The sequence below is a fragment of the Pseudoalteromonas sp. BDTF-M6 genome, from assembly GCF_018334135.1.
In the GTDB taxonomy this organism is placed as follows: Bacteria; Pseudomonadota; Gammaproteobacteria; order Enterobacterales; family Alteromonadaceae; genus Pseudoalteromonas.
Map to the genome: position 1 here is coordinate 1 of NZ_JAGXTQ010000010.1, position 44,725 is coordinate 44,725.

The window sequence follows — 44,725 nt, forward strand, 5'->3', positions numbered from 1 at the left end:
CGAATTTACAATTTTTTCCTGACGACCATAGCGTTTTGGAACCACCTGACCCCATGCCGAACTCAGAAGTGAAACGAAACAGCGTCGATGATAGTGTGGCATTTGCCATGTGAAAGTAGAACATCGTTAGGGCCTTATTAAAGAAACCCGCTCAATGAGCGGGTTTTTTGCTTTCTGGCGTTTTACGTTTTTTATTCTAATAGAATTGGTCGCCACAATGCAGCGGCTTTTCTGTGTTTGTAGGTCGGCCTTATCGTCAATATGCCCCTGCATTGCTCTTTTGTCAGACTGAAGTCTGACCTACAAATGATTGCACCGTTGGTGCCAGAACACACGGACCCTCAAGAACATTCCCACAGCTATCTGTAGGCGAGGCTTTAGCCTTGCAAAAGCGGAATATTAAACCCGCTTGGATGTTGACCATAGAAGGCTCTTAAACAGGGCTGTTTTAACAATACCTCCCTGTAGCTTGGTTACATCGATCATCCATGACCTTACCTCAGAAGCTGCGAAGCAGTGCTTCGGTCTTCTTCGCCTAACAAAACCTTACAATGAATTGTTTGCCTTAATAACAGAAAAACCGGTACATATAGGTAATAATTAGGGTAATTCTTCGCCATTTGGCTTAAAGGGAGCACCTATGCCTGTTGTGTTTTTATTCTTCTTACTTGTGTGTTTACCTGTTGCAGCCTCGCAAGCACCAACACAGACGGCTTATGACTGTAGTGCCGTGGAAATAGATGAAATCGATCCGGCCACCTTAACCAAGCAGGAGCGTATTAAACTGATGGAAAATGCCTTGCTGGACTCTGTGAATAAATACAGCACCTGTTTGGATAAGGTACAGCAACAAATGGCTAGTGAGCAGGGCCAAGCCAGCGCATCGGCTCAGGGGCAGGAACAGCAAGACATGCAGGCTCAGGCTCAATCGCAAGGAACTAGTACTAAACAAATAACTCAGGACTTACCCTTATCAACTCAAGATCCGGCCGCTACCAAGGAGCAAGAAAAAATGAAATCCGGCGGCGGCCGGGCGCAGCAGGTGGTTAAGCCCAAGGATAATGATTCGATTATTTGCACCATGCTCTATGAAGAGATCAGCAAGGAAACCAACGAAGCAACAAAGAAAGCATTAATTAAGCAATATGAAGACTACAATTGCACTAAGTAAGCAGAGGTATTGGCCCATGACATTTAACAATCCCTACCGGCTGGTGACACTGTTCGTCATTATTTTTACTCTCAGTGCCTGCCAATCTACGTCAACTCGCAACGAACCGCTTGCGGTCGGCCCGAACGCCATAGGGCAGGACGCATACAGCAAGGCTAAGGCACTACCGCAGAGCGATATTTTTTTAGATGTTGCGGTGCCGGTATTTGATCCAGGCCTGCCCATGGACGGCAACAAGGTCGACTACGAAGAGCTCGATGAGCTGGATATCTGGCCGCAGCTGCGTCGTGCCGAGGCCAAGCGTTTCGCGGTCCAGACCAAGCGCGCCATTGCTGCGACCAAGGCCTTTGGTTCGGTATCCGTGGTGCCCGATGCCAATACCAGTGCCGATTTATACGTTCTTGGCACGGTGTTGCACTCCGACTCAGAGTTTGTGCGTCTTGAGGTCACAGTGGTTGATAGCAGTGGCGAGCCCCTGGATAGCGAAGAGTTTGAGCACCAGGTATCCAAGAGTTATTTCCGCGATGCCTTAAATAAAGGAAAGGATCCCTATCAGCCGGTCTTTGATCAGGTGGCAGATTATGTCTATCGCTTGCTGATGGGTCTTTCCGAGCAAGAGAAGCAGAGGGTTAAAAACACCAGCTTGGTACGTTATGCCCACTATTATTCACCGGAGGCCTTTAACGATTACCTCAAGGTATCTATCGACCGCAAAAATGGCACACGCTATTACAAGTATGAGCTTAAGGGCATGCCGGCTGCAGACGATGCCATGCTCCAACGTATCCAGGTTTTGCGCAACCAAGAAATGCTGTTTGTCGATCGTCTGCAGGATCAGTTCGACGTATTCCAACAAAGTACCGATGATCCCTATCATGAGTGGCAGCGCGAAACCTTGCCCGAGGCCGTTAGGGCGCGAGAGGCCCGTGCCGAACGTAATACTAAGGCTGTGGTCGGTGCCTTGGGCTTTATAGCCGCTCTGGCGTTAGGTAATAACAGTAATTCAACCTCTACCTCGGTAGCGAAAACCGCGGGCGCTTTGGGTAGCGTGTGGCTGTTAAAGGATGCCTATCAGGCCAATCAAAACCTGCGGGTGGCATCGGCGGTGATCGATGAAATGGGTCAGGGTCTGGATTTAACCCTTAGCCCTCAGGTGATGGAGTTTAACGAGCAGCAGGTTGAATTAAGCGGTACCGCCGCCGAGCAGTATCAGCAATGGAAGGCTCATTTAAGGAAAATGTATCATCTTGAAACCAGTGCCAATTAAGCGGGTGTCATTCACTTTGATGGAAAGTACAAGGTATTAACTGTGAGTGATGATGATAATAAGGCGAGTTTAGATCAGCAGTTACAAGAGCAAACAGCGGTGCGCGGGGCTAAGCTCAATACCTATATGCTAGTTGTTGCGGTCGTCCTGGCCGTAGTGCTGTTAGCCATTGTTTGGTATGCCTTTAGTGAGGCTCCCACCACTGAGTCCGCAGCCAATGCTGGGCCACGGGCTGATATTCAAATGGCTTTACCCGCTGCCGACGAAGCATTGAGCGAGGCGTTGCGAGCGCAAGTTCAACAGGCCATTTTAACCTTCGAACAGCAACACCAAGCCTTGCTGACTAATGAGCAGGTGGTAGCCTTCGCCCCCGAGCTACAAGCACAGGCCAGCGCAGCTTTTGATACTGCCCTCACTGCCTTTGCACAAGGCCAGTTTCGCCAAGCGCAGGCGCATTTACAGCAGGGCGATGAGTTAGCAAGGCGGTTATCTGAACAATGGCAACAAGCCATAGACAGCTGGTATCGACAGGCGCTGCAGGCATTAGAGGAGCAGCGCCCACAAGAGGCTAGGCTTTATATGGATAAAATGTTCGCGCTCAATGAAGAGGATGTGCGCATCAATGCATTACGGCAGCAGATCCTGGCCTTTGCTCAGCAGCAAAGTCTAAGGCGCGATTATCAGGGGGCCGTGGCGGAGCGCGATATCGTCAAACAAGCGGCCCTGTTGGAGCAACTTGTGGCGCTCCAGCCCGAGCGCCAGCAATGGCAGGACAAGCTTAATGTTGCCCAGGAAACCATACGTAAACGCCAAGTTGCCCAGGCGGTCAAAGAGGCGCAGCATGCTTTGGCGCAGCAGAACTTTACCGCAGCCGAGCAAGCCATAACGCAATTACAGCGCTTAAACGCCGATGGCGATACCCTGAATTTACTCCGTGCGCAGCTGAGTAAGCAGCGGCGCCAGCTTAGCACCGAGCGCACTCGAGCCCTGGCGTTGAGCGCGAGTGAGCAGCAAGAGTGGCAGCAGGTAGAGAGCTTGGCGCAGCAATACCTGGCGCGTGCGCCCGGCGATAGCACCATTACCCATTTGTTGACCCGTGCCAAACAGGTATTGGCGGCGCAGCGCGCTTTAAGTATCTACACAGCGCGGCCCGAGCGCTTAAGCGACAGTAATATTCGCGCTCAGGCCGAGGCGGCGCTGACTAAGGCTCAGCCCTATGGCTCTTACTCGCGGCAATTGGCAAACAGTATTGAAGAGTTGAACCAACACCTGAGTCACTTTAGCACCCCTATCGCCGTGACCTTGCTCTCCGATGAGCAAACCCAGGTACGTATTTATGGCGGTGACCAGCTTGGTGAGTTTGCCCAAAAGCAAGTGATGCTCTTACCCGGCAGTTATATTTTGGAAGGGCGCAGATCGGGTTATGTCAGTGTGAAATATGAGCTTGAGGTAAGCGCAACGGGGACACCTATTACCCTTACCATAGCCTGTACACAAAGGATTTAATGGTTATGTCAGAGCTAGACGCACAATTAAAGCAAAGACAAAAAAGCAGCCTGCTACCCTTGCTGATCGCCAGCTGCCTGGCGCTGATGAGTGTGGTGGCCATAGTGATTTATCTGTTTATCGCCAAGGGACACGCCATTAAGGTGTTACCCATCGAAGCCCAAGAGCAAGCCCAGGTTGAGATTACTGCTGGGTTTGGCTTTGTGACCGATGAGCTGGTCTATCGCTTTGCCAGCGACGTTAAAGTTAAGGTGTCTTCACCCACCTATTTTGCTCAGGAGTTGGTGTTGAGCAACAGCAGCCCGGCTGCTGTAACGGTAGAGCTTAAACCCCGCCCCGGGACTCTGGCGGGCAAGGTCACTCAGCCTTATGGCGAGCAAACGTTATGGGTAGTTGATGGTCGCTTGTTGACCAAGGGCGCCAGCATTAGTGAACCACTGGAGGAGGGTGAATACACGCTCAGCATTGAAAACCCCTATTATCAAAGCCAGCAACAGACTCTGATAGTCGCGCGGGCACAAACCACACAAGTGGCCGCCGAGTTAACTCCGGTCTCCGGAGCGTTGGAGCTGGCCTCTATTCCCAGTGGCGCCGAGGTGTATATCGATGGTAAAAGCCTGGGCAAAACGCCATTGCAACACAGCTTAGCCGGCGGCAGTTACGCCTTGGAGCTACATAAGCCGGGCTATGAACCGAGTATTGAAAATGTGGAAATTACTGAGCAATACCCGAGTGTCGCTCGTCAATATCGACTCAAACCCGAGCAAGCCTATTTAGAGATCACCCTGGAACCCGAGGGTGGCAGCCTGTTTATTGATGGTCAGAAGGTGGCGCCGGGGCATGTGGCCGTGGATGCCAATACCATGCACAGGGTGCGCTACGACAAGCCAGGCTATTACAGCTTTAGCAGCAAGGTGATCCTGCCCCCCAAGGAGCAAAAATTCTACGCCATTACCCTAAAGCCGGAGCAAGGCAAGGTCAGCGTGCGCAGCAATGTCGAGGCCGAGGTCTATATTAATGGTCAGTTACGAGGTAAAACACCGCTGAGTAAGATCCTGCCTGCTACCGCTCATGAAATTAAGGTGAGCAAACCCGGCTATCGTACTGTGGTTAAAACCCTGACTCCAAGCGCCGAACACGCCTCTACGGTGGATGTCACCTTGCTAACGGAGTTTGATGCCCGCCGTAAGGAGGGGCGCCCCCTATTTGTTTCTACTCTGGGCATGGAGCTGCAGCAATTTACTATGACGCCCTTTACCCTGGGCTCACCGGCCAATGAAGTGGGTCGCCAGCGCAATGAGTTTCAGGTGCAGGTCGAGTTCAGCCGACCGGTCTGGGTGGGCAAACATGAAGTGACCGAGGCGCAGTTTCATGCTTTCGATAAGCAGGTGCCTAAATCTCAACTGCCGGTAACTAACATCAGCTGGTTGGCTGCCGTGCAATATTGTAATTGGCTCAGTGAACAAGAAGCACTGGAGCCTTATTACCGCATCGTCAATAACCAGTTTGCGGGCATAAATAGAAAAGCCCGAGGTTATCGTCTGCTGAGCGAGGCGGAGTGGGAATGGCTGGCGAAAAAAGCCAAGCGTGCCCGTGCCAGCAAATATGTCTGGGGTGACAGTGAGCGAGTGCCCCGTGACGCCGGTAACTTTGCCGATGCTAGCCTCAAGGGCAAACAGGCATTCTACCTGGGCGACTATCAGGACAATCACACCGGCAAGGCGCCGGTGGGCAGCTATCGCGCCGATAGGGCCGGGCTCTATGATCTGGCCGGTAACGTCAGTGAATGGGTGTTCGATGTCAGCTCCTATATCACTCCGGATTTGAACCGGGTGCACAAGGATTATCTTGGCCCGGGAGGCGGGGGGAACCACATCGCGAAGGGTGGTCACTATCAAGCCGGGCGTCTGCAGGATTTACGGGCGGCGCTAAAAATCGTTACCGACGGTCCCAGTGAAACCATAGGTTTTCGCATCGCCCGCTATGAGAGGTAAGTTATGAAACGTAAAGGCATGTTTTTGATAGTGGCGTTGCTCCTGGTCGGCGCATTAACTTCGGTCGCGATGGCGGCGAAAATCAGTTTGGACTCGCCGGCTACCTTCCCGGTGGATATTTAAGGAGCGCGTTATGCCAACCGACAATACTCGCATGAATTTGCCGCCGCTGGTGTCTATCGGCGTCTTTATCGCCACCGTCGTTGTAGTGCACTTGTTGTATCAAGGCATGATCCGCCCCGCGGCGGAGGCCGCGATTGCCGCCCATGGCAGTGGCGCGACGACTAATATCTGGGTGATCTTAAAAGACGCCGAGCAGCAGGCTTGTATGACCTTGGGGTTGTTCTGTCTGATCCTGATGGGCTACAAGTATTATCGCATTGTTACCAAGGAAGAGCCGGTGTTCACCTATGACTACCTGCGCACTTTTCCCAAGGAGGAAGCGCTGAATGTGGATGACGCCCTGGCATTTTTAGAGGAGGGGGAGAGCGCTAAGAACAGCTCGGTGGCCACCTGGATTAATTGCTTACGCCGCTATAAAAATACCCAAAATGTGCAGCATGCCGCCGATGCCATTCGCGATAGCGTCGAATCTCTGGCGGCGCAGCTGGAGGCGGGTAACGCCACCATTCGTTATTTTATCTGGGCCATTCCCAGCATTGGCTTTGTTGGCACCGTGCGCGGTATCGGTTCGGCCCTGGCCAAGGCCGAGGAGGCGGTGGCCGGTGATATCGCCGGTATGGTGGATAAGCTTGGGGTCGCCTTTAACTCGACCCTGGTTTCGCTGTTGCTTTCTATCCTCTTGATGTATGTGCTTTTTCACCTTAATAACCGCCAGGATGAAATGGTGCTGAAAACCAAGAACAACTGTGAAACCCATTTGTTAACCCATTTGCATAAGTAGCCAAGATGTTGAAGCGGCGCGGCGAACAAGGGTTAAACCTGTCCTTTCTCGATGTCATGGCCTGTGGTTTAGGGGCGGTGTTGATGATCCTGATCGTCATCAAGTTTCAGGCCTCAACCTCGGTGCCCAGCACCGAAATAGAGCGACTGCAGCAAAAGCTCGCCGCCACCGAGGAGCAGGCCAGTGCCTTGCAGCAGGAGCTGGAGGAGGTAGCGCAAGCGCTGGCCGCGGCGCAGGCGCAAAACAGTGACAACGACGAGCGCGTGGCCGCGTTAAAACTTATGCAGCAAGCGGCCAGGCAGGCATTGCAAGACCAACAAGCGGTGGTGGCGCAGTTACAGCAGTCGGTAGCAGCTGCGGCGCCGAAACAGGCGGATGACCCCATTGAGCTAAAGGGTGGTGGCGAGGAGAACTACTTATTGGGTCTCAAGGTTGAAGGCCAGCGCATAGGTATTTTGATCGATCACAGTGCCTCAATGACGGACGAGCAGCTTATTAAGGTGATACGCCGTAAGCTCGGCCCTGCACAGCAAAAGCAACAGGGGCCAAAATGGCAGCGTACCAAGCGGGTAGCGAAATGGTTGCTGGCACGGGTACCAAAGCAGTCGCAGGTAAGCGTGGTCGCTTTTAATTCTAGCGCCCAGGTGCTGGGTAGCAGAGCCATCAACTCGGCCAAGGTGGAGGCCAGCATGCAGGCCTTGGTTAAGGATATTGACGCTCTGGTGCCGGAAAATGGCACCGACCTATATACCGCCCTGAGCACCATCAACAGCACCTTTGCGGATATGGATGCGCTTTACATTATCACCGATGGTTTGCCGACCATGATGTCGGGCGCTCATGGGTTTCGCGAAACAAAACACTGTCAGCCAATAAGCGGTAATATGAAAACCATAGATGGCGATTGTCGTGCCCGAATCCATCAGTTCAGCATCGCCCAAGCCGCCCCCAAGGTACCGACCCACATTGTCTTGCTGCCCTTGGAAGGAGACCCGCTGGCGCCGGCGCTTTACTGGAACTGGGCCAATAACACCGGCGGTTTGATGATCGCCCCGGCGCGGAGCTGGCCATGAAGCGGCGTGAACCGGTAGAAATCTTTAGCCTGTCGTTTTTAGACATTATTTCCTGTGCGTTTGGCGCCGTGGTGATGCTGATCCTGCTGGCTAAAAATGGCGATCAGGGTGAGTTTAATGACGCCAGTCAAATTGCCACCCTGGTTCGAGCCTTGGACGGGGCCGAGCGCAGCGTCCAGCAATTACAGCAGGCCTTGAGCGAGGGTGCGGAGCATTTGGCGGCCGCCGAGGCGCAGGGGGCCAGTAATGCCGAGCAGCAGATGGCCTTGCAGGCGCAACTGGCACGAGCCAAGGATAAGGTGCAGCAGCTGACCGATGCGGCATCCGGTTTGGAGCAAACCCTGGTGGAGCGCCAGCGTGCCGCCATCAATGCTCCGCGTGCCACGGTGCGCGATGACGAGGTGGGCGGTATTCCCGTCGACAGCAATTATGTGGTTTTTATTATCGATACCTCGGGGTCAATGAAAACCATGTGGCCACGGGTGCTGAGAACCATGGACGAGGTGCTAAATAATCATCCCAAGGTGCAGGGCTTTCAAGTGTTGTCCGACAATGGTGAGGTGCTGGGCGGGCGCTCCCTTGGTACCTGGCGCAGCGATAGCCGAGCGCAGCGCGCCGGGGTGCTACGTGGCTTACAACAATGGCATGGCAGCTCGAACAGCTCGCCGGTGGAGGGGATAGCCGCCAGCCTCAAGGCCTATGCCCGCTACCAGGGGGACCTCGCGCTTTATGTCTTTGGTGATGACTTTACCGGCACCAGTTACGACGATGCCCTAGCGCAAATTAACCGGCTTAATCGCAGTACCGGCGGTACGCCCATCGCCCGTATTCATGGCATCGCTTTTAAGCGCAATATGGGCGCGTCACCAGATATGGTGAAGTTTTCCACCCTGATGCGTGAGGTGGCACGGCAAAATAACGGCACTTTTATGGGGCTGTAGTTTGATCTTCAGGTGGGCGCATTGGGTATAACCCTTTTTGTCATTGCACAAAGCATGTTTTAATGTCTCCCTCACACTAAAAAGACCCAGCAGCAGATGGAAAAATATCAATCTATTTATCAGCGTGCGCTTGAGCGCAAGGGCTCACAGGCGCAACTGGAAGCCTTACTCAGTAAGCCAAAAACCACCGAGCAATTAAAGCAACTAACCGACGATATCTGGTTAGAAGAGTTCACCCGAAAAATCTTTCAAAGTGGCTTTTATTGGGCGGTGATCAATGCCAAATGGCCGGGCTTTCGCGAGGTGTTCTGGGATTTTAGCGTTGAGAAACTACTGATGATGGCGCCGGAAATGCTGGAGCAGAAGGCCAGCGATGAACGTATCGTGCGCAACTTTAAAAAAGTGCAAACCTTGCCTATTAATTGTCTAATGATCCATGAAGTAGCACAAGAGCATGGCAGCTTTAGCGACTTTGTTGCCCAGTGGCCGAGCGAGGACATTATCGGCCTCTGGCTGTATTTGAAAAAGCACGGAGCCCGCTTAGGTGGCAATACCGGTGCTTTTGCCCTGCGAGCTTTAGGTAAAGACACCTTTATGTTGTCGCGCGATGTGGAAGCCTATTGCCGTGCTAATGAGGTGATCGACGGCGGTCTGCACTCAAAGCGCTCCCTGCAGGCCATACAAGGCATGTTTAATGAGCTGCAGCAGCAAAGTGGCCGCTCCTTAACGGAGCTAAGCCAGCTTATCGCCTTTAGCATTGGCGACAATTATGTTGGTATGCAAACCAACTAAGGATAGCTATGAAGCTAGATAACCCCTATGCCCATATTGGTGCCCTGAGTCACAGCGCCCAGGTGCGTCAGTTTAGTCAGCCGCAGCTGTTGCTGTGGAATAGTGCGTTGGCGAAAACGCTGGGGCTGAGCGAGGACGACACCACTAAAGCCCAGCTTGCCAGTGGTCAGTCTTATCCGGATGCTAATGCCTTGGCTTATGCCGGCCACCAGTTTGGCAATTACGTGCCCTTGCTTGGCGACGGTCGGGCTCATTTGCTTGGTGCCGTCACCGATCCTCAGGGGCTGAGCTGGGATGTGCAATTAAAGGGCTCAGGAGCAACCCAATTTTCCCGCGGTGGCGATGGCCTCTGTGGTATTGGCCCAGCGGTGCGCGAATTTATTATGAGCGAAGCATTGGCGGCATTAAAGGTGCCTACCACGCGCTGTTTAAGTGTAGCGCTGAGCGGCGAGACGGTGATGCGACAACAGCCCAGCGCCGGCGCCATAGTGACGAGGGTGGCCAGCAGCCATATTCGCGTTGGCAGCTTTCAGTTTTTAGCCGCGCAGCAGGATGAGCAAGGCTTGGCCCAGTTGGTGGAGTTAACCATCAAGCGTCATTACCCCCAGCTGGCCGCGCTGAGCGGGGATGAGCGCTTGTTGGCACTCTTTAGTGCGGTGATGGATAAGCAAATCGAACTGATTGTGCACTGGCTGCGCATCGGCTTTATTCATGGGGTGATGAATACCGACAATACCCTGGTGAGCGGCGAAACCATAGACTATGGCCCCTGCGCCATGTTGAACGGCTTTGACTTTGGCCGGGTGTTTAGCTCCATCGACCGCACCGGTCGTTATGCCTTTGGCAATCAACCGCAGATCGCCAGTTGGAATCTGGCCCGTTTCGCGGAAACCCTGATTGACCTGTTTAGCGTAGAGCGCGACCAGGCGGTGGCAGAGTTAACCCAGGTGCTTAACACCTTCGGCGACAAGTTTAATGCCGCCCTTAAAGCCATGTGGCTACAAAAACTCGGGCTCCTGGCCGAAGATAACGAGGCTGAGGCGCTGGTGGATGAGCTACTGGGGCTGATGCAACAACAGCAGTTGGATTACACCAATACCTTTGCGGCGCTCACCGCCTATTGCCATCAGGGCACCGAGGTGCCCGAGCCCCTGGCCTCATCCTTGGGAGATTGGCTGGCGCGCTGGCAGGCGCGGATAGCCGGGCACAAGGAGCAAAGCGCGGCGTTGATGAGTGCGGCAAATCCGCAGGTGATCCCCCGCAATCACAGGGTGGAAGAGGTGATCGCCGACTTTGAGCGTCAGGGTCACAGCGACAAGCTGGCGCCGCTGCTGGCGGCCATTCGCAACCCTTATCGGCTTGATCCTGAGCATGCGTATTTACAGCAACCGCCAGAGCAGGGCGAAGACGATAGTTATCAAACCTTCTGTGGTACCTAGTGGCCATTGTCCTTTGGCGTGACTAATGAAAAAGCCCGGGCAATTGCCCGGGCTTTTTTAGTAAAATGAGAAGGCTTAGTTAGCCTGGGCAAACGCCTCTGCTTGACGCCATACGCGCAGCATATTCTCGCCGAGGATCTTTTTGATATCCGCATCGCTATAGCCACGGTCCAATAAACCTTGTACCAGGTTAGGGTAGCTGGATACGTCTTTAAGGCCCACGGGTAGTGAGTCACCAACACCATCGTAGTCAGAGCCAATGCCCACATGCTCAATGCCGATCAGTTTCACCACGTGGTCGATATGATCTAACACCTGCTCCAGGCTGGCGAATGGGAAGGGGTTCTTCTTCAGGTAGGCCGCCTTAAAGTCGGTGGTGTCTTTGCCCGCTTCTTTGGCCTTATCCTGGGCCTCATCACGACGGTCGTACCAGCTATTAGCCTTGCTGGTCACAAAGCTGGAACCGAAGTTAATTTGGATCACACCGCCGTTCTTTTTCAGCGCCAACAGCATGTCGTCATCCATATTGCGCTCAAAACCCGGCGTGTATTTACGTAGCGAGGAGTGTGAGGCAATCACGGGCACCTTAGACAGCTCCATCACCTGATAGAAGGCCGCATCCGAGATGTGCGAGACATCGATCAGCATGCCGATATTATTCATCTCGGTGACCAGCTCTTTACCGAATGGGCTTAGGCCCTTCCATTTACGGCGAATATCATAGCTGGAGTCGGAAATATGGTTGCTTTGCGAATGCGCCAAGGTGATATAACGCACGCCACGCTCATAGAAGTGGTGCAGGTTCTTGATCTCGCCTTCGATGGGGGAGCCATTTTCCATACCCATGGCCAGCGACATTACGCCGTCTTTAAATTGCTTTTCTACGTCCGCAACCGAGTCGGCAATGGCGAACTTATCCGGGGCGCGGTAGGCCAGCGCTTCCATCATATCGATCAGCTGATTGGCCAGTTCATAGCTTTTACCTTTGCCTTCGAATTCCAAGTTGGCTGGAATATAGATAGACATGAAGGGGGTGTTTAAACCACCTTCAATGGCGCGAGGGTAATCGAAATCACCGCGCTCGGTGGCCTTGCTGACGTCATCCCATTTGTTATGAATGCGGTAAGGGACATCGATATGGGTGTCGATAAGGATGTTTTCTTGCGCCAGTTTAATGGCTTTTTCAGAAGCCTGATGCACTTCCTGTGCGGCAACGCTAAGGCTGCCAAGAGCCAGCGCTAGGGCCGCGCTGAGGGTGGTAAATTTCATAATAGCCGCTCATTGTTATTATTGAATTTGGTGCCCATTGTGGCGAGGTTTTGGGGTTAAAACAAGGAAATAAGACCAATGAGTGCAGGCACGCACTTGGAGGCATTTGTAGGTCGGCCTTCCAGCCTCTCCTTCTTGAGTCTGATACCTTGGTGTTCTTAATTGGTGGCAGTAGGCGAGGCTTTGGTACTTGTAGGTCAGACTTCAGTCTGACGACCTAATGGATTTTGTTAGATCTTGTCGGGCCGCCGACGCCGGCTTAGAGGAAATGCATCACTTGTGTGCAAGTAATTCGTCCATGAAGCTCAGGCCCTGTCGGCATCCATGCCTCCACCTCCGAGCGCTGCGAAGCAGTGCTTCGGTCACTCGTCGCCCTCTTGAACTCCTAGGGCACCCCCATATTGCATTATTTCCTCATCGCGCTACGAGAACTTAAGGTAACCAGCGCGCACAGGGCGTCCTCCTCCTCGTATCTCGTTTCGGATGCAATGTAAGGGGATTAAGCTGATATATCGGGGGTTTAAGTAGGGTTTTGTTTATGTTGCGAGAGTGTCTAGGTATGAGAAGGGATTACTGGTGTTAGCCAGGCTTACAGGCTATGCTGGCTGGCAAGGTCTTAAAAATAACCTGTTATTTGTAAACGATATGATTGGCACCGAAGCTAAATTGATCCTGCTCATCTTTCTTATAGTTGTTACCGTAATTCTAGATTACTTTCTGCGCAAAGAATGGCGCATTTTATTTTCACTATTGAAAAAGTACGACTCAAAATTCGAAAATCAATATAGCCAGTTTGGTCCAACGATTATTGAACGGGCAGCTTTAATATTTCAATTGTCATTTTGTGGCTTGAAGTTTCCAGAGGCTAACGAGAATTTATTAAGAAGCGTTTTTAAGGTTCGTACGTTGAACAGGCTGCGTTACCTTGCAATTTTTACTTTCGTAGTTGTTGGCTTTATTTACACATAACAAGCACATTAAATTGCTCGTACGCTCGCTGGGACATGAACACGTAGGCTATGTTGCTTAGCTCCTGTCTTACTACCTTCTATGCGGGCGTTATCAGACTAGGTCAATAAGGGCTTGGGTGTTCTGGTAATTTTCAGAGGAAATGGGTGAGCATTTCCTCTGAGTCGGGTCATTGACCCGACAAAACCTAATTAGGCTGCTTGCTCGGTATTCGATTTTAATACCTGTACCAGGTCTTCAATCGTTAACAACACAAGCTGGTGGGCGTGAGCATAGTCGACCAGTGCCCGACCTTTCATCATGCTGCCGTCTTTGTGCATTAGCTCACACAGTACTGCTGCTGGCGAAAGCTTGGCGAGTCGACATAGATCCACGCCACCCTCGGTGTGTCCGCGACGAGTCAGTGCGCCTCCAGGGGCGCTGCGCAAAGGAAACACATGCCCCGGCCTTGCAAGATCATCCGCTTTTGCATCGCTGGCGATGGCGGTGCGTATTGTTTGCACCCTATCGGCAGCGGAGACGCCCGTGGTAACCCCCTCTTTGGCTTCAATGGAGACGGTAAACGCGGTTTTATTTTTACTGCTGTTGTCTGTCACCATGGGGGGAAGCGCAAGGTTATCGGCCGCTTCACCGGTTAGTGCCAGGCAGACAATGCCAGAGCAGTCGTTGATAAGCTGGGCCATGATTGGTGTACTGATCAGCTCGGCGGCCACGATTAGGTCGCCTTCGTTTTCTCTGTCCGGGTCGTCCATTAAGAGCACGGGTTTGCCTAACGCGAGATCTGCACAGGCGCGTTGAACGCGTTCAAGTGCGGTTGCACCAAAAGGTGTTAAATTGATATTCATAAGAATCTCCTGATTTTGAAAGTCAAAACTCAGGGGAATTAGGAAAGTGACTGGCACAGCAAAAAGGCACCGTCTAGCCTAACTAAACAGTGTGTTTTTGTACCAAGTATTCTTCTCCCATCCGGACTTTAAGGGACGCTCGCTGAGTACACGAACCCTGAACCGTCGGCTTCGGATTTACACCGAATCTGCTAGACCTTTACCACGCCAAGGTTACTCTTGGTAAAGCGCTCGCGGGCTGATAACCGTCGCCGCCTTCGTATATGTGAATGTGCGAAAGTTAATTACCGCCGGTGGGGAATTCCACCCCGCCCTGAAGAAACGTGCCATTAGTGGCACGGCGTGATTTTATCGCTTGGGGAGTAGATTGCAAAGTCCACAAGTATTTTCACGTAAAATTGCGACTCATGCTATTTGCTTATTGATGATTTCAGCGACTTTCCTTGGGCTACTTTGAGCGATGAAGTGTCCCCCTTCAATTTTTTCAATATTCAGCTGTTTGCATAGGCTCTGAAATAGGTAAATAGCGTGCTGAGGAACTAGTTTGTCGTTAGTTGCTTGGATGTAAGTGCAAGGGACAGAAATTACTTGTTTAGGCCCATTTAGCTGGGCGATATTCTTGAGTCTTTGACGAAGTGTCGTGTTGCTCACTCCTTTCAGAGTACTCATAAATAAAGTTGTCAGGATGCTGTCATGATCTTGGTTACCGAACAGAGCCCAATTTAATAGCTTAACAGGAATGATGTTTTTCTTTATCAATGTCAGCGGGGTCAGGTAAGCATATCTGCTTAGGGGAGATGGGCGCTGAAGAAAACTGGCAGCAAAAATAATGTGTTTAATTTTTAAATTTGAATTCTGAGCTAGAGCATAGGCAATGCGCCCTGAGTAGGATTCAGCGAACAGTATCACTTCTTGGTTACCTAGTCGTTCTGCTATTTCATTCGCGACATCCACTTGTTTGGCATCTGAAAATTGATTTAAAGGATATATTTCGTAATCAATGTGTGCTGGTAAATGTTGAACTAGTGGTTCAAACAACTTCCCAGTTCCATCAAGACCGGGTAGCAATATGAGTTTTGGTGTCTTAAAGCCTAATGCACTCACATGCCATAATCCCGTTCGACTTTAGCGATCCGTAATTTAAACGAGGCATACCACTTCTTGCGTCCTAGTTTTTGCGCTTCAAGATGCTCCATATTGCGCTTCCAGTTTTTTATCGATTCCAGATCGGCCCAGTAGGAGACGGTGATGCCCACTTCCTCGCGAGCAGATTCGACGCCTAAAAAGCCGGGCTGTTGCTCGGCCAGCTCCACCATGCGGGTGGCGGTGTCGCCATAGCCTTCATCTATCTCGGTGCGCACCGAGGTAAAAATAACCGTGTAGTAGGGCGGTTCAGGGGTTTGAGCGATTAACGGCATACACATTCCTTGTTGGCTGAGTGGGCTGCTGCTTTGGGTGATCAGCATAACAGCCGCGGGTGAGTTTGGTTAGCGAAAAATGCTGGTAGTGGTACGGGCTGGTATTTGCCAGCCCCGATTAAAACTCATCCCTATCAATGTGATAGTCGCCTTCCTCGGTCTGCATTTGCTTAAACTGCTGGGCGCTCATAATGTTTACTTCTTCATGGAGTTCCGAGTAAACGATCAGCGCCTCGCCGCTTTTTATCAGGCCAAGCACCTGTTCGATTTTCGTAGCCTTGTCCACCTCGGTTTCACCATAGTCGGTACCTTCGCGAAGAATAAACTGCTCTATGAGGTTGGTAAGTGCTTCTTTACTTAATTCTTGGTAGGGAATGATCATGCGTTTTCTAATTGCTCTAAGAAATATTGGGGGACGGTTTGCTCTAACCAAAATTCCGGTTTAAACCAGCCGCTGCAACTGATAAAGCCCACATGCCCGCCCTTGGCTGATACGCGTAAATCAACGGCGGCGGAGACATCTTCTGGGCGGGGTACCGCCGGGGTTGCCAGCATGGGGTCGTCTTCGGCATGAATTATCAGGGTCGGGGTGGCAATATGTTTCAAATAGGGCTTGGCACTGCTTTTTTGGTAGTAATCCTCGGCGCCGTTAAAACCATGCAGGGGCGCGGTGATCATATCGTCAAACTGCCATAGGTCATTGATGCTGTTGAGCTGCTCGGCACTCATATCAAGCGCACCTTTGAGGTGCGGCAGCTTGCGGGTCATGGACTTTTTCATGCGGCCAAGCAGGTAGTGCTGATAAATTTTGCCCAGGCTTTTGCGGATCACCTGACAGGAGCTGGATAAATCATGAGGGGCGCTGATCACCGCCGCGGCCTTAAGGCCACTGTGCTCGCGCTGCTCACCCAGGTATTTGGCCAGCACATTGCCGCCGAGTGAAAAGCCGACCGCCGCCAAGGCACGTCCGGGAAAACGTTGCTGCAGGGTGCGGATAAAAAAGCCTAAATCCTGAGTTTCGCCGCTGTGATAGGCGCGGGTTTGTCGGTTTGGTTCGCCGGAGCAGTTGCGAAAATGCATCAGCACCGCATCCAGCCCTGCCGCTTGCAACGCCAGCATCATGCCCTTGGCATAAAAGCTGTCGATATTACCCTCCAGACCATGGAGGATGATCACCAGTGGCTTATCCGGCTGGGCCGGTTGTGCCCAGGCAAGATCGAGAAAGTCGTCATCTTCCGTGGTGATGATTTCGCGGCTGACATTCACCTTAAAACCGGGGCGAAAAAAGCGCGGTAAAATGGTTTGCAGGTGGCGGCCAGGCATCCACCAAGCAGGGGTAAAGTGGTTACTCACTGAATATTTACCAACAAAATCAGAATACATCGCGCACTATAGTAACAAAGTTTGGCGACATGCTCATTTTTATCGCATAAAAATAAAGCCTCCGCTAATACAAGATTAGAGGAGGCTTTGTGCGTCGTGCTTAATTTGGTTGGTAGCCAAGGGCGTATAAGCTTGACCCGTGGCGGGGTAATTAGTTTCCTTCAGGAACCTCGGCGTCCATGACTTTCTTCACGAAATAGCCCACATAGAACAAGCAAAGTAAAATCACTACAGTCAGTATGCCGAAAGACATAAACAGCACCGGGTCTGAGAAAAAGTCGCGAAAGAATACTTGCATGATGGCGTCTCCTGTTCCTTTGATATGGCTAGTGTAGGAGAGCCGAGCCGGTGGCAATATGACCTAGATCAAGGTTATTTTAGGGTTAGTCTGTGATTGCGTGCAGAGCTTGATCCAGATCAGCATTTAGCGGCAGTAGGGAGCTGGGTAGATACAAAGCCAGGTTGTTGGCCTTACTCTCAGAGCGGAGTTTCAGAGTGTTACAGGCCTGTACCAACTGCATTTGCTGCTGGCGTTCAAATTGCAGTTCGAGGTCGAGTAACTGCTGGCGCAGTGCCGGGTAGTCGTGCAAGGACCCCTGCTGCGCCTTAACCTCGGCGCGCACCTGGCGCAGGGGTTTAAGGGCAAGCTGGTTAAAGGGCGTCATGGCCGTTTGCAGCGCTTGCAACTGGGAAGAGTCCAGGGCTTGCTGGTGGCAGTCCAAATAGGCCAGCAGCAGGCAGAGATTGACATTCAGGTCGTACTCGTCCTGCCACTGCAACAGGGCTTTTTGCACCTGGGGGTTGGCGTACACAGTCAGGCTAAAGCGCCAAAACTCTGAGGCGCTAATCTTGCTCATAAAAGGCCTGCTCTTGCTCTTCGAGCTCGGTCATCAGCTCCAGCAATTCTTCTTCCACCTGCTCCTGCTGTTTTGCCGCCTCGGTTTGCTGTGCCAGCAATTGTTTGAGCTTTTCCTTATGCTGCTCTTCATACAGGCTGTTATCGCTGAGCTGCTGCTCTATCTCGCTTAGCTGTGGGCTGAGCTTGTCGAGCTGCTTCTCCAGCTTCTCAATGGCTTTTTTCAGCGGCTGCACCTGCTTGCGGAACTCGGCTTCCTTGCGCTTTTGCTCCTTGCGGTTGGCGCTGGAATGGGCCTTATCTTCATTGTTTTGTGCAGGCTTTTCCGCCTGATTGGCCTTAAGCAGCCATTGGTAATAGGCATCGAGATCATAACCAAACTGGCTGACCTCGCCGCTGTCGACCAGGTAGAACTCATCGGCGGTGTTCTTTAACAGGTGGCGGTCGTGCGATACCGTCACCATGGCGCCTTCAAAACCTTGCAATGCCATAACCAAGGCATGGCGCATTTCCAAGTCCAGGTGGTTGGTCGGCTCATCCAGTAACAGCAGGTTCGGTTTTTGATAGACCAGCATGGCCAACACCAGGCGGGCTTTCTCGCCACCGGAGAAAGGCGCCACCGCCTCCAGCGCCTTATCGCCGATAAAGGCAAAGCCGCCAAGGAAGTCGCGCAGCGACTGCTCGCTGGCCTGAGGGTCCAGGCGTTGCAGGTGGGTCACCGGGCTGGCCTCTAGATCCAGGGCTTCCAACTGATGCTGAGCAAAGTAACCCACCTTGAGACCTTGGTGATAAAACACCTCACCGGCCTGGGGTTTGATCTCCTGAGCCAGTAATTTGATCAGTGTGGATTTACCGGCACCGTTGCGACCTAGTAAGGCAATGCGACTGCCCGGTACCAAATTGAGCTTAATGCTGTGCAAAATGGTGGTGTCGCCATAGCCGGCCTGGGCGCCATCAAGGGCGATCAGCGGATTGGGCAGGGCATCGGGCTCGGCAAAGCTAAAGTCGAATGGTGAGTCGACATGGGCTGGGGCCAGCTTTTCCATGCGCTCTAAGGCCTTAACCCTGCTTTGGGCCTGTTTGGCCTTGCTGGCCTTGGCCTTAAAGCGGGCGATAAACTTTTCTAAATGGGCAATTTGTTCCTGTTGTTTAACAAATTGCGCCTGATGCTGGGCCAAACGCTCGGCCTTTTGGCGTTCAAACTGGGAGTAATTGCCCTTGTACACATTGATCAATTGCTGATCTATGTGCCAGATTTCACCGACCACGGCATCGAGAAACTCTCGGTCGTGCGAGATAAGCACCAGGGTGCCGCTGTAGGCACGCAAAAAGCGCTCGAGCCAATACACCGCATCGAGATCCAGGTGGTTGGTCGGTTCATCGAGCAACAGCAGGTCGGCATCGCGGATCAGCGCCTGTGCCAGGTTAAGACGCATACGCCAGCCCCCGGAAAAGTCACTGACCGGATAATCTATCTGGCTATTGGTAAAGCCTAAACCATGCAGCAGCTCTCCGGCTTTGGCCTCAATGCTGTAACCCTTCATCAATTCCAGCTGTTGGTGCACCCTGGCCTGAGTGTCACCATCGCCGCTTTGCTCCGCCGCTTTCAGCTCGGTGCGCAGCGCATAATACTGGGGGTGACCCTGCAACACATACTCAAGGGCGCTGATATCCAGGGCCGGAGTTTCTTGCTTGACCGAGGCAATGGACCATTCCTTGGGAATTTTGGCTTCACCGGCATCGAGTTGCAGTTCGCCTTTAAGCAAGGCAAACAGGCTCGATTTACCACAGCCATTACTGCCCACTAAGCCCACTTTATGTTGTGGGAACAAGGTGGCACTGGCATTTTTTAACAGGCATTTTGGGCCGCGTAAAAGCTCGATGTCGCTGATTTGAATCATAGTTACTGCATGGTGTTAATAATGGAGCACATCATATCATGGAGTCCTTGCCCAAGCGGGAAAGTTTTTATGATAAACTGGCGCTTTAAAGCCGGGTGTTTTCGGCCAAGGGGTTGAGAGTATGAAACAGAAAAAGCGTTTTATTGCCGGGGCCAGTTGTCCCGAGTGTCAGCAAATGGATACCATGATGCTGTATAAAGAGCATGATGTGGAAAAAGTACAATGTGTTGAGTGCGGTCATATCATGACCCAGCCGGAAAACGCCGTACAAGCCTCAACGCGTCAGTTTGAGCAGGTGATCGGCGTCTTCAAACCAGAGTAAACTTAGGGTCTGTTAGTAATGCGGCGGGGGCGGCTCTTGCTCCTGTGGCATCACCGAGCCGCTTTGCACCTCGCGGAACTTCTCGCCCAATAGCTCCATCTGTCGGCGCATCTTTGCCATCTGCTGTTGGTGCGCCTTAAGCTCCTCATTCAGTATATCTATGGTCTCGTCTTGAAATGCCACCTTGGCCTCAAGACTTTCAATACGTGCTTCTAAGTGGTTCATGGGGCTCTCTTAATCTCAAAATACTCAGACAGACCACTGGAACTTTCGGTGATCAGTTGATTCTGTTCGCTAAAGGCAACGGCAAAGACCACCGCCGATTTTGGCTGGCTATTGGTTCTGGTTGCAACCTGATAATCCAGCACGCGTTTGCCACTGCTGGTATTCCACAGCGCCACTTCACGACTCGGTGAACCGGTAGCGAGCCACTGGCCATCGGCAGAAAAGCGTACCGCGCTGAAAATTTTCTGGCGGGCAATATACTGCAAATTACTGTGCTGTGCACCTGTTGTCAGATCCCAAATTGTGGCTTGGCGTTTACTGCCGGCGCTAAAGGCAAAACGCCCTTTTGGGTCTAAGGCCACCTGAGTAACGCGGCTGGCATGATTAAAACGGTATACCACCTGACCGCTGCGGGTATCCCAAAGATAGGCGCTGTAGTCATTTCCGCCGGTCAGGGCGTAACGACCATTGGGGGACAGCGCCACCGCATTGATCTTTTCCTGATGACCAAGAAACTCCAGCCGGCGCCCGGTTTGTAAATCGATATGTACGGCAACGCCATCGGCACGGCCATACAACACATAGCGCCCCCCCTTGCTAAGGGCGATATCACGAATATGGGATTGGTCTATTTGATAGTAACCCAGGTTTTCGCCACTGTTCATATCCCACAGCGCAAACTGCTCCTTGGTGGCAGTGACCGCCGTGCTGTTATCGGTGGCGATATCCAGAGCGATAACCAGATTCTGTTCATCTTCGCTCAAGTACCATTGGAATTTAAGTGCATTGACTTGATTGTCCCAGGCGGCGACACCATGTTCTACTGTAGACACCAGGCTATAGCGACCGTCTTCTGAAATAGCGGCATCATAGGCGCCGGTAGCGGCATGGGGGTGCTGTTTAACGGCATCGGATTGTTGCGGCTGACAGCCGACAATCAGGCTTAACAAGACCGTAACGAGCAGTGTGCGAATTATTATCATAAATTTGCAAGTGTCCCTTAACTCTGTTGCCTCAAGCAGTTAGACTAGGGTCGCGACTCAAGGTTGTTTTTCTAATTATTTCATTAAAGTAATTAGAAAAACAGCCTCATGCTGGAGTTGGAAAAATAGGCGTTACGCCTAATCAAAATTTAGTTTTGTAACCTTAAAATGGCAACCTTATGTTGCTGGAGATAGATATGAAAAAAACAATTAAACTATCGCTTGTAGCGGCGTCAGTACTAGCCCTTACAGCGTGTAACCAAGAAGCAGCTAAGCAAGAAGTAAAAGAAGTAAAACTAGAAACTGAAGCTCAGCAACAAGCTTATGGTATTGGTGCCTCTGTTGGTACTTTCCTAAACAAAGACCTAGCCGACAAAAAAGAGCTGGGTATCGTTCTTGACCAAGAGCTAATGCTACGTGGTTTTAAAGATGCACTAGCCGGTGAAGCCAAGCTAGACGAAGAGAAAATTCGTGAAGTGCTAACTACTCTTGATGAGTCGGTACGTACTAAGCAGCAAGAGCAAGCGAAAGCGGCTGCAGCTAAGAGCAAAGAAGAAGGTGAGAAATACCTAGCCGATAACGCTAAAAAAGAAGGCGTGACGGTAACTGAGTCTGGTCTACAGTACGAAGTGATCACCGCTGCCGAAGGCGACAAGCCAGCTGAAACAGACACGGTTAAAGTGCACTACAAGGGCACCTTGATCGACGGTACCGAGTTCGACAGCTCATACTCACGCAATGAACCTACCAGCTTCCCGCTTAACCGCGTAATCCCAGGCTGGACCGAAGGTCTTCAACTTATGCCTGTTGGTTCTAAGTACAAGTTCACTATCCCTTCAGAGCTTGCTTACGGCGAACGTGACCTAGGTAAGATCCCTGCTAACTCAACGCTGGTATTCGAAGTTGAGCTACTTGAGATCGTTAAAGCGGAAAAAACTGACGCTGAGTAATCAGGGTTAGTTTTTGTGCGCTGGCCAGCACCGCCGCGCACAAGCGTAAACGCAAAAAAAAGCCCCGCTCAATGAGCGGGGCTTTTTTGTGTATTGAATTAAGTGTGATTGGTGTAGAGGTTATGGATCAACTCATCTTCCAGTTCAAAGCGAATGCTCAGTGCTTCGCCTAGCTGCGACAGGTCTTTATCGAAGTTCTCCAGTAAATCGTCGCTTTTGGTTTCCGCGTAGTTATCGTTAAAGTCGAGGGCGATATCTGTGGTTGCGGAAATTTGCGGATACAAGGAGCGCGCCAGCTTCAGGCTGTCTTCGCCGCGGCTTTCGCATTGCTTAACAATGTCGTCGTAGATTTCAAAGTGGCCGGCTGAGAGATAGTCCATCAATAATTGGCAAAAACTCTGGATGTTGGCCTGCTCCGGTAATGCCTGATCATGCTTACCGTGGTGTGCCGGGCCCGCTAAGCCACAGTACTGAACCAATAGCTCCTGGCGGTCTGTTAACCACTTATCGATGACGCTATGGCTACCGCCCCATTTTTCTTGTGCTTTTTCCAATTGCGATAACATCACTGCTCTCCTAACCTCTCTGGCGTTACCTCCTATAAAAAGGAAATCTGAGGCAAAGGTCAACCTATTTTTCAGAATTATTATTTCAGATTATTACAGGGCGGAGGTCGGATGATTGCAATCGGCAGCTTAGATAATTAGGGCGCTAGAAAAGAAAAAGCCACCGCAAGGGTGGCCGAATTTCTTTAGCAGTCTCGTTGTACGAGCTTCTTTTTATTATGTTTGTTCTAACTTTTTATTATTATTCTCTAGAACGGCATTAGTTATACCAAGGTCGTATAAGCGTTGCAAGTTCTTTTAACAAAAAAATTTACATTTTTTTATCAAGCTTCACATTTGCTGACGCACAAATGTGCATTTCCCTGATCTATTTCATCATAGTGAATCTAGGTTATGGTAGAATCCCGCCCAATTAAAATTTGAACCGAAAGAGTTATGCCATGAGCGAATTGAAAAATGATCGTTATTTACGTGCTTTAGCAAAACAGCCCGTCGATAAGACGCCGGTATGGATGATGCGTCAGGCCGGTCGCTATTTGCCAGAGTATCGCGCTACCCGCGCCCAGGCCGGGGACTTTATGAGCTTATGTAAAAATGCCGAGCTCGCTTGTGAGGTAACTTTACAGCCATTACGTCGTTATCCTTTGGATGCGGCGATTCTATTCAGCGACATTCTTACCATTCCCGATGCCATGGGTTTGGGGCTGTACTTTGAAACCGGTGAAGGCCCTAAATTTGAGCGTCCGGTAACGAGTTATGCGGATGTGGCCAAGATCGCCATTCCCGATCCGGAAGACGAGCTAGGCTATGTGATGAACGCGGTACGCACCATTCGTCGTGAGCTTAAGGGCGAAGTGCCTTTAATTGGTTTCTCTGGCTCTCCTTGGACGCTGGCGACCTATATGGTTGAGGGCGGTTCAAGCAAGACCTTCGGCAAGATTAAAAAAATGGCCTTTGCCGAGCCAAAAACTCTGCATCTGTTGCTCGACAAGCTCGCCGACTCGGTAACCAGCTATCTGAATGCTCAGGTAAAAGCCGGTGCGCAATCCTTGATGATTTTCGATTCCTGGGGTGGGGTATTAAGCCCGCGTGACTATGAAGAGTTTTCATTACGTTACATGCACAAGATCGTTGATGGCCTAATTCGTGAAAACGACGGCCGTAAGGTGCCGGTAACCCTGTTTACCAAGAGCGGTGGTCAGTGGATCGAGAAGATTGCCGCGACCGGCTGTGATGCCATTGGTTTGGACTGGACCATAGATATTGCCGATGCCAAGCGTCGTGTAGGCGATAAGGTTGCACTACAGGGCAATATGGACCCGTCTATGCTGCACGCTTCGCCTGAGCGCATTCGCGAAGAAGTCGCGTCTATTCTGGCCGGTTTTGGCCATGGCAGTGGTCATGTCTTTAACCTGGGCCACGGTATTACTCCGGATGTTGATCCTGAGCACGCCGGTGCCTTTATCAACGCCGTGCATGAGCTGAGCGCGCAATACCATAAGTAACCACTTAAAGATAAAAAAGAAAAAGCCCGCAGTTGCGGGCTTTTTTGTATCTGTTAGCTAGCCTTTAGTAAATCAGACTGGTGCCGTTGGCCATCATTGAGGCGCGGCCTTCCATCAGCTCCAGGTAATTTTGCGTTGGCCAGTTGCGGCGTTTAGCTTCGTCGTAGGCCTGGCGCAGGTATTTTTCACCTTGCTGCATGCGGCCCAATTCGCTGTAGGCAACACCCAACACCGAAAGCAGTACCGGGTTATCCGGTGCTTCAGCACGGGCAAGTTCGGCGTATTTTACCGCTTCTTCATAGTTGCGGATCGACTCTTTATCGGCAAAGGCCAGTAGTTTGGCGTAGGCTATCATCGCCGGCAGATACTGCTGATGCGTCGCTTCTTTAAGAATTTTTGCCGCTTTATCCAGGTCATAATGAACCGTTTCATAGTCGAGCAACTTGTTGGCCAACTGATATTGCGCGCGCTCGTTCCCACTGTGGCTGGCCACTTCTAACCAGTTATACGCTTTTTTCTTATCGGCTTTACAGGCGGTGCCATATTCGAAGCAGCGTACCAGCCATAATTGCGCATCATAGTTGCCGTTAATGGCGGCGAGGTAATACCAGTCCAGGTAATGCTCTTTGCTGTTTTCCACCAAGTCGGCTTCCAACATCATGGCATAACGAGCCTGGGCGTAATTATTGCCCTTATCTGCAAGGGCTTTAAGTTTTTGAGTGTATTCCGCCAATTGCGACTTATATTCGCGACGGTAATTGCTCTTGTTGCTTTGCAGCTCGAAGGTGTGGGTTAGATCGAATACCGCTTGCGGTTCACCGCTGTAGTCGTTGGGCACATTGTATTGCCATTGAGCGATGGCTTCTAAGGCGGCGTCATCGATAACCCCTTTCGGGAAGGAGGCAATCACTCGTTCGTTAATTACTTTACCCTGCTGATTAACGTCAAAACTGACCGTCGCCCAGGCGCTTTGAATGCCAGCCTCGTCGTTATAGGTCGGATTAACCTTTTCTTTAATTGTGATATAGCGGGCATTGTGGCCGGATTTATCTTTTATCGGAGCCAGGGTGCGTTGGTGCTGATCAAAGCCGAATTTGTATGAAAGCGCTTTGTAGTGGTCTTTACCATCTTTACGAGAAGGCACTTCACGGCGGATTTCACGATAGCGATCTTTGGCATCTTCGTTACCGTAATCGAGGGCAAGCATGTACCAAGAAAAAGCACTGTATATGTCGGCGTCGGTTCCTTGGCCTTGCTCATAGAGCTTGGCCAGTTCAAACATGGCCTGAGGGTGACCTTGTTCGGCGAGCTTCTTAAATTCAGTAAAGGCCGCAGCGTAATCTTCATTTTTGAGATCTTTCTGAGCGCTGGAATAATCGGCGAATGTGGCGAAACTTGCCAAACTTAATGCTGCACAAAGACCAAATGCACGTATTTTCATTCCCTTTCCCTAACTTTTTCTTCTTATATCATCGAGTTTACAAGAATTTTACAGTTGAACAAGGGCTGAATGATAAAAAATGGGCACAAGGCCCATTTTGGTGTTTATAGAGAGTATTTTTTTAATCTATATCAAACTAAGCGATTAAGACCATTCAATGCCGCCACCCGGTAAGCTTCGGCCATGGTCGGGTAGTTAAAGGTGGTGTTGACGAAATACTCGACATTGTTGCCGCCATTTTTCTGCTCCATGATGGCCTGGCCGATATGCACTATCTCCGAGGCGCGCTCGCCAAAGCAGTGTACACCCAGTACTTCTTTGGTTTCGCTATGGAATAAAATTTTCAGGCTGCCTACCTCTGTACCAGCAATTTGTGCCCGCGCCAAATGTTTAAACTGGGCGCGGCCCACCTCGTAAGGAATTTTCGCCGCGGTAAGCTGCTGTTCGGTTTTACCCACTGAGCTCATTTCTGGGATGGTATAAATGCCGGCGGGGATATCGATGATCAGCTTTTCGTTACATTCGCCTTTAACTATGGCATCGGCACAGATACGACCCTGGTCGAAGGCTGCACTGGCCAGGCTTGGATAGCCTATAACATCACCGATCGCATAAATATTACCGACTTCGGTTTGATAACTTTCGTTGACCTTAAGTTGGCCACGACTGTCGGCCTTTAAGCCCACCGCCGCCAGGTTTAATGTGTCTGTGTTACCGGTGCGGCCATTGGCAAAGAGCAGGCAGTCGGCCTTAACCCGTTTGCCTGATTTCATGTGCATAATGATGCCGTCGTCGCGCGCTTCGACGCGATCGAACTCCTCGTTATGGCGAATAAAGATGCCACTGTTCCAAAAGTGATAGCTCAGGGCATCAGAAATTTCGTCGTCCATAAAGGCCAGCAATCGGTCTCGGGTGTTGACCAAATCAACCTTGGTGCCTAAGCCTTTGAAAATAGAAGCGTACTCACAACCAATCACACCAGCACCATAGATCAGGATGCGTTGTGGATCGTGCTGCAGGTTTAAAATGGTGTCGCTGTCATAGACGCGGGGATGATTAAAGTCGATATCTGCCGGACGATATGGACGCGAACCTGTGGCGATCACTATGGTGGGCGCGCTCAGCTGCTCAATTGTTCCATCCTGGTGTTGCACTTGCACCGTGTGCTTGTCGATAAAGCTGGCATCACCTTGATAGAGATCGATGCGGTTACGCTCATAAAAGCTACTGCGCAAGTTTGATTGTTTGGAGATCACCGCACTGGTGTGGTGCAGGATATCGCCAAAGGTGAGACGGCTTGGGCGCTCGGAGATATGGAACAAGGGGTTGGCCTTGTATTCGATATAACGACTAACCGAGTGGCGCAGGGCTTTGGAAGGAATAGTGCCCCAATGCACGCAACCGCCGCCGACGGCACGCTGGCGTTCGATCACCGCCACCTTTTTATTGCTTTTGGCCAGGTTCATGGCGGTGCCTTCGCCCCCCGGTCCGGTGCCAATAATAATGGCGTCATACTGGTATGACGCCTCGGGTTTCTTCTTACTTGTGGTTTGTTTGGCCACGCTCACTCCTTTACCCTTGATACTTGGCAACTTGCCTAGCCTTAGCTATGCGCCTTAAGTAAGCGCGCATTTAACGCTAACCAGGCTTGCTTTTGTGTTTGCCACGCATCTTCTAATTCATGATATTGCTTCATTAAAGCGGATTTTTCGCATTGTTGCAGCATCGAATTCTTTTTTGCTTCAAGTACCTGCTTCTGTGCCTGGCAAAAATGCTGCAGCTTTTTCAGTAATATTTCATACTCGTTTTGCAGAAGCGCTAGTTTATCATGAGCAACTTCCATAGCGGCAAGTTCGACCTTGGTTTTAGTCAGCAAGGTTTGTGCCTTGGCCTGTTCAATGCGCTCTACTGGGGTGCGCTTGAGCTTTTTCGCTAGCCCCACATAGGCAAGGGTTCGGATCATCCACTTGGTCGGGTCGTAGTGCCACCAACGAATGCCGTTGCGATAGTCGCTGGCAAAAATATGGTGGAAGTTATGATAGCCCTCGCCATAGGTAAGTAGTGCCAGCAGGCCATTATCACGGGCGGTATTTTTTTGGGTGTAGGGACGCGAACCCCAAATATGGGCGAGGGAATTGATAAAGAAGGTAAAGTGTTGTGATAACACCAAGCGCAATAAGCCCGCCAGTAACAGCATGCCGATGATGTCGCCAAAAATAACCCCCAGGAGCAAGGGCAGGCCTAAATTCATCAAGACCACCAACTTCATATAATGTCTGTGTTGCCACATCACTACCTTGTTGCGTTGCAGGTCGCGGGCATTGCTGTAATTGCCGTAGGCTTCGCCCTGATAATCGCGCAGCATCCAGCCGATATGGCTATACCAGAAACCTCGGGTAGCGGCATAGGGATCCTTGACCGGATCGTCCACCTGACCATGGTGTACCCTGTGATCGCTGCTCCAATGCAGGGCGCTGTTTTGCAGGGCAAAGGCGCCGCCGAGTGCAAAGATAACTTCAATAACTGGGTGCACCTCATAGGCTTTATGGGCCCACAAACGGTGATATCCGGCGGTGATTGAAAGACCGGCGAAAAACATACAGGCGACAAAGGCCCACCAATGGGTAGCACTGTAGCCATGGGTTATACCGTACCAGGGAACCAGGGTAATCGCGGCCAAAAAGGATAGGCTGAAAAACAGCACATTAAGCCATAAAAGAGGTGGTTTTTTCATTAATAAAAAATCTCAGCGTACAAGTGTACGCTAAAATAGAGGTTCAATCTCTTAGCGTCAAGTATTAGACTTGAGTTTTTATCAGCTTAGGTGGCAACCATGGCCGGAGTTCGTGCCCAGCAAAAAATGAAAACCCGTCAAGCATTGATTGCGGCGGCTTTTAACCAATTGAGCGCTGAGCATAGTTTTTCAAATCTCAGTTTGCGTGAGGTAGCCCGGGAAGCCGGCATTGCCCCAACTTCTTTCTATCGCCATTTTAAAGACATGAATGAGCTGGGTTTGACCATGGTTGATGAGGCCGGTTTGACCCTGCGTCAGCTGATGCGCCAGGCTCGTCGTCGTATTGCTATTGGCGGCAGCGTGATCTCCACCTCGGTGCTCACCTTTATGGAGTTTATCGATAACCAGCCCAACCAGTTTCGACTGCTGCTGCGGGAGCGCTCGGGTACCTCAAAGGCATTTCGTTCCGCCGTTGCCCGCGAGATTAAGCACTTTATCCTGGAGCTGGCGCATTACCTCGAAGGGGAAACCCAGTGCGATAGCCATCATGCCTATATGCAGGCCGAAGCCATGGTCACCATCGTCTTTACCTCGGGTGCCGAAGCGCTGGACTTAGAAGGCCAGGCCCGCGAGGAGTTGGTGGAGCGCTTGCAGTGGCAACTCAGATATATTTCCTTTGGTGGTTATCATTACGCGCAAAAAAACAGCAAATAAGCCCTGCCATTAAAATAAAATAATATACGCAGGGATCCCGCAGCACGGAGCTAGTCTCTGTGCTATCTATTCCCACCTTGGTTTTTATATCCCGATTTAATTCGATTGCTGGAATTATTTTCCTTTACGAGGGGCTTTTATTCGTTTTTATTGGATTTTTTATGCTTGCCTGGACCCCTGGGTTAGTGTTAAAAATTAGCCAACTTACTAACGAACGAATACCCATGATGCACATTAATCAGTCAATTACTCGTCTACTCACTCTGCTGCTCCTAGAGCAAGACTGCGGGGCGTAGCGCGTTGGCTGTGTGTGACACAGAAACTCAATAAGACCCCGCAACATGCGGGGTTTTTTATTTCTAGCATTGATATTTTTGGCATTGGGCACTGAGGATGAGGACAGAAAATGCAAGACAAGGTTTGGATCTTTGACACCACCTTACGCGATGGTGAGCAGGCACTGAAGGCAAGTTTGACCGAAGACGACAAGCTGCAGCTCGCTCATGCCATCAGTCGCCTTAATGTTGATGTGATGGAGGTGGGCTTTCCGGTTTCCAGTCCCGCGGACTTTCGTGCCGTGCAGCGTATTGCCAGCGAAGTAAAAGGGCCGGTGATCTGCGGCTTGGCGCGAGCGGTGGCCAAAGACATCGAAGCCTGCGGCGAGGCCTTAAAACCGGCGCAGCAGGGGCGAATTCATACCTTTATCGCCACTAGCCCATTGCATTTAGAACACAAGTTACGAATGTCGTTAGACGATGCCACCGCCATGGCGGTGAAGGCCATTAAGCAGGCCCGTAACTTCACCGACGATGTGGAGTTTTCCTGCGAAGATGCCGGGCGCACGCCCCATGATCATCTTTGCCGTATCGTCGAGCAGGCCATTGCCGCCGGTGCCAGTACCATCAACCTGCCGGATACCGTGGGTTACGTCACTCCGGATGAGTATGCTGCGATGATCCATCATTTAATGAATAACGTGCCAAACATAGATAAAGCGCGCCTTAGCGTACATTGCCACAACGACTTGGGCTTGGCGGTGGCTAATTCCATTGCCGCCGTGCAAGCGGGGGCGCGACAAATCGAATGCACGGTCAATGGCATAGGTGAGCGCGCCGGTAACTGCTCATTAGAAGAGGTGGCGATGATCATGAAGATGCGCCAAGACCACCTTAAGGTGAGCACGGATATTCGCAGCGAGGAGATTTATCGGGCTTCACGTCAGGTGGCGAAAATCTGCAATATGCCGGTGCAGCCAAACAAGGCCATTGTCGGTGAAAACGCCTTTGCCCATAGCTCGGGTATCCACCAGGATGGGGTGCTAAAGGCGCAAAACACCTATGAAATCATGTCGCCGGAAAGCGTCGGCGTGCCCAGCAACCAGTTAAATATGACCTCGCGCTCCGGTCGTCATGTGATAGAGCACCGCCTAAGTGAGCTTGGTTATCATAGCGACGACTATGATATGGACAGCTTGTATACCAGCTTCTTGGAGCTGGCCGACCAAAAGGGCACTGTGTATGACTACGACCTGGAAGCGATGATCTACTTTAATCAAATTCGCGATAAGGACCAGCATTACCAATTGCAGTATGTCAATGCCACTTCAAACTCCCAATCCGTAGCCACTGCGACTATCGGCCTTAGTGTGGCCGGCGAGCAGAAACAAGAAGCGGCCACGGGCAATGGTCCGGTCGAAGCCTCGTTTGCCGCCTTGGCCCGTTTAACCGGCATGGATGTGGAGGTGATCGAATACAACCTGGATGCCACCGGGCAGGGCGCCAGCTCTTTAGGACAAGTGGATATTATTGCTAAATATCAAGGGCGTACCTATCACGGCGCGGGCCTGGCGGCAGACATAGTCGAAGCCTCGGTGCATGCCATGGTGCGTGTGTACAACATTATTCATCGAGCCCAGCAGGTTTCGAACTTAAAGCAACAAAGGAAAGCAGGATGAGTCAACAAAGTTATAGGATCGCCGTGTTAGCGGGCGACGGCATTGGCCCTGAAGTAATGGCGGCGGCCGAGCAGGTTTTAGCGGCAACCAGTGAGGTGTTTGGCTTTGCCTTAACCCTGGATCACCATGCGGTAGGCGGTTGCGCCATCGATCAATTTGGTGAAGCCTTGCCGGCGCACACGCTAACAGCCTGCGAACGTGCCGACGCTATTTTGTTTGGTGCCGTCGGTGGTCCCAAATGGGAGGGCTTGCCACCGGAAAAACAGCCGGAGCGGGCTTCTTTGTTGCCGCTGCGCAAACACTTTGGCTTGTTTTGTAACCTGCGTCCGGCACAACTATTACCGGCGTTAAGTCACTCGTCGCCGCTACGGCAGGACATCAGCGCCAACGGTTTCGATATTTTGTGTGTGCGTGAGCTAACAGGCGGCATTTATTTTGGTGAAAAGGGTCGTAGTGGCACGGGTGTGAAGGAAGCAGCGTTTGACACCCAGACTTATTCTCGTGAAGAAATTGAGCGCATCGCCCGTTTTGCCTTTGATGCCGCGCGCCTGCGTCGAAATCATGTGACTTCGGTGGATAAGGCCAATGTGTTGGCAACCAGCGTGCTATGGCGTGAGGTGGTTAATGAGGTGAGTCGTGACTACCCGGATGTCACTCTGGATCATATTTATATCGATAACGCCGCCATGCAGTTGGTTAAACAACCCAGCCAGTTTGATGTGCTGCTCTGCGATAACCTGTTCGGCGATATCCTTTCCGACGAGTGTGCGATGATCACCGGCTCCATGGGCTTGCTGCCGTCGGCGAGCCTGAATCAATCCGGTTTTGGCCTGTATGAACCGGCTGGTGGTTCGGCCCCGGACATTGCCGGTCAGGGCATTGCTAACCCCATAGCGCAGATTTTGAGTGCAGCTTTGATGTTGCGTTATTCCCTGGGCCAGGACGAGGCGGCGCGGCGCATTGAAAAAGCGGTGGCCGAAGCGGTGGCCGCCGGTGTCGGCACCCCGGATATTTTCCCGCACGCGGGCTATAGCACCAAAGATGTGGCCAAGGCCATTGTTGAGCGTATTTAACCGAGAATGAGGAACCAGCAAGTGGCCCAGACCCTATACGACAAAATTTGGCAGGCGCATTGTGTTGCCCACTTAAACGAACAAACCGATTTGCTTTATATCGACCGTCACCTGGTGCATGAGGTGACCTCGCCTCAGGCCTTTGCCGGTCTGCGCGAGAAAAACCGCCCGGTGCGTTGCCCGCAAAAAACCTTTGCCACCATGGATCATAACGTTTCCACCAAGAGCCGCTCACTGGAGGCCGCCAGCGAGGTGTCGCGTAACCAGTTGCAGGCCTTGGCGCAAAACTGCAAAGAATTCGGCATCGTCTTGTACGATCTTGATTCTATTAACCAGGGTATCGTCCATGTTATGGGGCCCGAGCAGGGTATCACCTTGCCCGGCACTACCATAGTCTGTGGTGATAGCCATACCTCCACCCATGGTGCCTTTGGTGCCCTGGCGCACGGCATTGGTACTTCCGAGGTTGAACACGTGCTGGCTACCCAGACCTTGCAGCAGAAAAAAGCCAAGTCGTTAAAAATTCAAGTCAATGGCGTTCTACGCCCTACTGTGACGGCAAAAGATTTAATCTTGGCGGTGATAGGTCAATTGGGCACTGCCGGTGGCACCGGTTATGTGGCCGAGTTCTGCGGCACCGGCATTGAAGCCTTGTCTATGGAAGCGCGCATGACGCTGTGCAATATGAGCATAGAAATGGGAGCCAAGGCTGGCTTAATCGCCCCGGATGAAAAAACTTATGCTTACCTCGAGGGCCGTCCGTTTGCGCCGCGTGGAGAAGACTTTGCCGCCGCCGTGGCTTACTGGCAGACCTTGCGCAGTGACGCCGATGCGGTGTTTGATAAGGTCATCGAAATAGACGCCGCCTCAGTCCAGCCGCAAATCACCTGGGGTACCAGTCCGGAGCAGGTCATAGGCGTGAATGAGCCTATTCCCGATCCGCAGCAAGAGGCAGATTTAATCAAGGCCGATGCCATTCGCAGCGCTTTGAAATACATGGATCTTAAGCCGGGGCAAAAGTTGAGTGAGGTCCGAGTCGATACCGTGTTTATCGGCTCCTGTACCAATAGCCGTATCGAGGACTTACGCGCTGCCGCCGAGATTGTTGCCGGTAAGCAGGTAGCCTCTGGCATTGAAGCCTTGATTGTGCCCGGCTCAGGACTAGTGAAAAAACAAGCGGAAGAAGAAGGCCTGGCGGAAATCTTTAAGGCCGCTGGTTTTGAATGGCGCGAGCCCGGTTGCTCCATGTGCCTGGCGATGAATGATGATCGCTTAGCGCCGGGTAAGCGCTGTGCCTCAACCTCAAACCGTAATTTTGAAGGCCGTCAGGGACGCGGTGGTCGCACCCATTTGGTCAGCCCAGCCATGGCCGCCGCGGCCGCCATTGCCGGTCACTTCGTCGATATTCAAGGAGCCAACTCATGAGCTATTTTCACACTGGGTTAGTCGCCCCTTTGGATAAAAATAATGTCGATACGGATCAGATAATTCCAAAACAGTTTTTGACCTCCACCAGTCGTGATGGTTTTGATAAGGCCTTGTTTTACGATTGGCGTTACCTGGAAAGCGGTGACCCGGATCCGAGCTTTGTGCTTAACTATCCACAATACCAGGGCGCCAGCGTGCTGCTGAGTCGCGATAACTTTGGTTGTGGTTCATCCCGTGAGCACGCGCCCTGGGCGTTAAAGCAATACGGTTTCAGCGTGATCATTGCCGAAAGCTTTGCCGACATTTTCTTTAATAACTGTGCCAATAACCAGATGCTGGCCATTACCTTGCCCGGCGAGCAACTCGACGCCTTATTTGCCCTGGCGCAGGGCGACACGCCCTTGCATATCGAGGTTGATCTGCAAAACCAGCAATTGCTGAGCCCGGCCTTTGCGCCCATTGCCTTTGAGGTACGCGGCGATATTAAGGAGCGTTTGCTTAGCGGCCTGGACTTTATCGGCGTCACCGAGCAATTTAATCCGCAAATCGAGGCCTTTGAGCAGCAGTTACAGGCCGAGCGTCCTTGGCAATAATCTCAAAAACTCGCAATACACATAATTAAAGCGCTACTATGGCGCTTTATTTTTGTAATGGATGAACAGCATGAAATTAGCCCTTGCCATTAGTGCGGCCGTAATAACTTTGAGTACCACGGCCGCTGCACGCCCAGCCCCTTTAGTGTCTATCCCTACTCAGGATGCGTTTTTTGACAAGATTAAGGCGCATTGTGGCAAAGCCTATGAAGGGAAGGTGAGCGTTGATAACGCCGGGCCAAGCAGTTTTAGCGAGGCGAAATTGGTCATGCATGTTCGTCGATGCACAGAGCGAGAATTACAAGTTCCCTTTCACGTGGGTGAGGATGCTTCACGTACCTGGATTATCACTAAAACAGGCAGCGGTTTGAGCTTGAAGCATGATCACCGCCATGAAGATGGCACGGATGACGCGTCAACCATGTATGGCGGTCATACTTTGGATGCCGGCTATGCCAATGTGCAGTCTTTCCCGGCGGATCAATATTCCAAAGAACTGTTTGTGGCCCAGGGTATTCCCCAGTCCATCGGTAACACCTGGCAAATGTATATCTACCCTGAAAAGTTCACTTACCGCTTAGTACGCGAAGGGCGTGAGTTTCGTGTCGACTTTGACCTGACCAAGCCCATTGCAGCGCCAGCCGCGCCTTGGGGATATAGTGACTAGTCACACTGTACTTCGGTAAGTAGATTGGGTTCATAGGCGCGGGGGTTTGTAGGGAAGCGGTCGTATTCCTGCACGCCTTCAAACACCAGGATCTTAAAGGAGCCTGTGCGGCAGAGTTTGCGGGCGTGACGCAGCAAAAACACGCTTTGGCGTTGAAAGTGTTGGTAGTCATCGGCAACCACTTCCAGACGATAACGTTTATCTGCCAGCTTGGTTTGGTAGTAATGGACCTTTTCGTCGAAGTCATAAAGCTTCTCGCGCTTGCCCTCAGGTGCTTGCGCGTAGCTACTGGCTGCCAGCAAGATCGACAAGCTTGCCAGCAGGCGTGTATTCAATGTCATTAACGGCCCCTGTTGTCTGTACGCCATGTATCCTTTACAGTGAGTGTAACACTTACCGAGGGCCCTGCCATGTTAGAGCATATTAAGCAGTTCTTTACCTCCCTAGCGGCAACCTCTGAGCAGCCGCAGTTACCGAATTTTAATATCTCCGTAGCCGCCTTGTTAATCGAGGTGATGCGCGCCGACAGCGAGCTACAGGCGCAAGAGCAAGAGGTGTTACAGGCCTTACTGCAAAAGTACTTTGCCCTGGACCAAGCACAAGTCAGCACCCTGATCCAAGCCGCCACCCAAGACCTGGACGAGGCCATTGATTATTTTCGCTTTTCCAAGCAGATCAATGAGCATACCAGTGCCGATCAAAGGGTGGAAATAGTGCAACTCTTGTGGCAACTGGCCTATGCGGACGGCGAGCTGGATAAACATGAGGAGCATGTGGTGCGTCGTGTGGCCGACTTGCTCTATGTCAGTCATGGCGATTTTATTAAAGCCAAATTAGCGGCTCAGTCGGCCAGCCAGTCGGCAAGTTAAAGGAACCGACATGGCCTATGAAGGACTGGGCGAGGTCAACCTGGAGCTCAACCGGCAGCTGCAAGCGCAGATAGAATCGACACAGGATAAGTCCTCCCTAGACATGGCGCCGGGACAGCGTTTGCTGAGCCAAGGGCAGATACAGGAATACGCCTACTATATTGTCTCCGGCGTGCTGGTGGCGACCCATCTGGATGAAGCGGGCACTGAACATTATAAAGAGTTCTATTTTGCCGGGGAGTTGGTGTTTCTCTACAGCGCTTGGATTAATCAAGGTGCCGCCCAATATAATATTGAAGTGCTCAAACCGAGCCAATTGTTGCGCGTGCCTATCCAAGTCTTATCTCAACCAAACTGGCAAGCCCTGGTACTGGCCTTGTTAAAACAGCAGGTGTTGTACAAAGAAGCGAAAGAGGCCTTTTTGCTATTGCAAACACCGCAGCAGCGCTACCAATACCTCTATCAACATCGCCGCCACTGGCTGACACAGCTGAGCCTGCAGCAGGTGGCCAAGTATCTGGGGATCAGTGCGGTTAGCCTGTCACGTATTCGGGCTCGATTAGGGATCAATTAACAAAGGTTAAGGCGTTTTTGCCATCGTCCGGTCATTATCGGTGCCCGGAGGAAGCATGACCTATTATCTGATCTCACAAGTGCTCGCGGCCATTGCCGTGGCGCTCGATTTAATGTCGTTTCAATTCTACCGCCGTCACTATGTGTTGGCCTGTTTGGTCGCCTCGACGGCATTGACGTCCATTCATTATGTGTTGTTGCAACAGCCGGCAGGGGCGGCCTTGATGGCGCTGGCCTCGGTACGGTATGCCATCAGCATGCGCTATCAGCGTCGGCAATTGATGCGCTTTTTTATCCTTTGTGCCTTAGTGCTTGGCGTCTTGGTAATGGATTCCTGGTGGTCCTTATTGGCGGTGGCCGGCAGTTGTTTGCAAACCTATGCGGCTTTTCAGGGGCAGCAGGTGCGTATGCGTGTCAGCATGTTGTTCGGCACCTGCTTTTGGTTGGCCTTTGCGGTGATTGCCGGCTCGCCGGTCGCCATGGTGATGGAGGCCTTGTTCTTAACCAGCAATCTTATCGGCTTGTATCGGTTTCGTTCCAGCTTAACCGTTTAGTTTCTCGGTGACATAGACCAATTGTGCCGTTAGCGCATTGATTTTCTCGCTGGTGGCGGCGTCGCTGATGCGGCCTTGCTCGTCAACCAGTGTGTGGATACCGCCAATGGCAAGCTGATCGCCTAGTACCAGGGCGCCGATACCGCTAAGAATATCGCGAACATGGTTAAGGCCACGCAGACCACCTAGACCGCCGGGTGAAGCGGCAAATAAGGCCACGACCTTATTGCGAAATGCCGGTGCAGCACCCGGCTCTGTGCGTGAGGCCCAGTCGATGGCATTTTTTAATACCGCGGTGATCGAGCCGTTATACTCTGGATTGGCCAACAAAATGGCATCCGCGGAACGTAACTTGTCTTTAAGAAGATTAACGTTTGCGGGCGTGCCCTGAGCTTCAATGTCTTCGTTAAACATAGGCAGGTCGAGCTCGGCCAAAGAGAGCACCTCTACCTCGGCGCCTTGTTGCTTTGCCAGCTCGGCGGCATGGGCGATAACGGCGTGGTTAAAGCTGTTGTTACGTAGGCTGCCTGCTAGGGCGATAATTTTTGCGTTAGACATGGTGGTGATCCTTATGCTTGGCAAGGTGTGCTGTATGCTTGGTGGTCACTTTAAAAGAAAATCGACTTGCAAAAAAGCATAAAAAACGCAAAGCTTATGTGCATATATACACATTAGGAAAAGCCCATGGCGAGCGAATTTAGCGATTGGCAGGATATTAAAGTGGCCTTTGAGGTTGCCCGCCGCGGCACCTTAACCTCGGCGGCGCAAGCCTTGGGGGTGCATCACAGCACAGTGTTACGGCGTATTAACCACCTCGAACAAAGCCTGAATACCCGTTTATTCCATCGTCATGCCCGCGGCTACACGGTCACCGAAACCGGCGCTAAGCTGTTTGCCAGTGCCGAGCAGATCAACGAGCAACTCGAATCTTTGCACAGCAGCATTATGGCGGCGGATACCACCTTGAGTGGCTCCTTACTCTTGACCACGGTCAGTGGTTTTATCGATATGCTGGCCCCCGTATGTGAGGTTTTTCAGCAGCGCCATCCTCAGGTGCAGTTAGAGATACTCTTAGATCAAAAGCGCTTGCGCCTGGATCATGGTCAGGCCCACATCGCCGTGCGTGCCGGTCCGCGCCCGGATGAGGGAGACTATATTGCCCAGCACCTGTGCTCCAGAGATTCAGGGCTCTTTGCCCATGAACGTTACCTGGCACGCATGGGAGAGCCCCAGTCGCTAAGCCAATTGCAGCAACATCATTTTATTTCCGGGGTGGCCGGTTTTAATAGTCGTGTTCCCTATTTTGCCTGGGTCGATGAGCATATTGCGGCGCCGCAAATTACCCTGCGGGTATCAGAGACTTCCGATGCTAACCGCGCCGTGGTCAACGGTTTGGGGATTGGCGGTATGCAAAAAGAGGTGGCCCGGTTGTATCCGCAGTTGCGTCCGGTGTTGCCCAAGGAGTTGAACTGGCAGCACGATATCTGGTTGGTGACCCATCACCAAATGCATCGCAGTGCCAAGGTTCAAGCCTTTGCGCAACTGTTAAAACAGCACTTCCGCTCTTAATGTCGGGGCAGAGCCGGCATAAATGGGCGCCTATTTATCAATTGTTCAACTATGTTTAAACAGGCGTTTATTCATCATGTTTTTGGCCAGGGAATGATAACCTGGTGTACGCTCTTGTTATTAATGGTCAATATGACACAATGGCGCAGATTTAAACTAACCGGCTTGTGGCGTGAACGGGAGCAAAACACTAGATGGCAGACATTCAATTTCTTAACGTTGATTTAGAGCTGGAATCGCAGCAGGATATCAGTGCCCTGGTTGCGGACCTGGATAAGCGCGCCGTGGTGCTCCACTACGACAAGGACGACACCCGTCAGTTAGCGCGCTTTGAGGCCAATAGCGATGCAGTCAGCCCGGATAAAGCCATTAATGAATTGTGTGAGTTGATCGAGTCTTGCTCTAAGGCTGCCCTTAAGCAGTGGTTAGGCTGTTCACGCCGTACCTTTGATTTAGGTTTTAGCTCGGGGCATTCACCTAAATGTTTTAACGAGGCGATCTGCGCCGATACCTTATTGCGTATTTCCGCTATTGGCGCCGGCATCGAAGTGACCATCTATGCCGCAGAGCAACAGTAAAGGTCTACAGATCTAGAAGGGCGCCTGGTGGCGCCTTTTTTGTTTTACTACTCCTTTGTCGGTAATCATCCGTCACCCTCAGGCTTTTATCGGCCTACGACCCATCGAGCAATCTCTTTTAAACTGTTTTTGTTGGAAAAAAACGAAATTAATAACCAATTGGAATAACAAAGCAGATTCTATTCTTTTTTCCTGCCAGCGCTCCTAGGTATGCTTCATGCTCACCATAGCCTGGTATTGACCTTTTTGTTGCCGGGCAAACACACATTTTACACTGCATGGCTCAAGGGCAATGCAGCTTTGGGTTAGAGGAAAAAAGATGTTGTTAAACCAGCTGAACGCGGCGGCTAGCCCGCTTACACCGGAGCAGGTGCAAAAGCTCCAAGGTTTGGTGGCCGAGTTAAATCCAATTCAGCAAGCCTGGGTCAGTGGTTATCTTGCCGCCAGTGCTAATAGTGCCGCCCTAGCCGGTGGTATGGCTACCACGGCGAGCAATGTCGCAGAAGCAGCAACTCTGACCATTTTATATGGCTCGCAAACAGGTAATGCCAAGGGTGTGGCTACACAATTGCAAGCGCAGGCACAAGCGCGCGGTATGGCGGTAAACCTTGTGAGTATGGCCGATTACAAGCCGACGGCGCTGAAAAAAGAACAGTTTATTAGCATAGTGGTATCCACCTACGGTGAGGGTGAGCCGCCCGAAGATGCAGAAGCCCTGTATGAATTCCTAAGCACGAAAAAGGCACCGAAATTAGCGGGTGTAAAAATTGCCGTGTTGGGTTTAGGTGACTCCAGCTATGAGTTTTTCTGCCAAACCGCAAAAGATTTTGAAGAGCGTTTAGTTAAGCTGGGTGCCGAGGTGATCCATCAACGTGCCGACCTGGATGTGGATTATGAAGACCACAGTGAGGTTTGGATCAATGGTGCCCTGGATGCCTTCGAACCCGATCTTAAAGCCCAGCAAACCAATGCCAATGTGGTGAGCATGCCGATGACCGCCGGTGCGGCGAGTCAGTACAGTAAGCAGAATCCTTTTGCTGCCGAGTTAGTGACGGTGCAGAAGATCACCGGTCGCGACTCAACGAAAGACGTGCGTCATATTGAGATCTCTTTGGAAGGGTCTGATATCCAGTATCAACCGGGCGATTCCTTGGGTGTGTATTTCCTTAACGATGAAACCAAGGTTGATAAGGTCTTGGCTACGTTGGAACTTGATGGCGACACCCAAGTAGCCTTGGGCGATGACACCTTAAGTGTACGTGATGCGTTAATCGAGCGTCTGGAGCTCACGCAGTCTTATCCCGGTTTTGTAGAAAAGTTCGCGGCCCTGACTGAAAACGCCGAGTTACTGGCTCTGGTTGAAGATAAGGCGGCGATGCGCGAGTACATAGAAGCGCGTCAAACCTATGATGTTATTTTCCAAAACCCGGCCAAGGTCAGTGCCCAAGAGCTAGTCGATAGCCTGCGCAAAGTGCAGCCGCGTCTTTACTCTATTGCCTCAAGTCAGGCCGAGGTGGAAGACGAAGTGCACCTGACGCTTGCAGTGGTTGAGTTCGACGGTTTTGGCGAGCAGCACCTGGGTGGTTGTTCGGGTTACCTGGGTCGATTTGCCGAAGAAGGCGCGACTATTAAGGTGTTTACCGAGCACAATGATAATTTCCGTTTGCCTGCTGACGATAATACGCCGGTGATCATGATAGGTCCGGGTACAGGTATTGCGCCTTTCCGCTCCTTCTTACAAGAGCGTGAAGCCCGTGATGCAGAAGGTAATAACTGGCTGTTTTTCGGCAACCCACACTTTACCCAGGATTTCCTCTACCAAACCGAAATTCAAGGCTATTTGAAGTCAGGTTTGTTGACTCAGGTTGATGTGGCCTGGAGCCGCGACCAGGCGCAAAAGGTTTATGTGCAAGACCGTATCCGTGAGCAGGGCGAGCAGGTTTTTGCCTGGTTAGAGCAGGGTGCTCATGTGTATATCTGTGGTGACGCCACGCGCATGGCCAAAGATGTGCACCAGGCCTTAGTTGATGTGATCAAGGCCTATGGCGGCAAAGATGATGACAGCGCCGAGCAGTATCTGAAAGAGCTACGCAGCGCTAACCGTTACCAAAAAGATGTTTATTAAGCGCCCGTCAGCGCCCCGAATGTAGGAATTGATATGAGCGATTACAAGCCAAATAGCAAGCACGATCCCCAGGCGAAGTTTGCTGACAATGAGCGTTTAAAAACCGAAAGTAATTTTTTACGCGGCACCATAGAAGCGGATCTCAAGGATCAGATCACCGGTGGCTTTACTGCCGACAACTTCCAGCTGATCCGTTTCCACGGTATGTATCAGCAAGACGACCGCGATATTCGTCCTGAGCGTGCTAAGCAAAAGTTGGAACCTTTGCACAACGTGATGCTGCGTGCCCGTATGCCCGGCGGCATTATCAAGCCGGAGCAATGGTTAGCCATCGACAAGTTTGCCGAAGAAAAGACCATGTACGGTTCGATTCGGCTAACAACCCGTCAAACATTCCAGTTTCACGGTGTTTTAAAGCCGAATATTAAAGACATGCACCAGATGCTCAATAGCGTCGGCATCGACTCAATCGCTACCGCCGGTGATGTAAACCGTAACGTGCTGTGCACCACCAACCCCGTGGAGTCTGAACTACACCAGGAAGCTTACGAGTGGGCGGCGAAGATCTCCGAGCACCTGCTGCCAAAAACCCGCGCGTATGCCGAAATCTGGTTAAATGGTGAAAAATCCGAGAGCACAGAAGAGCCGATCTTAGGTTCGACTTATTTGCCTCGTAAATTTAAAACCACAGTGACCATTCCACCGAATAACGAAGTGGATGTGCATGCCAACGACCTAAACTTTGTGGCCATTGCTGAAAACGGCAAGCTGGTTGGTTTTAACGTCTTGGTTGGCGGTGGCCTGGCCATGACCCATGGTGATGTAAATACCTATCCGCGTAAGGCGGATGACTTTGGCTATGTGCCGCTTGAGCACACCTTGGCGATTGCCGAGCACGTGGTGTCGGTACAGCGTGACTGGGGTAACCGAGTTAACCGTAAGAATGCGAAAACCAAATATACCCTGGATACCTTTGGCAGCGATGCCTTTAAGGCGGAAGTTGAAAAACGTGCCGGCGTGAAGTTTGAACAGAGTCGCCCTTATGAATTCACTCACCGTGGCGATCGTTTCGGCTGGGTTGAAGGTATCGATGGTAAACACCACCTCACCGTGTTTATTCAAAATGGTCGTATTCTCGATTTCCCAGATAAAGCGCTGAAAACAGGCTGCCGTAAAATCGCCGAGATCCACCAAGGGGATTTCCGTATGACGGCTAATCAAAACCTGATCATTGCCGGTGTGCCTGCGGATCAAAAGGACGTGATTGAACACCTTGCGCGTGACCATGGTCTTATCGACGATTCACATACCGAGCAGCGTAAGGCGTCAATGGCGTGTGTGGCCTTGCCGACCTGCCCGTTGGCTATGGCGGAAGCGGAGCGTTATTTACCTGAGCTAATTGAAAAGACAGAAGCCTTATTGGCTAAGCATGGTGTTGCTGAGGATCACATTATTTTGCGTGTGGTCGGCTGCCCAAATGGCTGTGGTCGCGCTATGTTGGCCGAGGCCGGCTTGGTTGGTAAAGGCCCGGGTAAATACAACCTGTATTTAGGCGGTAACCGCGAAGGAACACGTATACCCAAGCTTTACTTGGAGAACGTGGGTGAAGAGACATACCTCAATGCCCTTGATGAACTAATTGGCCGTTGGGCCAGTGAGCGCAATGATGCGGAAGGCTTCGGTGATTTTGTGATCCGCCAAGGGATCGTCGCAGAGGTCAAGGTATCAAAAACAGACTTTCACGCTTAATCGCACTGCGAGGACAAGATAATGAGCGCATTTAGCCAGATATTAACTCTTGATAAAGCCGAGCAGCAGAGTCTGTTAGTCGATATCAATGCCATCTTAGCCGAGAAAACACCTGAGCAAAGGGTGCAGTGGGCGATGGAAAATTTGCCGGGTACGCATATTTTGTCCTCCAGCTTTGGGATCCAGGCCGCGGTAATGCTGCACCTGGTAACCAGTGTTAAGAAGGACATTCCTGTGGTCCTGACCGACACCGGTTATCTGTTTCCAGAAACCTACCAATTTATCGACCAGCTTACCGAACGTTTGCAGCTTAACTTAAAGGTGTATCAGTCGCAGTTGAGTCCGGCCTGGCAAGAGGCAAAATACGGTAAGTTATGGGAGCAGGGTGAAGGCGGCATTAAACTCTATAATCAGCTCAATAAAGTAGAACCCATGACCCAGGCTTTGCAGGAGCTTGAGGCGGGAACCTGGTTCAGTGGCTTGCGACGTCAGCAATCAAGCACGCGACAGGACAAGAACATTGTCGAAATCAGTCGAGGAACCGTTAAGGTGTATCCCATTATTGAGTGGAGTAACCGTGACGTCTATCAGTACCTAAGTAAGTATGACTTGCCTTACCACCCTTTGTGGGAGCAAGGTTACGTGTCTATGGGTGATGTACACACCACGCGCAAACTTGAGCCGGGGATGACCGAGGAAGAAACACGTTTCTTCGGTTTAAGCCGAGAGTGTGGTCTGCATATAGATGGTGATGGGATTTAACCGAACTTAATTCAGTACACAATAAAAAAGAGGGCTTAGCCCTCTTTTTTTATTCGTCGTTATCTTGTTTTTGTTTTGCTTCTCTGACCTTCAGCGTTCTTTCCTGATATTCATTATCATTAAGCTGGTTGATCATGGTATCGGCATCTTTCAGCGCGACCTCGACAAAACCAAAGCCACGGCGTTTACCCGTGTGCTTATCTTTTAATAGGCGCACGCTAAACACCATACCGTGTTGTTCGAATAGTTCTTTAACCATATGTTCGTTGGCACGGTAGGGAAGGTTACCTACATAAAGTGTTTTCGTGTCTGCTGCGGCATCTTCTGTCGTTGCAACGCCGCCTTTGCCATTAAGTACTAGCAACAAGATCCCTGTGATCGCCGCACCCAATGCAAATGCCAATGGTGCAGATAAAGAGGATGTAGATAAAACGAAAGCGAGAAGAATGTAGCCTAAAACCGCGCTACAAACGGTGATTATAATTGTTTTTAGATTAGCTGATGTCATTGTGATCTACCAATATACATGGAATAAACATTAATTTAACAAAACGAAAAGCCTTATCTTAACCAGATTAGTTCACATAGCAACATTTAAAGGGAGGATCTTCATTTATATTCCCTAAAACGGGCCAATATTTGGTTATTTAAGTAGCAAAAAAAGGTGCTCTGTTGATATTTTGAGCGAACGGAAAAGATCTTTAAAAAAAGTGTTGATCTGAATTTCGATCTCCCTATAATGCGCATCCACCGACACGGCGGACAGCTTACAAACAAGCGATACGAAGTGAAGGTTGAGTCGAGTAAAACTCAGTTTTGAAAAAATGAAAATTTTCTCAAAATTAAGTGTTGACAACAAGTTGGGAAAGCGTAAAATGCGCAACCCTCGGCACGAAGTGCTGAAGCGGTGAAAGCCGCAGCGACAACGAGTCGCAATGTTCTTTAAAAATATGAAGCAATCATCTGTGTGGGCACTCGTACAGATTGAGTTCTAACAGCAGATTCTAGTTCGCTAGATGACGCAAACAAATTTAGAGTCTCAATTGAACTGAGTGACCAACGG

45 protein-coding genes, 1 rRNA gene and 1 riboswitch are annotated in these 44,725 nt (G+C 51.2%); of the genes, 28 read left to right on the forward strand and 18 right to left on the reverse strand.

What is annotated here, in order from left to right:
* The first annotated feature begins 17 nt into the window (after positions 1-17).
* The 10 genes from rrf (at position 18) to KD147_RS16350 (ending at position 11,087) form a co-directional block, all read left to right on the forward strand.
* A 5S ribosomal RNA gene (gene rrf, locus KD147_RS16305) occupies positions 18-132 on the forward strand.
* A 508-nt stretch (positions 133-640) separates the two neighbouring features.
* The gene (locus KD147_RS16310; protein WP_212548538.1) at positions 641-1,171 is read left to right on the forward strand and encodes a hypothetical protein; all 531 of its coding nucleotides are present in this window, start codon (positions 641-643) and stop codon (positions 1,169-1,171) included.
* Positions 1,172-1,187: 16 nt separating this feature from the next.
* Positions 1,188-2,438, forward strand: coding sequence for a hypothetical protein (locus tag KD147_RS16315; protein ID WP_212548539.1), 1,251 nt, complete (start codon positions 1,188-1,190; stop codon positions 2,436-2,438).
* A 42-nt stretch (positions 2,439-2,480) separates the two neighbouring features.
* Complete coding sequence (locus KD147_RS16320; protein ID WP_212548540.1) at positions 2,481-3,944, forward strand: coiled-coil domain-containing protein; 1,464 nt, start codon at positions 2,481-2,483, stop codon at positions 3,942-3,944.
* Positions 3,945-3,949: 5 nt separating this feature from the next.
* Positions 3,950-5,938, forward strand: a complete 1,989-nt coding sequence (locus KD147_RS16325; RefSeq protein WP_212548541.1) for a PEGA domain-containing protein — start codon at positions 3,950-3,952, stop codon at positions 5,936-5,938.
* 133 nt (positions 5,939-6,071) lie between these two features.
* The gene (locus KD147_RS16330; protein ID WP_105190312.1) at positions 6,072-6,842 is read left to right on the forward strand and encodes a MotA/TolQ/ExbB proton channel family protein; all 771 of its coding nucleotides are present in this window, start codon (positions 6,072-6,074) and stop codon (positions 6,840-6,842) included.
* Between the two features lie 5 nt (positions 6,843-6,847).
* On the forward strand, positions 6,848-7,915 hold the full coding sequence (locus KD147_RS16335) for a vWA domain-containing protein (protein ID WP_212548542.1): 1,068 nt from the start codon (positions 6,848-6,850) through the stop codon (positions 7,913-7,915).
* Positions 7,912-8,856 (forward strand): hypothetical protein, encoded by a 945-nt coding sequence (locus KD147_RS16340; RefSeq protein WP_105254043.1) that lies wholly within the window; start codon positions 7,912-7,914, stop codon positions 8,854-8,856. Before KD147_RS16335 ends, KD147_RS16340 begins: the two co-directional genes overlap by 4 nt.
* Positions 8,857-8,952: 96 nt before the next feature.
* Positions 8,953-9,648: a DNA-3-methyladenine glycosylase I gene (locus KD147_RS16345; RefSeq protein ID WP_105190309.1), complete on the forward strand. Its 696-nt coding sequence runs from the start codon at positions 8,953-8,955 to the stop codon at positions 9,646-9,648.
* Between the two features lie 8 nt (positions 9,649-9,656).
* Positions 9,657-11,087: a protein adenylyltransferase SelO gene (locus KD147_RS16350; protein WP_212548543.1), complete on the forward strand. Its 1,431-nt coding sequence runs from the start codon at positions 9,657-9,659 to the stop codon at positions 11,085-11,087.
* Positions 11,088-11,162: 75 nt separating this feature from the next.
* On the opposite strand, the gene KD147_RS16355 is transcribed toward KD147_RS16350, so the two are convergent.
* The gene (locus tag KD147_RS16355) at positions 11,163-12,356 is read right to left on the reverse strand and encodes a dipeptidase (protein ID WP_212548544.1); all 1,194 of its coding nucleotides are present in this window, start codon (positions 12,354-12,356) and stop codon (positions 11,163-11,165) included.
* Positions 12,357-12,932: 576 nt separating this feature from the next.
* On the opposite strand from KD147_RS16355, the gene KD147_RS16360 reads away from it, so the two are divergent.
* Positions 12,933-13,325, forward strand: coding sequence for a hypothetical protein (locus KD147_RS16360; RefSeq protein ID WP_212548545.1), 393 nt, complete (start codon positions 12,933-12,935; stop codon positions 13,323-13,325).
* 191 nt (positions 13,326-13,516) lie between these two features.
* Here the strand turns inward: KD147_RS16360 and ribB are convergent, their stop codons facing one another.
* The 8 genes from ribB to KD147_RS16400 all read right to left on the reverse strand — a co-directional run bounded on the left by ribB (position 13,517) and on the right by KD147_RS16400 (position 19,728).
* Positions 13,517-14,170 (reverse strand): 3,4-dihydroxy-2-butanone-4-phosphate synthase, encoded by a 654-nt coding sequence (ribB, locus tag KD147_RS16365; protein WP_212548546.1) that lies wholly within the window; start codon positions 14,168-14,170, stop codon positions 13,517-13,519.
* A gap of 105 nt (positions 14,171-14,275) precedes the next feature.
* Positions 14,276-14,495, reverse strand: a riboswitch (FMN riboswitch).
* Between the two features lie 80 nt (positions 14,496-14,575).
* A complete protein-coding gene (locus KD147_RS16370; RefSeq protein ID WP_105254039.1) occupies positions 14,576-15,274 on the reverse strand; it encodes an alpha/beta fold hydrolase in 699 nt (232 codons plus the stop codon).
* Positions 15,271-15,588 (reverse strand): antibiotic biosynthesis monooxygenase family protein, encoded by a 318-nt coding sequence (locus KD147_RS16375; protein WP_105213168.1) that lies wholly within the window; start codon positions 15,586-15,588, stop codon positions 15,271-15,273. Before KD147_RS16375 ends, KD147_RS16370 begins: the two co-directional genes overlap by 4 nt.
* Positions 15,589-15,706: 118 nt before the next feature.
* Positions 15,707-15,970, reverse strand: a complete 264-nt coding sequence (locus tag KD147_RS16380; RefSeq protein ID WP_105213167.1) for a YheU family protein — start codon at positions 15,968-15,970, stop codon at positions 15,707-15,709.
* A complete protein-coding gene (locus tag KD147_RS16385; protein WP_199775682.1) occupies positions 15,967-16,941 on the reverse strand; it encodes a hydrolase in 975 nt (324 codons plus the stop codon). Before KD147_RS16385 ends, KD147_RS16380 begins: the two co-directional genes overlap by 4 nt.
* A gap of 181 nt (positions 16,942-17,122) precedes the next feature.
* On the reverse strand, positions 17,123-17,269 hold the full coding sequence (locus KD147_RS16390) for a DUF3149 domain-containing protein (protein ID WP_158677986.1): 147 nt from the start codon (positions 17,267-17,269) through the stop codon (positions 17,123-17,125).
* Positions 17,270-17,354: 85 nt separating this feature from the next.
* On the reverse strand, positions 17,355-17,828 hold the full coding sequence (locus KD147_RS16395) for a TIGR02444 family protein (protein WP_212548547.1): 474 nt from the start codon (positions 17,826-17,828) through the stop codon (positions 17,355-17,357).
* On the reverse strand, positions 17,815-19,728 hold the full coding sequence (locus KD147_RS16400) for an ATP-binding cassette domain-containing protein (protein WP_212548548.1): 1,914 nt from the start codon (positions 19,726-19,728) through the stop codon (positions 17,815-17,817). Before KD147_RS16400 ends, KD147_RS16395 begins: the two co-directional genes overlap by 14 nt.
* A 121-nt stretch (positions 19,729-19,849) precedes the next feature.
* Here KD147_RS16400 and KD147_RS16405 point away from each other — a divergent pair, with 121 nt between their 5' ends.
* A complete protein-coding gene (locus KD147_RS16405; protein WP_105190300.1) occupies positions 19,850-20,050 on the forward strand; it encodes a YheV family putative zinc ribbon protein in 201 nt (66 codons plus the stop codon).
* Positions 20,051-20,062: 12 nt separating this feature from the next.
* Here the strand turns inward: KD147_RS16405 and KD147_RS16410 are convergent, their stop codons facing one another.
* Together KD147_RS16410 and KD147_RS16415 are read right to left on the reverse strand one after the other, a co-directional pair.
* The gene (locus tag KD147_RS16410) at positions 20,063-20,275 is read right to left on the reverse strand and encodes a SlyX family protein (RefSeq protein WP_105190299.1); all 213 of its coding nucleotides are present in this window, start codon (positions 20,273-20,275) and stop codon (positions 20,063-20,065) included.
* Positions 20,272-21,258: a WD40 repeat domain-containing protein gene (locus tag KD147_RS16415; protein ID WP_212548549.1), complete on the reverse strand. Its 987-nt coding sequence runs from the start codon at positions 21,256-21,258 to the stop codon at positions 20,272-20,274. Before KD147_RS16415 ends, KD147_RS16410 begins: the two co-directional genes overlap by 4 nt.
* 197 nt (positions 21,259-21,455) lie before the next feature.
* Between KD147_RS16415 and fkpA the strand changes: the two genes are divergently transcribed.
* Entirely contained in the window at positions 21,456-22,208 is a 753-nt protein-coding gene (fkpA, locus tag KD147_RS16420) for an FKBP-type peptidyl-prolyl cis-trans isomerase (protein WP_105254048.1), read from the forward strand.
* Positions 22,209-22,306: 98 nt separating this feature from the next.
* On the opposite strand, the gene rsd is transcribed toward fkpA, so the two are convergent.
* Positions 22,307-22,774 (reverse strand): sigma D regulator, encoded by a 468-nt coding sequence (gene rsd, locus KD147_RS16425; RefSeq protein WP_105254034.1) that lies wholly within the window; start codon positions 22,772-22,774, stop codon positions 22,307-22,309.
* A 440-nt stretch (positions 22,775-23,214) separates the two neighbouring features.
* Between rsd and hemE the strand changes: the two genes are divergently transcribed.
* Positions 23,215-24,279 (forward strand): uroporphyrinogen decarboxylase, encoded by a 1,065-nt coding sequence (gene hemE / locus KD147_RS16430; protein ID WP_105190295.1) that lies wholly within the window; start codon positions 23,215-23,217, stop codon positions 24,277-24,279.
* A 64-nt stretch (positions 24,280-24,343) separates the two neighbouring features.
* On the opposite strand, the gene KD147_RS16435 is transcribed toward hemE, so the two are convergent.
* The 3 genes from KD147_RS16435 to KD147_RS16445 form a co-directional block, all read right to left on the reverse strand.
* On the reverse strand, positions 24,344-25,720 hold the full coding sequence (locus KD147_RS16435) for a TonB family protein (protein ID WP_212548550.1): 1,377 nt from the start codon (positions 25,718-25,720) through the stop codon (positions 24,344-24,346).
* Positions 25,721-25,851: 131 nt separating this feature from the next.
* Positions 25,852-27,282 carry a Si-specific NAD(P)(+) transhydrogenase gene (gene sthA / locus KD147_RS16440; protein WP_212548551.1) on the reverse strand — a complete coding sequence of 477 codons (1,431 nt, stop codon included), beginning with the start codon at positions 27,280-27,282 and terminating at the stop codon, positions 25,852-25,854.
* Between the two features lie 41 nt (positions 27,283-27,323).
* Positions 27,324-28,454 (reverse strand): acyl-CoA desaturase, encoded by a 1,131-nt coding sequence (locus tag KD147_RS16445; protein WP_212548552.1) that lies wholly within the window; start codon positions 28,452-28,454, stop codon positions 27,324-27,326.
* Between the two features lie 99 nt (positions 28,455-28,553).
* Between KD147_RS16445 and fabR the strand changes: the two genes are divergently transcribed.
* From fabR to KD147_RS16475, 6 genes are all read left to right on the forward strand, one after another.
* Positions 28,554-29,168 (forward strand): HTH-type transcriptional repressor FabR, encoded by a 615-nt coding sequence (gene fabR / locus KD147_RS16450; RefSeq protein ID WP_105254030.1) that lies wholly within the window; start codon positions 28,554-28,556, stop codon positions 29,166-29,168.
* Positions 29,169-29,574: 406 nt separating this feature from the next.
* Positions 29,575-31,122, forward strand: a complete 1,548-nt coding sequence (gene leuA / locus KD147_RS16455; protein WP_212548553.1) for a 2-isopropylmalate synthase — start codon at positions 29,575-29,577, stop codon at positions 31,120-31,122.
* Positions 31,119-32,195 carry a 3-isopropylmalate dehydrogenase gene (leuB, locus tag KD147_RS16460; RefSeq protein WP_105254027.1) on the forward strand — a complete coding sequence of 359 codons (1,077 nt, stop codon included), beginning with the start codon at positions 31,119-31,121 and terminating at the stop codon, positions 32,193-32,195. The genes leuA and leuB overlap by 4 nt, the downstream gene beginning before the upstream one ends.
* A 21-nt stretch (positions 32,196-32,216) precedes the next feature.
* The gene (gene leuC, locus KD147_RS16465) at positions 32,217-33,620 is read left to right on the forward strand and encodes a 3-isopropylmalate dehydratase large subunit (RefSeq protein WP_105254026.1); all 1,404 of its coding nucleotides are present in this window, start codon (positions 32,217-32,219) and stop codon (positions 33,618-33,620) included.
* A complete protein-coding gene (gene leuD, locus KD147_RS16470; RefSeq protein ID WP_105254025.1) occupies positions 33,617-34,216 on the forward strand; it encodes a 3-isopropylmalate dehydratase small subunit in 600 nt (199 codons plus the stop codon). The genes leuC and leuD overlap by 4 nt, the downstream gene beginning before the upstream one ends.
* Positions 34,217-34,286: 70 nt before the next feature.
* Complete coding sequence (locus KD147_RS16475; RefSeq protein WP_212548554.1) at positions 34,287-34,883, forward strand: hypothetical protein; 597 nt, start codon at positions 34,287-34,289, stop codon at positions 34,881-34,883.
* Here the strand turns inward: KD147_RS16475 and KD147_RS16480 are convergent.
* Complete coding sequence (locus tag KD147_RS16480) at positions 34,880-35,224, reverse strand: hypothetical protein (protein WP_212548555.1); 345 nt, start codon at positions 35,222-35,224, stop codon at positions 34,880-34,882. The two genes, KD147_RS16475 and KD147_RS16480, sit on opposite strands and share 4 nt — an antisense overlap.
* A gap of 69 nt (positions 35,225-35,293) precedes the next feature.
* Here KD147_RS16480 and KD147_RS16485 point away from each other — a divergent pair, with 69 nt between their 5' ends.
* The 3 genes from KD147_RS16485 to KD147_RS16495 are packed head-to-tail and all read left to right on the forward strand — an operon-like array spanning position 35,294 to position 36,879.
* Positions 35,294-35,752, forward strand: coding sequence for a tellurite resistance TerB family protein (locus KD147_RS16485; RefSeq protein ID WP_212548556.1), 459 nt, complete (start codon positions 35,294-35,296; stop codon positions 35,750-35,752).
* 10 nt (positions 35,753-35,762) lie between these two features.
* Positions 35,763-36,326, forward strand: a complete 564-nt coding sequence (locus tag KD147_RS16490) for a Crp/Fnr family transcriptional regulator (RefSeq protein WP_212548557.1) — start codon at positions 35,763-35,765, stop codon at positions 36,324-36,326.
* Positions 36,327-36,381: 55 nt separating this feature from the next.
* Entirely contained in the window at positions 36,382-36,879 is a 498-nt protein-coding gene (locus tag KD147_RS16495) for a YgjV family protein (RefSeq protein ID WP_105254020.1), read from the forward strand.
* Here KD147_RS16495 and KD147_RS16500 read toward each other — a convergent pair.
* Positions 36,868-37,437: an NADPH-dependent FMN reductase gene (locus KD147_RS16500; protein WP_105254019.1), complete on the reverse strand. Its 570-nt coding sequence runs from the start codon at positions 37,435-37,437 to the stop codon at positions 36,868-36,870. The two genes, KD147_RS16495 and KD147_RS16500, sit on opposite strands and share 12 nt — an antisense overlap.
* 126 nt (positions 37,438-37,563) lie before the next feature.
* On the opposite strand from KD147_RS16500, the gene KD147_RS16505 reads away from it, so the two are divergent.
* The 5 genes from KD147_RS16505 to KD147_RS16525 all read left to right on the forward strand — a co-directional run bounded on the left by KD147_RS16505 (position 37,564) and on the right by KD147_RS16525 (position 43,662).
* Positions 37,564-38,448: a LysR family transcriptional regulator gene (locus KD147_RS16505; protein ID WP_105254018.1), complete on the forward strand. Its 885-nt coding sequence runs from the start codon at positions 37,564-37,566 to the stop codon at positions 38,446-38,448.
* Between the two features lie 194 nt (positions 38,449-38,642).
* On the forward strand, positions 38,643-39,026 hold the full coding sequence (locus KD147_RS16510; protein ID WP_212548558.1) for a hypothetical protein: 384 nt from the start codon (positions 38,643-38,645) through the stop codon (positions 39,024-39,026).
* Positions 39,027-39,345: 319 nt separating this feature from the next.
* On the forward strand, positions 39,346-41,151 hold the full coding sequence (locus KD147_RS16515) for an assimilatory sulfite reductase (NADPH) flavoprotein subunit (protein ID WP_212548559.1): 1,806 nt from the start codon (positions 39,346-39,348) through the stop codon (positions 41,149-41,151).
* 33 nt (positions 41,152-41,184) lie between these two features.
* Positions 41,185-42,900: an assimilatory sulfite reductase (NADPH) hemoprotein subunit gene (gene cysI, locus KD147_RS16520; protein WP_105254015.1), complete on the forward strand. Its 1,716-nt coding sequence runs from the start codon at positions 41,185-41,187 to the stop codon at positions 42,898-42,900.
* Positions 42,901-42,921: 21 nt separating this feature from the next.
* Entirely contained in the window at positions 42,922-43,662 is a 741-nt protein-coding gene (locus tag KD147_RS16525; protein WP_212548560.1) for a phosphoadenylyl-sulfate reductase, read from the forward strand.
* Positions 43,663-43,711: 49 nt separating this feature from the next.
* On the opposite strand, the gene KD147_RS16530 is transcribed toward KD147_RS16525, so the two are convergent.
* The gene (locus KD147_RS16530; RefSeq protein WP_105254013.1) at positions 43,712-44,170 is read right to left on the reverse strand and encodes an RNA recognition motif domain-containing protein; all 459 of its coding nucleotides are present in this window, start codon (positions 44,168-44,170) and stop codon (positions 43,712-43,714) included.
* Between the last annotated feature and the right edge of the window lie 555 nt (positions 44,171-44,725).

Excerpts from the sequence above, each read along its gene's own strand:
- leuA (WP_212548553.1), top strand. The coding sequence starts at position 29,575 with ATGCAAGACAAGGTTTGGATCTTTGACACCACCTTACGCGATGGTGAG.
- KD147_RS16490 (WP_212548557.1), top strand. The coding sequence starts at position 35,763 with ATGGCCTATGAAGGACTGGGCGAGGTCAACCTGGAGCTCAACCGGCAG.
- hemE (WP_105190295.1), top strand. The coding sequence starts at position 23,215 with ATGAGCGAATTGAAAAATGATCGTTATTTACGTGCTTTAGCAAAACAG.
- KD147_RS16335 (WP_212548542.1), top strand. The coding sequence starts at position 6,848 with ATGTTGAAGCGGCGCGGCGAACAAGGGTTAAACCTGTCCTTTCTCGAT.
- KD147_RS16405 (WP_105190300.1), top strand. The coding sequence starts at position 19,850 with ATGAAACAGAAAAAGCGTTTTATTGCCGGGGCCAGTTGTCCCGAGTGT.
- KD147_RS16530 (WP_105254013.1), bottom strand. The coding sequence starts at position 44,170 with ATGACATCAGCTAATCTAAAAACAATTATAATCACCGTTTGTAGCGCG.
- KD147_RS16390 (WP_158677986.1), bottom strand. The coding sequence starts at position 17,269 with ATGCAAGTATTCTTTCGCGACTTTTTCTCAGACCCGGTGCTGTTTATG.
- KD147_RS16505 (WP_105254018.1), top strand. The coding sequence starts at position 37,564 with ATGGCGAGCGAATTTAGCGATTGGCAGGATATTAAAGTGGCCTTTGAG.
- KD147_RS16485 (WP_212548556.1), top strand. The coding sequence starts at position 35,294 with ATGTTAGAGCATATTAAGCAGTTCTTTACCTCCCTAGCGGCAACCTCT.
- KD147_RS16355 (WP_212548544.1), bottom strand. The coding sequence starts at position 12,356 with ATGAAATTTACCACCCTCAGCGCGGCCCTAGCGCTGGCTCTTGGCAGC.
- KD147_RS16395 (WP_212548547.1), bottom strand. The coding sequence starts at position 17,828 with ATGAGCAAGATTAGCGCCTCAGAGTTTTGGCGCTTTAGCCTGACTGTG.
- KD147_RS16525 (WP_212548560.1), top strand. The coding sequence starts at position 42,922 with ATGAGCGCATTTAGCCAGATATTAACTCTTGATAAAGCCGAGCAGCAG.
- KD147_RS16340 (WP_105254043.1), top strand. The coding sequence starts at position 7,912 with ATGAAGCGGCGTGAACCGGTAGAAATCTTTAGCCTGTCGTTTTTAGAC.
- rsd (WP_105254034.1), bottom strand. The coding sequence starts at position 22,774 with ATGTTATCGCAATTGGAAAAAGCACAAGAAAAATGGGGCGGTAGCCAT.
- KD147_RS16410 (WP_105190299.1), bottom strand. The coding sequence starts at position 20,275 with ATGAACCACTTAGAAGCACGTATTGAAAGTCTTGAGGCCAAGGTGGCA.
- cysI (WP_105254015.1), top strand. The coding sequence starts at position 41,185 with ATGAGCGATTACAAGCCAAATAGCAAGCACGATCCCCAGGCGAAGTTT.
- KD147_RS16400 (WP_212548548.1), bottom strand. The coding sequence starts at position 19,728 with ATGATTCAAATCAGCGACATCGAGCTTTTACGCGGCCCAAAATGCCTG.
- KD147_RS16500 (WP_105254019.1), bottom strand. The coding sequence starts at position 37,437 with ATGTCTAACGCAAAAATTATCGCCCTAGCAGGCAGCCTACGTAACAAC.
- KD147_RS16415 (WP_212548549.1), bottom strand. The coding sequence starts at position 21,258 with ATGATAATAATTCGCACACTGCTCGTTACGGTCTTGTTAAGCCTGATT.
- fabR (WP_105254030.1), top strand. The coding sequence starts at position 28,554 with ATGGCCGGAGTTCGTGCCCAGCAAAAAATGAAAACCCGTCAAGCATTG.
- KD147_RS16515 (WP_212548559.1), top strand. The coding sequence starts at position 39,346 with ATGTTGTTAAACCAGCTGAACGCGGCGGCTAGCCCGCTTACACCGGAG.
- fkpA (WP_105254048.1), top strand. The coding sequence starts at position 21,456 with ATGAAAAAAACAATTAAACTATCGCTTGTAGCGGCGTCAGTACTAGCC.
- KD147_RS16330 (WP_105190312.1), top strand. The coding sequence starts at position 6,072 with ATGCCAACCGACAATACTCGCATGAATTTGCCGCCGCTGGTGTCTATC.
- KD147_RS16435 (WP_212548550.1), bottom strand. The coding sequence starts at position 25,720 with ATGAAAATACGTGCATTTGGTCTTTGTGCAGCATTAAGTTTGGCAAGT.
- KD147_RS16510 (WP_212548558.1), top strand. The coding sequence starts at position 38,643 with ATGGCAGACATTCAATTTCTTAACGTTGATTTAGAGCTGGAATCGCAG.
- ribB (WP_212548546.1), bottom strand. The coding sequence starts at position 14,170 with ATGAATATCAATTTAACACCTTTTGGTGCAACCGCACTTGAACGCGTT.
- leuD (WP_105254025.1), top strand. The coding sequence starts at position 33,617 with ATGAGCTATTTTCACACTGGGTTAGTCGCCCCTTTGGATAAAAATAAT.
- KD147_RS16315 (WP_212548539.1), top strand. The coding sequence starts at position 1,188 with ATGACATTTAACAATCCCTACCGGCTGGTGACACTGTTCGTCATTATT.
- KD147_RS16495 (WP_105254020.1), top strand. The coding sequence starts at position 36,382 with ATGACCTATTATCTGATCTCACAAGTGCTCGCGGCCATTGCCGTGGCG.
- KD147_RS16345 (WP_105190309.1), top strand. The coding sequence starts at position 8,953 with ATGGAAAAATATCAATCTATTTATCAGCGTGCGCTTGAGCGCAAGGGC.
- KD147_RS16480 (WP_212548555.1), bottom strand. The coding sequence starts at position 35,224 with ATGACATTGAATACACGCCTGCTGGCAAGCTTGTCGATCTTGCTGGCA.
- leuB (WP_105254027.1), top strand. The coding sequence starts at position 31,119 with ATGAGTCAACAAAGTTATAGGATCGCCGTGTTAGCGGGCGACGGCATT.
- KD147_RS16350 (WP_212548543.1), top strand. The coding sequence starts at position 9,657 with ATGAAGCTAGATAACCCCTATGCCCATATTGGTGCCCTGAGTCACAGC.
- KD147_RS16475 (WP_212548554.1), top strand. The coding sequence starts at position 34,287 with ATGAAATTAGCCCTTGCCATTAGTGCGGCCGTAATAACTTTGAGTACC.
- KD147_RS16375 (WP_105213168.1), bottom strand. The coding sequence starts at position 15,588 with ATGCCGTTAATCGCTCAAACCCCTGAACCGCCCTACTACACGGTTATT.
- KD147_RS16310 (WP_212548538.1), top strand. The coding sequence starts at position 641 with ATGCCTGTTGTGTTTTTATTCTTCTTACTTGTGTGTTTACCTGTTGCA.
- KD147_RS16325 (WP_212548541.1), top strand. The coding sequence starts at position 3,950 with ATGTCAGAGCTAGACGCACAATTAAAGCAAAGACAAAAAAGCAGCCTG.
- KD147_RS16380 (WP_105213167.1), bottom strand. The coding sequence starts at position 15,970 with ATGATCATTCCCTACCAAGAATTAAGTAAAGAAGCACTTACCAACCTC.
- KD147_RS16445 (WP_212548552.1), bottom strand. The coding sequence starts at position 28,454 with ATGAAAAAACCACCTCTTTTATGGCTTAATGTGCTGTTTTTCAGCCTA.